Source organism: Flavonifractor sp. An100 (assembly GCF_002161175.1).
GTDB lineage: Bacteria > Bacillota > Clostridia > Oscillospirales > Oscillospiraceae > Lawsonibacter.
Genome location: NZ_NFMA01000007.1, coordinates 57,381 through 113,711, shown reverse-complemented (window position 1 = coordinate 113,711; position 56,331 = coordinate 57,381). Strand labels below are relative to the sequence as shown.

Genomic DNA, 56,331 nt, shown 5'->3' with positions numbered 1-56,331 from the left:
CACCGGGGTAGGGGGCGGGGTGCTCCGGGACCTGCTGGCCGATGACACCCCTTACATCCTGGTCAAGCACGTCTACGCCTCCGCCTCCCTGGCTGGGGCCCTGGTGTGCGCCCTGTGCTGGGCGTGGACGGGGGAGGTGCCCGCCATGCTGTTAGGGATGGGTGTGGTAGTGCTCATCCGCTGTCTGGCCGCCCACTACCGCTGGAATCTGCCCAAAGCCAGACTGTAAGGCGGTTTCCCAGGGCTCTTTTCTCCATTTCCCGGGGAATCTTTCTTGTGTTCTGGCGGCCTCTCTGGTATAATGGAGCTGCCGATCGGCTTAATTTAATTGCTTATTTTTAGGAGGTAACCTCTATGGCATACTGCAGGCGCTGCGGCGCCCCCATCAGCGACCAGGCAATGGTCTGCCCCTCCTGTGGGGAAGCCCAGTACTCTGTCCCTCCTGTTCAGGATAACGGCGGCATCGGCTGGAGCCTGCTGGGCTGCTGCATCCCCATTGTGGGTCTGGTGCTCTTCCTGGTTTGGAAGGACCAAAAGCCTAAAACCGCCAAGGCCGCGGGCATCGGCGCCCTGGTGGCCGTGGGTCTTTACGCGTTCTGGTATATCCTTGCCATCGTGGGCGGCATTGGGCTGGCCATCCTCTCGTGATCCCCTGGCTCTATCAATGGCTGCCCATTATCTTTGGGTGCCACGGTCTGGACAGCCGCTCCTTTCACTATAAGGGGCGGCGGTTTCCGTTATGCGCCCGGTGTACCGGGGAGCTGGCGGGCATGGTTTTGTGCCTGGTGAGTTTTCCCTTTGTCCGGGTGGATGTGGTGTGGTCGTTGGTTCTGCTCCTCCCCCTGGTGGCAGACGGCGGTCTTCAGGCCCTCACCTCCTACGAGAGCGGAAACGGCCGGCGCTTTGTCACCGGCCTGCTTTTCGGCTACGCCCTGGTCAACCTGTTTTTCCAGTCCACGGCGGCGACCTTCCAGTACGGCCTGTCCCTGGGGGAGAGGCTGACGGCTTTCTGAACCGGCGGCGAAGCTGTCGGCGATTGTCAGGAGCATCTGCACTGCCCCAGAAGGCGGCGTGATATTTATTCGCATGCAAAGGGCCTGCCCTGTTCCAGGGTTGGCCCTTTGTTTTGACAAAATTATATAAAATTACAATATTTTACATTTTATTCTTGACAAAATTATGCAATTAAAATAAAATTGTTTTGTAAGAATAGGTATTTATCGCAAGAACGCAATATCAATATGGGCTATTGGTCTCAAATATTACCGACTGTGGGGCGGATTAAAGAACAAATTGATGCTAATCGTCCGGTGCTTTTATGTGGTCAAGTCGATGATGTTTCTTCGTCAGGTACAAATACAGTAGATCATAATATAGTAGTTTACGGCTATACTCCTTATGATTTGCTCATTACCCATTACGGATGGGAAAATTATTCCGATGTTGTCATAAACTATCAAGTCATTCGTCCGTTTATTTCAGATGCATCTGCAATTTCAAGCTATTCATAAAGGTTGATAGAGATGTTTTCCCACACGCTGAAACACCGCTTCCGGCTTGCGGAAATTCTTGTCTGCCTTCTGCTGCTGGTCTCCTGCGGCGGGCCCGCCCCCACCCGGGCGGACAGCGTGGGGATCAAGCTGTTCCCCACCGGAGAGCGGGTGTCCTTCCCTCTGGACTGCCGCCGCACCGTTCCAAGCCCTAGTCTCACCGTCTTCACTGCCGCGCTGAGGCCGGAGGAGCTGGAGGAGCAGATCTCCGGCCAAGATTTTGTGACGGAAGTGGCGCCCCGCTCCTTTGCTGGACAGCAGGAGGGCCTTCTGATCCATGTGACCACCCCCCAGGACGGGGGCGGACTGTGCTTTATTGCCTGTTCCGGCGGGGAGGGGGACCAGTGGCGGTATACCCTGATGGACCTTGATGTGAGCTGCCGGCTGTCAGAGGAGGAGCTGCGGGGCCTGCTGTTCCCCCTGTATTTGCTGGCGGAGTACGAGGGCGACCCGGTCTATCTCACGGTCGGACAGGCCTTTGAGCTGTCCGGCGGACCAGAGGGGGCGGAAGCCGTCCTAGCGGAGATATGCGCCTTTTACCAGACTGCCGGGTGGTATGACGTAGCCAAGGGGGAGGAGAGCTCCTCCCTGTTCCTCCGCAGCACGCCGGAACTGGAGACGCTGACTGGAGCGGCCATTTCCCTAGAGCTGTCCCTTTTCCCAGAGGGGGATCAGCTCTTCTGCCTGCTGACGGAAGGGTAGCTGGAAACGGATAGATAAAAATGCCTCCCCTGGTCAAACAGGGGAGGCATTTTCTGTTGTCCGGATCGGCGGGAGGATCAGTTGGAGGCGGTGTCCAGATCGGTATCCTCGCCCCAGAGCATGTTCTTGCGCAGCTCGGCGCCCACGGTCTCCATCTGGTGCTTGGCCAGCTGGGCGCGCTTGGCGTTGAAGAAGGTGCGGCCGTTCTTGTTCTCGGCGATCCACTTGCCGGCGAACACGCCGTCCTGGATGTCCTTGAGGACAGCCTTCATGTTCTTCTTGGTCTCCTCGTAGGGCAGGACCCGGGGACCGGAGACATACTCGCCATACTCCGCGGTGTCGGAGATGGAGTAGTTCATGGCAGCCACGCCGCCCTTGTTGATCAGGTCGATGATCAGCTTCATCTCGTGGATGCACTCGAAGTAGGCGTTCTCGGGCTCGTAGCCGGCTTCCACCAGGGTCTCGAAGCCCAGCTTCATCAGCTCCACCACGCCGCCGCACAGCACGGCCTGCTCGCCGAACAGGTCGGTCTCGGTCTCGTCCTGGAAGGTGGTCTCCATCACGCCGCCCCGGGCGCCGCCGATGCCGGCCGCATAGGCCAGAGCCAGCTTATAGGCGTCGCCGGTGGCGTTCTGCTCCACGGCGATCAGGCAGGGCACGCCCTTGCCGTTGACATAGGTGGAGCGGACGGTGTGACCGGGGCCCTTGGGTGCGATCATGGACACGTCCACGTCGGCGGGAGGAACGATCTGCTTGAAGTGGATGTTGAAGCCGTGGGCAAACATGAGCATGTTGCCGGCGGACAGGTTGGGGGCGATGTCCTTCTTATAGACCTCGGCCTGGACCTCGTCGTTGACCAGGATCATGATGATATCGCCCCACTTGGCGGCCTCGGGGACGGTCATGACCTTCAGGCCGGCCTTCTCGGCGTTGGCCCAGTTCTTGGAGCCCTGGCGCAGACCGACACACACGTCGCAGCCGGAGTCCTTCAGGTTCATGGCGTGGGCGTGACCCTGGGAGCCGAAGCCGATGATGGCGATCTTCTTCCCGTCCAGGTAGTTGATGTCACAGTCCTTCTCATAATACATTTTTGCCATAGTTATATTCCTCCTTTAATTTATTATCGTCATAGATGGTGCTGCGCCCTCGTTCAATGGCGAGAGTACCCGTTTTCGCGATTTCCAGAATGCCGTAGTCGGCCAGCAGTCCCCGCAGGGCAGAGGTCTTGTCCTTGTCTCCAAAGATGGCCACGGTAAGGGTCTCCCGGCTGACATCAATGATGTTGGCCCGGAAGATGTTGGCGATCTGGATGACCTCGTCCCGGGAATTGCGGTCGGCGGCCTGGACCTTGATAAGGGAAAATTCCCGCTGAATGGAAGTGGCCTCGTCCAGGAGCTTGACAGCCAGGACGGGGATGAGCTTGCGGCACTGGGCGGCGATCTGATTGACCATCAGCTCGTCTCCCAGGATGACGATGGTGATACGGGTAACGCCGGGGCGGTCGGTCTCACCGGAGACGATGGACTCAATGTTATAGCCCTTCCGGGAGAACAGTCGGGCCACCTGGCTCAAGACGCCGGGGATGTCCCGGACCAGGATGGACAGGGTGTAGAGCTTCTTTTCGGTGTCAAAGGTTTTCTTCATCCCAGCCGCCCCCTTACTTCAGCAGAAAATCGGTGATGTGGGCGCCGCCGGCCACCATGGGCCGGACCATCTCGTCCATATCCACCTGGCAGTCGATGACGTAGCCGCAGCCGCAGGACAGGGCCTCCTGGAGGGCCTGCTCCATCTCGGCGCGGTTGGTGACCCGCTTGCCCTTCAGACCATAGGCCTGGGCCAGCTTCACGAAGTCTGGGCCCCGGTCCAGAGTGGTCTGGGAGTAGTGTTCGTGGTAGATGAGGTGCTGCCACTGGCGGACCATGCCCAGGGTACCGTTGTTGAAGACCACGGTGATGATGGGCAGGTGGTAATGCTCCACGGTAGCCAACTCGTGGCAGTTCATGCGGAAGCAGCCGTCGCCGGTGGTGTGGATGACCACCTTGTCCGGGTTGCCCATTTTGGCTCCGATGGCGGCCCCCAGGCCGAAGCCCATGGTGCCGAAGCCTCCGGAGGTGAGCAGCTGCCCCGGGTACTCAAAGTGGAAGTGCTGGATGGACCACATCTGGTGCTGGCCCACATCGGTGGCCACGATGGCGTCGTGGGGCACCGCCTTCTGGATGGCGTCCAGGATCTGGCCCGGGGTGAGCTTGTCACAATCTTCCACCGGCTGCTTCTCCCGCAGGGGGAGAATGTGCTCCTTCCACTCCGGATGGTGATACTGGCCCAGGCGCTTATTGAGCAGCTCCAGCACCCGCTTGGCCGAGCCCACGATGTGGTGGTCGGTGAGGACGTTTTTGTCGATCTCCGAACGGTCGATGTCGATGTGGACGATCTTGGCCTGGCTGGCGAAGGTGTCGGGCTGGAGGGCCACCCGGTCGGAGAACCGGCAACCCACGGCGATGAGCAGATCGCACTCATTGCAGGCCACGTTGGAGGCCTGGGAGCCGTGCATGCCGATCATGCCGGTAGTGAGGGGGTGGGCGCCGGGGAAGCCGCCGCCGCCCATGACGGTGATGGCCACAGGGGAGTCCAGCTTCTCGGCAAACTCCCGGAACTGCCGGTGTGCCCGGCCCCGGACCACGCCGCCGCCGCAGATGAGCAGGGGGCGCTCCGACTGGGCGATCATCTCCACCAGCTTGTCAATGTCCCCCAGGTTGGGCTCGGGGGCCTTCAGCTCATGGCTGTGGGAGAGGGCCCGGATGCTGGAGCAGGACCGGTTCTGGGTCCAGGGGATGAACTCATAGTCGATCATGGCGTTGAGGAAGGTGACATTCTTCAAAAAGTCAATGAGCACCGGGCCGGGACGGCCGGTGGCGGCCACGGCGAAGGCCTGACGCATCACGTCGGGGATGGTCTGGGGGTCCCGGACCAGATAGGTGGCCTTGGTGATGGGCATGGCGATGCCGGTGATGTCCACCTCCTGGAAGGAGTCCTTGCCCAGCAGGTCCTCACTGACGTTGCAGGTGATGAAAACCACGGGGGAGGAGTCCATGTAGGCGGTGGCGATGCCGGTGGTCAGGTTGGTGGCCCCGGGACCGCTGGTGGCAAAGCACACCCCCACCTTTCCGGTGGAACGGGCATAGCCGTCGGCGGCGTGGGACGCCCCCTGCTCGTGGGCGGTGAGGATATGGGTGATTTTATCCTTATAATTGTACAGCTCATCATAGAGGTTGAGGATGGTGCCGCCGGGATAGCCGAAGACGGTGTCCACCTCCTGCTCCAGCAGGCACTCCATGATGGCCTGAGTGGCTCGGATCTTCAAATTTTTCCTCCTCCCTTCTGTACCGCGATGACCCCGGTGCGCACCACCTCCAAAATGGAGAAGGGGCGCATCATAGCCTGGAAGGTGTCCAGTTGGTCGGGGGTAGCGGAGAGCTCCATGGTCATGGAGGTGGGGGAGATGTCATCCACCTTGGCCCCCATGATCTCACAGATGGTCATAATGTCCTGACGGGTTTTGTTGTTGGCGTTTACCTTTAAAATCATCAGCTCCCGGCCGATCAGGCTGTTTTCCTCCAGGGTGCGGACCTTGATCACTTCCACCAGCTTGTTCAGCTGCTTTTCCACCTGCTCCACCACACTGTTTCCGCTGTCCACAATGATGGTGATGCGGGAGATGGTGGGGTCGTCAGTGACGCCCACGGCCAGGGACTCAATGTTGAAGGCGCGGCGGGAGAACAGCCCGGTAATTCGGTTCAACACGCCGGCCCGGTTTTCCACCAGGACGGAAATCGTTTGTTTCATGGCAGTTTCTCCCTTCTCGTTAATCGTTGGTGGTCACGTCGGGGTGGACCCGGCAGACCAGCAGGCAGCTGCCCGGGGCGGACAGGAACTGGTCCAGCACCTGATCCATCTCGCTCTCGTCGTCGAGCTGCAGGCTGGGCACCCCATAGGCGGCGGCAATGGTGTGGAAATCGGGGGAGCCGTCCAGATCCACGCCGAAGGTGCCGTGGTAGGGGGCGGTACGCTGAATCTGGTGGACCAGGCCCAGGGTCTGGTTGCAGAACAGGAGGATTTTCAGGTCCATTCCCTCCGTCTTCACCGCAGACAGCTCGTTCATGGCCATCTGGAAGGAACCGTCCCCGCAAATCGCCAGAGTCTGGCGCTTCCGGTCGGCCACCTTGGCCCCCACAGCGGCGGGCAGGGCGTAGCCCATGGTCCCCAGGCCGCCGCTGGTGAGCAGCCGGCCATTTTTCTGGGGCAGATATTTACAGGTAAAGATCTGGTTCTGGCCCACGTCCACACACACGATGGCGTCGTCGTTGAGCTTTCGGCCCAGGTGGCGCAGCAGGGTGCCGGGGAAGACGTAGCCCTCCCGCTGGGGGAAGACCCGGCTCAGCTCCGCTTTGCGGTAGTCCTTCAAACACTCCAGCCAGGCGGCGGAGTCGGGGGCGGGGATGTCCCGCTCCAGGATCTGGTTCAAAATCACCTTCACATCCCCCACCAGGGGGATGGCGGCCTGCATGTTCTTTCCAATCTCGGCGGGGTCCACGTCGATGTGGATGGTGGCCATCCGCCGCTGGATCTCCCGGGGGTCCAGCACCGCCCGGTCGGCGGCCCGGGTGCCCACCATGATGAGCAGGTCCGCCTTGGCCAGGGCCTTGTTGGCGCAGTGATTGCCGTGGGCCCCAATCATGCCCATGTTCAGGGGGTGGTCGGTGGGCATGATGGAAATGCCCATCATGGTCTTGACCACAGGGATGGAGCAGCGCTCAGCCAGCTGCAGCAGCTCCTCCTTGGCGTGGGCCAGCCACACGCCCCCTCCCGCACAGATGAGGGGCTGCTTGGCTCGGCCAATGGCCTCCACCACCCGCTTAATCTGTAATTCGTTCCCCTTCACGCTGGGCTTATAGCCCCGGATGTTCACTTGTTCGGGGTAGTGGAACTTGCCCTTGAGCTCCTGCTGCTGCACGTCGATGGGGATATCAATGAGGACCGGACCCGGCCGGCCCGTGGAGGCGATGTGGAAGGCCTCCTTGACCACGGCGGGGATGTGGTTGGCGTCCTTGACCAGGTAGCTGTGCTTGGAGAAGGGGGCTACGGCGCCGGTGATGTCCACCTCCTGGAAGATGTCCCGGCCCAGTAGGTGGCTGGGTACCTGGCCGGTGATGGCCACCATGGGGATGGAGTCCATATAGGCGGTGGCAATGCCGGTAATCAGGTTGGTGGCCCCCGGGCCGGAGGTCACCATGCACACCCCCACCTTCCCGGAGATCCGGGCGTAGCCCGAGGCCATATGGCCGGCGTTCTGTTCGTTGCGCACCAGGGTATAGCCGATCTCAGGATGCTCCCGCAGGACGTCTACTACCGGGCAGATGGTGGCCCCGGCGTAGCCGAAGATATGCTCCACCTGTTCCTGCAATAAGCTCTCGATCAATGCCTGCGCTCCGTTCATGGAACGTCACCTCCGTCGTATTGTGAATGATTTGGGGGAAATTGTCTTTGATGGAAAAACAAAAGCGGCTTCGCCCTATCCTCCTTTGATAGGACGAAGCCGTATGCTCCGTGGTACCACCTAACTTCATGGGGGACCGAGGGTCCCGGCCATGCACTCTTGCCCGGATAACGGTGGGGGCCGGTCCAACCTACTGGGGCGCTCAGCCGGTTCAGCCAGACAGCTCACGGGTGAGGTTCGGGGAAGGCCCTTCCCGGGAGCTTACACCAGCCGCTCCCTCTCTTCGCATCCAGGCATGCCTACTATCCCGTTCATCGCGTTTTTGGATGATTGTCCTTTACTATAGCTCAATCCGATTTGTTTGTCAATTCTTTTTCGCGGGATTTTACATCGGCGATCCGCCGCTGATCGGTGAGGGATTCCTGGGCCAGATCGATAAACCGCTCCCCAAAATGGGACAGGTACCGGTCCCCCCGGTAGCCGGCCACCAGTCGGCTGAAGGTGGAGGGGTCCGACAGGGGAAACAGGTCCACCCCCTTGTTGTCGGCCGGGGCGGCGGGGATAGCCCGAAGGAAGAGTTCGGGACAGATGGTAATCCCCACGCCGGCCTGGGCCATGGCCAGGGTGGTAACGGTGTTCTCCGTCTCCAGGATCAGCTTGGGCTTAAAATAGTAGCGGCTGAAATACTGGTCCACAATGTTGCGGGTCCGATTGCCCCGCTTGATGAGCACAAAGGGAAGCTGCTGGAAGGCGGAGATATCCGCCCCCTGGGCAAACTGTGCCCGGGTCTCCTCGGCCTGGGCACCGAAGAGCTGGTCGGTAAAGATTTTCGGCACCACCATCATCAGCCGCTGCTGGGTGAGGGAGACGGTGCGCACCCCCTCCATCATGATGGGCTGAAAACAGATGATCAGATCCACCCGCCCGTGGGACAGCTCGTCCTCCAACTGGTTGGAGTTGCCTTCATAGAGAGAAAATTCCACCATGGGAAATTCCTCCCGAAACCGGGGCAATACGTCGGGCAGCAGGGCCAGTCCGCAGGTGTGGGAGATGCCCACCCGCAGCATGCCTAAGTAGTGGCGGTTAATATCCCCCACCTTGGTAAGGAACTGGCTGTACTGGTCCAAAATCTGGGTGGCGGTCTGGACCAACTGGTCCCCGGCGTAGGTAAGGGACAGCTTGGGGGATCGGGTAAACAGCTTCACATTCAGCTCCCGCTCCATATTGCTGATATGGTTGGACAGGGACTGCTGGGATATGTACAGCCGCTCCGCTGCCCGGGTAATATTCAGCTCCTCGGCCACCATAAGGAAATATTTCAAATGCAGGAAATTCAAGCAGTGACCTCCTCATTTTGACGGCAATCCTTCTTTTTTCCTTGGGACTACCCCATTTTACCACAACCGGATGATTGTGGCAACCCTCACAAAAAATGTGATGTTCGACAGAGTGAATTTATGCCATAATATGAGTATCAAGAAACCCGTTGACGCCGCACCCCTGTTTAGGAAGGTGGGGGGGCGGAGGAAACCCATATTTTTTGGAAGGAAGGACGTTGTTTTATGAAGTGTCTCATCATCGACGCAGTCCACAGTGCCATTGCGGAGGAGCTGGGCAAGTACATGCAGGTGGACACCAAGATGCTCCCCACCCAGCAGGAGCTGGCTGCCCTCATTCCCGACTATGATGTGCTCATCATGCGCGTTGACCCCGCTATCAACAAGGAGATCCTGGACGCGGCCAAGAATCTGAAGGTCATCGGCGTGTGCTCCGTGGGTCTGAACCACATTGATCTGGACACCGCCAAGGAGAAGGGTATCCAGGTCATCAACGCCCCCGGCCTCAACGGCAACGCCGTGGCTGAGCTGACCATTTCCAAGATGCTGGACCTGTCCCGTCACACCATTCCCGCCAACGCCGATGTGAAGGTCAACAAGAACTGGGACAAGTATAAGTTTGTGGGACGGGAGCTGCGGGGCAAGACCCTGGGCATTCTGGGCTTTGGCCGCATCGGCCAGCGCGTGGGTGAACTGGGCCGCGCCTTTTTGATGGACGTGGTGGCCTACGACCCCTATCTGCCCGCTCATGTCTTTGAGGAGCAGCATGCCAAGAGCATGTCCATCGACGAGGTGCTAAAGGTCTCCGACTATGTGACCATCCACATGCCTCTCACCCCCGAAACCAAGGACCTGTTTAATGCCAAGTCCATCGCCGAGATGAAGGACGATGCCGTGGTGCTGAACATGAGCCGTGGCGGTATTGTCAATGAGAAGGACATGTATGAAGCCCTGAAGGCGGGCAAGATCGGCGGTTATGCCTCCGACGTGATGGAGAACGAGCTGGCGGCTGGCGGCCTGACCGAGGGTGCCTCCTTCGACTCCCCCCTGTTTGAGTGTGACAACTTTATCGTCACCCCCCACCTGGGCGCTCAGACTGTGGATGCCTCCCGTGACATCGGCGCCCACATCATCGCCAAGGTGAAGGAAGCGCTGAATCTGGGCTGATATCTCTTTGTTTCCCTCTCAAGTCCCCGGCCTTGCGCCGGGGGCTTTTTTCTTGCAATTTTGAAGGCAGTGGGCTATGATAAAAAGAAGATTGGAACGCCTATGAAGGAGGTCCTTTTATGCGGGACGGATTTGTCAAAATAGCCGCCGGTACTCCGGAGATCCGGGTAGCGGATTGCGCCTACAATGGGGAACAATGCATCGCTCTGCTGCGCCAGGCCGCCCAGGAAGGGGTCAAGGTGCTCTGTCTGCCCGAGCTGTGTCTGACGGGCTATACCTGCGGGGACCTGTTTTTGCAGGACACCCTCTTAAAGGGGGCGGAGGACGCCCTGGAGCAGGTACTGGAGGCCTCTCGGGAGCTGGATTTGGTGGCGGCGGTGGGCCTGCCCGTCCGGGCGGAGGGCAAGCTGTACAATTGCGCCGCCCTGATCTGCCGGGGAGAGCTGCTGGGCCTGGTGCCCAAGACCCACCTGCCCAACTACGGAGAGTTTTATGAAAAGCGGTGGTTTGAGCCCGCCCCGGAGGAGGAATTTTTGGCTGTGCCCCTCTGTGGCCGGGAGACCTTCCTGGGCCGGAAGACCCTGTTTCGCTGCCGTTCCCTGCCCCAGCTGGTCATTGGAGTAGAGATCTGTGAGGATCTGTGGGCGCCCCAGCCCCCCTCGGGGGACCTGGCTGCCCAGGGCGCTACCCTGATTTTGAACCTGTCCGCCTCCAACGAGACGGTGGGCAAGGCGGATTACCGCCGCGCCCTGGTAGCGGGCCAGTCCGCCCGGCTGCTGTGCGGTTACCTCTACGCCGACGCCGGAGAGGGGGAGTCCACCACCGACCTGGTCTTCGCCGGGCACAATGTGATTGCGGAAAACGGAGCGGTTCTGGCCGAGCAGCGCTTTGCCTCGGGCCTGACCGTGACCGAGCTGGATGTGGAGCGGCTGGCCTTTGAGCGCCGCCGGAACACCACCTTCCCCGCCTCCAGCCAGGAGCGGATGTCCTGGGTGGAATTTGATCTAGGAGTGACGGACACCCACCTCACCCGCCCGGTGGGCAAGAACCCCTTCGTCCCTGATAGCCGGGGGGACCGGGACGCCCGGTGCCAGGAGATTTTGACCATCGCTGCCCTGGGTCTGAAGAAGCGGCTGGTCCACACCCGGGCTCGGACCGCAGTGGTGGGCCTGTCCGGGGGACTGGATTCCACCCTGGCCCTTCTCATCACTGCCCGGGCCATGGCCATGGCGGGCCGTCCCATGACGGATATCGTGGCCATCACCATGCCCTGCTTCGGCACCACCCAGCGCACCAAGTCCAACGCCCAGGTGCTGGCCGAGCGCATCGGCACCACCTTCCGTACCATCGACATCGGCCAGGCGGTCCAGGTCCACTTCCGGGACATCGGCCAGTCCATGGAGGACCTGTCCGTCACCTTTGAGAACGGCCAGGCCCGGGAGCGCACCCAGGTACTCATGGACGTGGCCAATCAGTCCGGAGGCATGGTCATCGGCACCGGAGACCTGAGCGAGCTGGCCCTAGGCTGGTGCACCTACAACGGGGACCACATGTCCATGTACGCTGTCAACGCCGGCATCCCCAAGACCCTGGTGCGCCACCTGGTGGCCTACGCCGCCGACCAGGCCCAGCCCACCGATCCCCAGCTGGCTGCCGTTCTCCGGGACATTCTGGACACCCCTGTCTCCCCCGAGCTGCTCCCCCCCAAGGAGGGGGAGATCGCCCAAAAGACGGAGGACCTGGTGGGGCCCTATGAGCTCCACGACTTCTTCCTCTACTATGCCGTCCGCTGGGGTTTCCCCCCGAAAAAGGTCTCCCGCCTGGCCCGGTATGCCCTGGGAGACACCTACAGCAACGAGGTACTGTTGAAGTGGCTCAACAACTTCTACCGCCGCTTTTTCAACCAGCAGTTCAAGCGCTCCTGTCTGCCTGACGGCCCCAAGGTGGGGTCGGTGACCCTCTCCCCACGGGGAGACTGGCGGATGCCCTCGGATGGGGTGTCCACCCTGTGGATGAAGGAGCTGGAGCACCTCTCCTGACCATAAAAAATCCCCCGTCTGCCAAAGGCAGACGGGGGATTTTGTTCGTATCGGGAAGACTTACTCCTCCATCTGGGTGATGAGGCCCACCCGGCGGGCGTGGCGGCCTCCCTCAAAGCCGGTGGAGAGGAACACGTCCACGATGCGCTCAGCCAGGTTGGGACCTACCATCCCGGCCCCCATGGCCAGCATATTGGCGTCGTTGTGGCGGCGGGTGAGCTCGGCGGACAGGGAGTCGGCGCACAGGGCGCAGCGGATGCCCTTGACCTTGTTGGCGGTAATGGAGATGCCGATGCCGGTGGTGCAGATGACGATGCCCTTCTCACACTGGCCGCTGGCCACCGCCTCGGCGGCCGCCTTGCCGAAGATGGGGTAGTCACAGCTCTCGGCGCTGTTGGTGCCAAAGTCCTGGCAGGTAATGCCCTTAGAGGCCAGATAGGCCTTGATGTGCTCCTTCAGAGCGTATCCTCCGTGGTCGGATGCAATAGCAATCATGGAATGTTCCTCCTAATCAATTCATATTCGCCAGCTCACAGCGGCTGCTGCCGGGGCTGGCGTTGACGGTAAAGGGTAACGCTGGAAAACCCAATCTCCCGCAAAAGACGGGCGGCACGGTCCAGACCTTTGGCCACGTTTTCCGGCTTGTGGGCGTCAGAGCCCAGAGTGACCCGGGTGCCGCCCAGCTGGCGGTAGCGCTCCAGAATGGGCCGCCACTGCTCCACCTCCCGGCCGTTGTGGGTGTTTACCTCAATGGCACGTCCCGTTTCAATGACGGTGCCCAGCACCTGGTCCAGCTGTTCCTGCCAGGGGTCCAGGGTGATGTGGTGGCCGGAGCGGCCGTTGATGTACCGCAGGGGGTAGATGATGTGGCCCAGGGTGTCGTAGCAGGGGAGAGGGGCCAGGGCCAGCAGGCTGTCAAAATAGTCGTCCAAGGTTCTCCGGGCCAGGGCTTCCTCCTGAAAATCCAGGAAGAAAAAGTCACGGCCGCCAGCAGCTGGGCTCAGGTTATGGACCGACCCAATGACAAAGTCCAGAGGGACGCCCTCCAGCAGCTTCTGGGCCCGCTGGGGGTCCGTGTGCCCGCCTCCCAGTTCAATTCCCAGCAGCAGACAGAAGTCATCCCTATTCTGGGGGACCTTCGCCTGCTCAAACTGGTCCAGAATGGGCTTCCAATCCCAGTCCCCCAGGGGAGAGCCGTCCTCCTGCTGCAGATCGCAGTGGTCGGTGGTGCACAGCTCCCGCAGACCGGCGGCCTGTGCCGCCCGAACCATGTTTGCCAGGGGGGCGGAACTGTCCGGGGAACAGTGGGTGTGGGTATGGTAGTCCACCAGATACAAGGGGGCCACCTCCTTGCGTAAACAGAAATGAGAAAAGCCGGAGGCTGGGCAGTTGCTCGGTTCCTCCGACCTTTATTGTAGTGAATTTTCCCCTGTTTGGCAAGGGGGAAACGGGACATTACACCATGAGAGAGCTGACCAGGGAGGCAAACTCCGAGGGGTCCTCCACCGGCAGACCGGCCAGCAGCAGGGCCTGGCCGTAGAGGAGCTTAGCGTACTTGGTCAGGGTATCCTGGTCCCCGGCCTCCTTGGCCCGCTTCAGGGCGGCGTAGGGGGCGGAGTCGGGATTGAGCTCCAGCACCCGGTCGGCCTTCATGTGCTCGCCGCCCTCCAGCTTGCTCATATACTTCTCCATTTCCAGGGACACCGGCCCCTCAGCGGTGAGGCAGCAGGCCCCCGACTTGAGGATGGAGGAGATACGCACCGCCTTCACCTGGTCGCCCAGGGCCTCCTTCACGGCCTCCAGGACCTCCTTGCCCGCCTCGGCCTTCTCCTCGGCGGCCTTCTTCTCCTCTTCGGTCTGGGGCAGGGCGTCCTCGTCGGCCACCGACTTGAACTTCTTGCCCTCCCATTCGCCCAGGGCCTTCATGACAAAGTCGTCCACGTCCTCGGTGCAGTAGAGAATCTCATAGCCCTTGTCCAGGATGCGCTCCACCTGGGGCAGCTTGGCGATCTTGTCCACGCTCTCGCCGCAGGCGTAGTAGTAGAAGGGCTGGTCCTCGGGCATACGGTCCTTGTAGGCGGCCAGGGTGGTGTTGGCGTTCTCCTTGGAGGACCAGAAGAGCAGCAGATCCTGCAAAAGTTCCTTCTTGGCCCCGTACTCGGCCACGATGCCGTACTTCACCTGGGTGCCGAAGGCCTTCCAGAACTTCTCATACTTCTCCCGGTCGTCCTTCTGCATTTTCAGCAGCTCGGACTTGATCTTCTTCTCCAGGGCGGAGGCAATGACCTTCAGCTGCCGGTCATGCTGCAAAATTTCCCGGCTGATGTTCAGGGAGAAGTCGGGGGAGTCCACCACGCCCTTGATGAAGCGGAAGCAGTCGGGGAGCAGATCGGCGCACTTGTCCATGATCATGACTCCGGAGGAGTACAGCTGTAGGCCCTTCTGGTACTCCCGGGTGTAGAAGTCATAGGGGGTCTGGGCGGGGATATAGAGCAGGGCCTTGTAGGTCACCGCGCCCTCGGCGCTGGTGTGGATGACCGCCAGGGGGTCCTGCCAGTCCATGAACTTCTCTTTATAGAAGGCGTTATACTCCTCTTCCTTCACCTTGGACTTCTGCCGCTGCCACAGGGGGACCATGGAATTGATGGTCTTCCACTCCTTCACCGTCTCCCACTCGGGCTTGTAGTCCTCCCCGGCATCCTCCGGCTTGGGCTTCTGGCGGTAGTCCTCCACCTCCATGACGATGGGGTAGCGGATATAGTCGGAGTATTTCTTGATCAGCTCCTGTAATTGGTAGGTCTCCAGATACTGGCTGTAATTTTCCCCGTCGGCGTCCTTCTTCAGGTGCATGATCACGTCAGTGCCCGGGGCGTCCTTCTCACACTGGGTGACGGTGTAGCCGTCGGCCCCGTCGGACTGCCACATCCAGGCCTCCTCGCTGCCCCAGGCCTTGGAGATCACCGTGACCTGGTCGGCCACCATAAAGGCGGAGTAGAAGCCTACGCCGAACTGGCCGATGACGTCAATCTTGTCGGCGGCCTTGTCGTCCTCCTGGAGCTGAGCCTTGAACTGGCCGGAGCCGCTGCGGGCGATGGTGCCCAGGTTGTTCTCCAAATCCTCCTTGCTCATGCCCACGCCGTTATCGGACACGGTGAGGGTACCCATCTCCTTGTCGGGGACAATGGTGATTTTAAGGTCCTTGCGCTTGATGTCCACATTCTCGTCGGTGAGGGACTTGTAGGCCAGCTTGTCCTCGGCATCGCTGGCGTTGGAGATGAGCTCCCGGAGGAAGATCTCCTTGTGGGTGTAGATGGAGTTGACCATCAGGTCCAGCAGGCGTTTGGATTCCGCCTTGAATTGTTTCTTTGCCATGATTGCTGATTCCTCCATGTATAGAAAATAAATTTTATAACAAAATGAAACAATACCGTTAGCACTCATATTTCTTGAGTGCTAACGGTATGATAGCGCACTTTTCAGGAAAATGCAAGGGTGTTCACAGTTTTTTTACAGGTCGGGCTCCCGGCTCTCCAGGCCGCCGTAGGCCCGCCAGACGCAGTCCCCGGTTTCGGCGGAGTAGTAGGCGGCGCAGTTATCCTGGACCACCTCGATCACAGAGCCGTTGAGGTAGCACCAGGAGCCCGGCTGGCCGGGAAGGGTAAACCGCTGTTCCCCGTCTCGGTCATAGATGGTCCAGCCTTCCTGGCCTCGAATGGCGAAGAGGAGCAGATCGCTCTCCGGCCGCCCGTTGAGGATGGTCAGGTCCCCGTTTTGGACAGGGATGAGCACGTTGCCCTTCAAGTCAGTGATGGCGAAGGTGTTGACATCCTCGGTCCAGGTGTAAAAGTACACCCGGTCCCCCTGGAGCACGCTGGGGTACTCGTCCTGGGGCAGCGGAGAGGGGAGGGTATAGCTCTTTGTCCCGCAGGTAAGGGTGATGGTGCCGTCTCCGTTGGGGTGGGGGGCCCACTGGTTATACCGGCTGTACTGCTCCTCCCAGCGGGTGTACCACTCCTCGGCGGAGCAGGTGGACACCGCCCCGGTGACCGGGTCCAGGAAACGGGCCGTATCGTAGTTTTCTCCAAAGACGCCCAGGAAGAGCCTCTTCCCCGTCCACTGGGCGGTGGAGGGGGCTTCCGCGGTGAACCAGGGGACGGAGGCGCCGTCGGGGATGCCCAGCTCCGCCCAGGTGTAGCGGCCAATTTGGGCTCCGGTGTAGGCGTCCAGCAGGGAGAGCCCATCCTTGTCTCCGGCGGCGATGCCGTCGGGATAGGCTATGCTGCCCCAGAACCGAAAGCCGGTCCACCAGTTTCCGTCCTCCCCCGCCAGGGCCACCAGGTCCCCGGTGGTGGGATTTCCCAGCTCAGGGTCTCCCTTGGCCAGAGCGTAGACGGGCAGCGGCTGGGTGGTCAGCTCCCCGGTGTCCGGGTCGGCAACGGTATAGCCGGGGCGGGAGATGGAGGAGCATATCCCCTCCATTACCAGAATTCCGTCCTGGGTCATCAGGCCATAGAGCCAGGAGGGATTGCGGTAGGTGGCTTCCTCCTCCCACCAGACCTGGGTCATGGACAGGGCGGCCTTGCAGGGGAGGAGAGGGCCGTAGTCCGGGGAGGGAATCAGCTCGGACACATAGGTTTGATACCACCGCCCGCCCACGGCGGGCAGGGACTCCGACTCCCCCAGGGCGGACCAGTCCACCTGGACATTGGGCCCGGAGTCCACCACCCCGGTGACCGTCTGGGTGGCCTCCCACTTGGTACACCCCGCCAGAAGGGTGCAGGACAGGGCCAGAGCGGCCCAGGCGCGGGTGCCTCTCATGGTCATCCCTCCGTTCCAGACACGGGCACGTAGCCCTCCATAGCCGCCAGCTTCTGCCCGTCCGGCCCCAGCACCCAGTCATAGAGGATACGGGTGGGGCTGTCCTGGGGCAGGTCCCCGTCAATGGCTACATAGTAGGGGTTGAGAAAGGGGTACTTCCCCTCCCGGATGGACTGGGCGTCAGGGGCCACCCCGTCGATGGACAGCACCTTTAACCCCTGGGCCATCTCCATATCGTTGGCGTAGTAATATACGGTGTAGCCGATGGCGGCGGGGGAGTTGTCATACTGGCGCACCGCGTCCAGCAGGCCCGCCATGGAGTCGGGCACCCAGGTCTCCGGGGCCTCCATGGGGGACTGGCCCTCCATCACCAGCTTTTCAAACATGGTCTGGCTCCCCGCCCCCTGGTTGCGCTGGAAGGGGACGATGTCCACATTGTCTCCCCCTACCTCTTTCCAGTTGGTGATCTCCCCGGTGTAGATCTTCTTCACCTGGTCCCAGGTGAGGTTGTCCACCGGGTTGTCCTGGTTGACCACAAAGACCAGGGCGTCGGTGGCAAAGGGGGTATAGAGCCAGTGGCCCTCCTCCTTTAATTGATTCAAAACCTCTCCTTCTGGCTCGGCGGCCAGCACCAGGTCCCGCTCCCCCGCCATCAGGTTGCGGTAGGACTGGGTGGTGCGGGAGAAGTCAATGAGGTCGGCCACCGCCTCCCGGTCCTCGCCCAACAGCACGGAGCACATGGCCTGGGCCAGGGGAACGGTGGAGGTGGAGCCGTCCAGCCGGGGCAGGTTTTCCCGGGTAAAGACAAAGGGGGCCTCCTGGCTGGCGCTGGCCGAAGAGGAGACAGAACTGGAGCTTCCTCCCTGCCCCTGGGGGGCACAGGCGGTGAGGGCCACAGCCAATGTGAGGGCAGCGGCCGTGTAAGACAAGATACGTTTCGTCATATGGTTCCTCCTAACAGAACACGCGGTACCACAGCACAGAACCGGCACAGGACCGCTTTCCCTGTCCGGCCAACGCTATTATAGCAGGGAAAAGGTGGGCCATCATCACAAATTCCATGCAAATCAGCAACAAATCGGTGACAAATCCCGCCCATTTCTTAAGAAACCATTAAGGCTTTTTTAAAATAAAAAAAGCCCTTGACAAGGGATCGGAAATGTATTATTGTACTAATCACTTAATACAATAATGCAGGAGGAAGGCATATGGACTGGAATCTGACCGGGGACCGGCCCATCTGGCTTCAGCTCTCGGAGCAGATGGAGCGGCGGATCCTCACCGGGATCTATCCGCCGGGGAGCCGGTTGCCCTCGGTGCGAGAGCTGGCGGCGGAGGCGGGGGTAAACCCCAACACCATGCAGCGGGCGCTGGCGCAGCTGGAGCAGGAGGGACTAGCCAAGGCGGACCGGACGGCGGGCCGCCAGGTGACCCAGGACACCGCCGTGTTGGAGACAGCCCGGCGGCAGGCGGCCCAAACCATTATTCAAACCTATTTCAGTGCCATGGAGGAGCTGGGCTATACCAAGGCCCAGGCGGCCGCCCTGGCCGGGGAGGAAGAGACATGAGCGAGACGTTGATCACATGCCGGGGTCTGACCAAGACCTACGGCCGGAAAACCGCTCTGGCGGGTATCGACCTGTCGGTGGGCCGGGGAAAGATTGTGGGGCTGCTGGGGCCCAACGGCAGCGGCAAGACCACCCTCATCAAGCTGCTGTGCGGACTGATCCAGCCTTCGGCGGGGGAGCTGGCGGTGGATGGAAAGCCCATCGGGCCGGAGACCAAGGCCATCATCAGCTATCTGCCCGACCGGATGTACTTTGCCAACTGGATGCGGGCGGTGGACCTGTTCGACCTGTTCCGGGACTTTTATTCGGATTTTGACCATGAGAGGGCCATTGCCATGTGTCACAGTCTGGGTGTGGAGCCCAAGGACCGGCTGAAGACCATGTCCAAGGGCACCAAGGAGAAGGTGCAGCTGGTGCTGGTCATGGCCCGGAAGGCCCAGCTCTATCTGCTGGATGAGCCCATCGCCGGGGTGGACCCGGCGGCCCGGGATTTTATTCTCCGCACCATTTTGACCAACTACAACGAGGAGGGCACCGTCCTCATCTCCACCCACCTGATCTCCGATATTGAGAAGGTGCTGGACGAGGCCATCTTCCTGAAAGAGGGCAAGATTATGCTCCACGAGACGGTGGACAACATCCGCCAAACTCAGGGCAAGAGTGTGGACGCCCTGTTCCGGGATATCTTTCGGGCTCAGCCCTTGGAAGGAGGGGAGTTCTAATGCTTTGGAAGCTGTTGAAATATGATTTTCGGGCCATGGTGAAGTCCTTTGCCATTCTGTGGCCCGCCTCTCTGGTTGTCGCCCTGGTTAATCGCTTTACCATTCCCTTCGATCAGCCGCTAGACAATGAGTTGCTGGCCGTTGTTACCATGGTTGCCTTTTTCTCCGTTCTCTTCGCAATGTGTGTGGCAGTGCTGATTTTTATCGTCCAGCGGTTTTATAAGGGGTTGTTGGGAGATGAGGGCTATTTGATGCACACCCTGCCCGTGCGAACCTGGCAGCTGGTGGCCTCTAAGCTCATCTGTGCTCTGGTCACTTCCGTTGTCAGTATTGCGGTGGCCATCCTGGCCATTATCATACTGTTTCCCATTAAGTGGGAGACAGTGTTCAATCTGGCAACTTTCCGGGCGCTGTGGGCTGCCCTGACCCGGCGCCCCGACATCCCGCTGTTCATAACAGAATACAGTGTGCTCTTTCTCTGCGGGATTTTACTGTGTATCACTACCATCTATTTGGCCATCGCCGTGGGCCACCTGTTCCAGCGCCACCGGGTGGTGATGAGCGTGGCCGCATTCATTGCCCTGGATATTCTTGGTTCGGTATACATTGATGTACTGGATGGTCTAAATCTCTTTAACGCCATTGCAGCACAAAATGAGCACATGATAGCCTGGCTTGTCAGTGGGCTGCTGCTGATCCCTTCTGGGATTTTCTTTGCCGGGGCCTGTGGCATTCTCCACAGCCGTCTAAATCTGGAGTAAGGAGGAAGGTTTCGTGAATGCCTGGACCGTCTTTGTCCTCGCCTTTGCCGCCGTTCTGGCCCAGGCTTATTGGAACCGGGGCAAGCGCCGGTACTGGTATCTGGAAGGAATCATCCCTCTGGCCTACGGGGGCGTGATTGCCTGGATGTTTCTGGAGGAAGACCCCCTGCTCTCGATACAGGTGATAGTTTTTGGCTGCCTGCTGCCCATTGGGCTACTCCTGTGGTGTTGGTGGGACAACCGGGAACAGCGGCGGGAAAAAGAATAGAAGAACAGAGAGGGGACCGGGTATGGTCCCCTCTCTGTTTGCGTTCAAAGAAGCAATTAGCGGTTGTAGGAGTCGTATAGATCGGTAATCTCTGCCTCGGGAGCGGGGGTGAGGAGGGAGACCACCACGACAGCCACACAGGCGCACAGGAAGGCGGGGAGCAGCTCGTAGATGGCCAGGGCGCCGCCCATGGGGCGGACCAGGAATTTCCATACGAAGACCATCACACCGCCCACCACCAGGCCGGCCAGTATGCCCTGGCGGTTGCTGCGCTTCCAGAACAGGGCGCAGAGGATGGCGGGACCGAAGGTGGCGCCAAAGCCCGCCCAGGCGAAGGACACGATGGCAAACACGCTGCTGTCCGGGTCCGCGGCCAGGAACACGGCGATGACGGCGATGCAGATAACAGTGAGCCGGGCCACCAGCATGGTCTGCTTGGGGGTGAGCTTGATACCGAAGACGTCCTGGAGCATGTTCTCCGAGAAGGCGGAGGCGGCGGCCAGGAGCTGGGAGTCGGCGGTGGACATGGTGGCGGCCAGAATGCCCGCCAGAATGAGGCCGGCCACCACGGCGGCTACCACGCCGAAGGAGGACAGCAGGTTGGAGATCTGGACGATCACCGTCTCCGAGGCGCTGCCCTCCAGCATGGGGATCTTCCCGGCCTTGGATACGCTGTTGCCGATCATGCCGATGCACACGGCCACCGTCATGGAGATGACCACCCACACAGCGGCGATGCGCCGGGAGAGGGAGAGCTCCTTCTCGTCACGAATGGCCATGAAGCGCACCAGAATGTGGGGCATACCGAAGTAGCCCAGGCCCCAGGCCAGCATGGAGGCGATGTTGATCAGTTCATAGGGCTTGGCGGTGCCGGTGGTGGGGTCGTGGATCTGGACGAAGCTAAGGTAGCCGGCCATGGACTTGGCATTTTCCACCACAGCGTCCACACCCCCCGCCTGGCTGATGCCAAACACGGTGATAATCACCAGGGCGGTGGTCATGATGATGGACTGGATAAGGTCCATGGTGGCCACGGCGCTGAAGCCGCCCACGGAGGTGTAGCTGATAATGACTACCGCACCGATGACCACAGCCAGCATGTAGTTCCAGCCGAAGAGGCTGTTGAACAGCTTTCCGATGGCGGCCAGGCCGGAGGCCACATAGGGGACGAAGAAGATGAGAATGACCAGGGAGGCGATGCACATGATCACCGGCTTCTTCTCCCCGTAGCGCTTGGAGATAAAGCTGGGGATGGTGATGGCGTCCAGCTGTACGCTGTAGCGGCGGATGCGCTTAGCCACCAGCAGGAAGTTGAGGTAGGTACCCAGGGCCAGACCGATGGCGGTCCAGCTGGCGTCTGCCACGCCGCTGAGGTAGGCCACGCCGGGCAGACCCATGAGCAGCCAGGAGGACATGTCGCTGGCCTCAGCGCTCATGGCCGTGACCAGGGGGCCCAGGCCACGGCCACCCAGGTAAAAGCCCTCGGCGCTCTTTTTGCTCCGCCGGCCAATCCACACGCCGGTGCAGATGACAAAGCAGAGGTAGACAATAATGGTTGCGGTAATACAGATTTGTGCCACTGTCATAACTGTTTTCTCTCCTTTTGGCGGCGGCAGCCGCCGGTTTCCACACACATGCCGCCCCGGTGCAGGAGTCAAGGCTCCGTTCCGGGCGCGGCGAGTGTGACCATCATAGCACAAAATGGAGTGGAATAAAATAGAGAATGAAGTACAGAATAAATTCCGTACTTTATTTATATAAAACGGAGCAATTAAGTGTACCACAATGATTTTAAGCTGTACATTTTATAAAAGACAATCTTGTACAAATGTGACAAACTGGAGGTTCAGGCCCGGAAGCCCCCAAAAAACATGGGCATCATGGTCTTGCCGTACTGGAGCAGGGAGTAGTCCCCCTCGGACAGACACCAGTCGTAAATGAGGGCCCGCTCACAAAGGGCATACACCCTCACCATCTCACTCACCGTCACGTCCCCCCGCAGTTCTCCCCGCTCTTGGCCCTCCAGCACGATCCGCCGCAGCAATTTATAATAGGTACGGTTGTGGTCCATCAGGTGCTTGTCCCCTCGGGTGATGAGCTGGGAGGAGTACAGCCTGGCCAGCAGGTCCAGGGATACGGAGTTTTCGATCATGGCAAACAGCTCCCGGTTTAGGTACATCAGCTGTTCAAAGCGGTCGGTGTCTGGGTCCAGGTTGGGAAAGAGCTCCTCATACTTCCGGTCAAAGAGGTAGGACAGGGAGGAGAGCAGGGCATCCTTCCCCTCAAAATAGTGGTAGAAGGAGCCCCGGGAAGTGCCGGAGGCGGCGATAATCTCCTCCACCGTGGTGTCGTCATAGCCCTGGCGGTAAAAGAGGTCCCAGGCCGCCTGAATAATCCGACCTTTGGTGTCCCGGTTGTTTTTCTTGGCCATGGAGCAGTACTCCTTCCAAAATCGAGGCAATTTGGTGAAAAATGCCCCGCGCAACTGCTGGTTGCTAACAGTTTCAAGTGGGCTTGGTTGCCCTTTGGGCCCCCAACTGGTACAATGAAGCCAGAAATCAGGCGAGGAGGACCCAATATGACGCTGAGTGAACGAATCGTCGCCCTGCGCACCGGCCTGGGGATGAGCCTGGCGGTGCTCAATCCCTACACCTCTGTTACCCCCTGGGGCCTCATCAGCGGACTGCAGCTGATCCTTATTTTTACCCTGCACCCCGCGCTGTGGAGCCCGGCGTACCTCATCGGACTGCCCATCGCCATCGGGCGGGGGCTGTTGACCCTGGTGCTGCTGTGGCAGACATGGCGGGCCTGGCGGACACGAAAGGAACAGCGAAACGAGGGACGGCGGTGAGCCGCCCTCGTTTTTTCATTATCCCTTATTTTTCCCACCCCGTCAACGCTTTCTCCCGTGGGGCGGTTTACATCCCCGGTGTGCTGTGGTACAATATGCACCATCTTGAGCAAGAAGGAAGTGTCCCCGGTGGCCTACCACTTTTTTCCCATGATTGCCCGCATGCGGTACATCAACCGCTGGGGCCTGATGCGCAACACCGACCCGGAGAACATTCAGGAGCACTCCCACATGGTGGCTGTCCTGGCCCACGCCCTGGCGGTCATTGAGAAGGAGAAGTTCGGCGGGACGATAGACCCGGGGGCGGTGGCGGTGGCGGCGCTGTACCACGACGCCAGCGAGATCCTCACCGGCGACATGCCCACCCCCATCAAATACGACAACCCGGACATCCAGTCGGCCTACAAGGCGGTGGAGGCGGTGGCGGAGGAGAAGCTGCTGTCCATGCTCCCCCCCGATCTGCGGGAGTCCTACCGGGATGTCATCTCCATCTCCGATCCCCACGTCCGGGCCCTGGTGAAGGGGGCGGACAAGCTCTCTGCCTATTTAAAGTGTGTGGAGGAGCTGAAGGCGGGCAACCTGGAATTCAAAAAGGCCAGGGAGCAGACCTACGCCGCCCTGTGTCAGAACCCCATTCCCGCCCTGCAATATTTTATGGAGCACTTTTTACCCGGCTTTGAACTGACCCTGGACGAATTGCAGGACAGCGTGAAGCGCTGACCCCCAACCATGTGATTTTTTGATTGGAAAGGAACGAGACCTATGAAAGCCATCGTCACTGTCATCGGCAAGGACCGGGTGGGCATCACCGCCTCTGTGTGCGCCCTGCTGGCCCAGCACAACATCAACATTCTGGACATCTCCCAGACCGTTTTGCAGGAGTATTTCACCATGGTCATGCTGGTGGACACCTCCGCCTGCACCGCCTCCATCGGCGAGATGAGCGACCTTCTGGAGCAGGCGGGCAAGGAGCAGAGCTTGTCCATCCGCATCCAGCGGGAGGATATCTTCAATGCCATGCACCGTATTTAAAGCGAGGTGACCGACCATGCTCAACCAAAGCGAAATTATGCAGACCATCCAGATGATCGACCAGCAGCATCTGGACGTGCGTACCATCACCATGGGCATCTCCCTGCTCTCCTGCGCCCGCAGCGACCCCAAGGAGGCCTGTGACGCCATTTACGACAAGATCACCCGCTACGCCGAAAAGCTGGTGGCCACCGGAGAGGCCATTGAGAAGGAGTTCGGCATCCCCATCGTCAACAAGCGCCTCTCTGTCACCCCCATCGCCCTGGTGGCCGCTGCCGCCCAAACCGACAACTACACACCCTTCGCCCTGGCCCTGGACAAGGCCGCCAAGGCCACCGGCGTCAACTTCATCGGCGGCTTCTCCGCCCTGGTGCAAAAGGGCATGACCCAGGCCGACCGCAACCTCATCGCCTCCATCCCCGAGGCCCTCTCCTCCACCGATATCGTCTGTGCCAGCGTCAACGTGGGCTCCACCAAGGCGGGCATCGACATGGACGCGGTGGCCCTCATGGGCCGGACCATCAAGGACCTGGCCCAGCGCACCGCTGACCAGGGGGGCTTCGGCTGCGCCAAGCTGGTGGTCTTCTGCAACGCCGTGGAGGACAACCCCTTCATGGCCGGCGCCTTCCACGGGGTGGGCGAGCCGGAAAAGGTCATCAACGTGGGCGTCTCCGGCCCCGGCGTGGTGTACCACGCCCTCCAGAGCGTGAAGGGAGAGCCCTTTGACGTGGTGGCCGAGACGGTGAAGAAGACCGCCTTCCGTATCACCCGCATGGGCCAGCTGGTGGCCCAGGAGGCCTCCCGCCGTCTGGACACCCCCTTTGGCATTGTGGACCTGTCCCTGGCCCCCACCCCCGCCATCGGGGACAGCGTGGCCCGTATTTTGGAAGAGATGGGCCTGGAGGTCTGCGGCACCCACGGCACCACCGCCGCCCTGGCCCTTCTGAACGACGCGGTGAAGAAGGGCGGCGTTATGGCCTCCTCCCATGTGGGCGGCCTGTCCGGCGCCTTTATCCCGGTGAGCGAGGACGAGGGCATGATCGCCGCTGCCGCCTCCGGGGCCCTCACCCTGGACAAGCTGGAGGCCATGACCTGCGTGTGCTCGGTGGGCCTGGACATGATCGCCGTCCCCGGGGACACCCCTGCCGAGACCCTCTCCGCCATTATCGCAGACGAGGCCGCCATCGGCATGGTCAACTCCAAGACCACCGCCGTGCGCATCATCCCCGCCCCCGGCTGCAAGGTGGGGGATACGGTGGAGTTTGGCGGCCTGCTGGGCTCCGCCCCCGTCCAGCCTGTCCACCCCTTCTCCTCCAAGGACTTTGTTGCCCGAGGCGGCCGCATCCCCGCCCCCATGCAGAGCCTGAAAAACTAACGTTCTTCTATAACAGCACAGGGCCCCCGGCCAGACGGCCGGGGGCCCTGTTTTCCCATTTTACCAGAACTTTTTCTTCTTCATAATCCACAGGCTGAGCAGTACGATGATCAGGCTGGCCGCGATCACCGCCGGATAGCCGTACCGCCAGGTCAGCTCGGGCATACCGGAGAAGTTCATGCCGTACCAGCCCACCAGCAGGGACAGGGGGAGGAAAATGGTGGTGACGATGGTCAGAATCTTCATGATCCGGTTCTGGCGGATGTCGATCTCCGCCTGGAAGAGGGACTGCAATTGCAGGCAATATTCCCGCAGCAGCTGGGATTCCTCCCGAAGACGGATCACCCGGTCCTCAAACATGCGGAACAGCCGCTGCTCCCCCTCATCAAAAAAGCCATTTTCATTTTCCCGCAGGGTGCAGGCTACATCGTCCAGCTGGGAGTAGTAGCGGAACCAGGCCATGGCCTGCCGGCGCAGCCGGGACATGGTGTCATTGAAGTCCTCCAGCTCCCCCGCCAACACCTGCTCCTCCAGGGCCTGGGCCCGGTCCTCGATCTCCTCCAGGTGGTGCAGGTCCTTGGCAATCAGGCGCTCCAGCAGGGCGCAGAAGAACCGGCCTACACCTCCCTGGGGCCAGGGCGGCTCCTGGGTCAGCTGCTTGAGGTGGGTGAGGATGGCCCCTGTGTCATCCACCAGCACCGCCCGATCTCCGGTGAGCAGGTAGCCCATGGCGATGGGAACCCCCTCCTTGGTGGTCCGGGGCAGCACCAGAGTGCCGGATAGGCAGTCCCGGCGCACCTCCGCCTTACACACCCGGGCGTCCCGGGCGGCGGGGGTGTGGTGGAGCACGCCCGCTAGGCCGGGAAGAGCATTGGCCTGGGCCAGCTCCTCAGAGGTGAGCACCAGTACCCCGGGTGTGCCCGGAGCAGGGGGATGGTCCAGAGGCAGTAATCTCTGTGTAATGGCATAAAAACGCATGCAATAACCTCCCGGCGCCGGGTTGTTCCCGGCTTGGACTGTACATTTTTGTGGGAACGTGGTATGCTGAGACACATGAAATTCACAAAAGACAGGTGAACGCTATGAACATCGACCACACCCTGTATCAGGGCCGCCCCCAGGACAAGCGCATCCCCCAGGAGGAAGCCATTTACGACCGGTTGGACCAGCTGTCCATCCCCTTTGCCCGGGTGGATCACGACCACGCCGACACCATGGAGGACTGCCTGAAGATTGAGTCCGTGTTGGGGGCCAAGATCTGTAAAAACCTCTTCTTGTGCAACCGCCAGCAGACCCAGTTCTATCTGCTGATGATGCCGGGCGATAAACCCTTCAAGACCAAATACCTCTCTGCCCAGCTGGGCTGTGCCCGGCTGTCCTTTGCCGACGAGGGGCATATGGAGCAGTATCTCCAGACCATCCCAGGTTCTGTGTCTGCCCTGGAGCTGCTCTTTGACCGGGAGGGGGCAGTGCAGCTGGTCATCGACCGGGACCTGATGAAGGACGACTTCATCAGTGGCCACCCGGGGATCTCCACCTCCACCCTGCGCCTTGCCCGGGAGGACCTGCTGCGTTATGTCCAGGCGGTGGGACACGAGCCCATCTACATCGACCTTCCCGACCCCCGGCAGGAGGAACATTCATAACAAAAACCGGCGCTCCGGCTTAGGTTGGCGGGAGCGCCGGTTTTTTATCTTCTTATGCCCGACGGATGATGCCCATGGGGGTGCACTCGCTGGACTGGCCCAGAGGGTTGTCCCCCAGAATCTTGGCCAGTTGGGCCATAGAGGGCTCCTTTTCCGAGAAACCAAGGATGTTGGCCCCCAGGTCGTTGATGTCCACAATGGCCACGGGGTGGCCTAGGACCTGGGCCAGCTTCTTGGAGGTGCCCATGGGGTCGGCGGGGGTGAGGACCACGTAGTGGTCATAGGGCGGGATGGTGCCCTCGGTGGGGCCGTCGATGCCCCGGGCCTTGGGGCCGGCCACGAGGTAGAACCAGCCCTTCTGTCCCAGCAGCTTGCCGATGACGCTGCAGAAGGCGGCGAAGAGGATGCGCAGGGTGCCGCACTCCTGGAGGGCCATCTCCATGGTCTCGGGGATGCCCAGGCCGATGCCCGCCGGGGTCTTGGTGACGTAGCGGCTGAGGGTGACGGCCAGCTTGCGGGGCTTGATGTCCTCCATGGGGATGGCCCGGCTCTGGGTGCAGGCCACCGCCTTTTCTGAGATAAACAGGATGTCGCCCTCCTGCATCTGGTCCTTGGGGTACTTCAAAACCACATCAGCCATGTCGTCGTCCTTGGTGATGAGGTGGGTTTTCACTGGGATGCGCAGGTAGTCCACACCGTCCACGGTGCGGAGAAGCTGCTTGCCCGGATTGGCAGTATAATTGGGTTCCTGGCTCATTGGTGATGCGCTCCTCTCAAGTAAAACCGGGGCTCATGGGCTCTCCGGCGGGTCTGCATTTGGCAACAGCTGTTATATCACAGCTTTTCTGGTTTTGCAACCAAAAATACAGCAAATATGGGCAAATATCTCAGGTTAAGGTCCCAACCAGGCTCTGCCCCTCCACCCGGTCCAGACGGACGGAGCGCAGCTGGTTGTGGAGGTCCTCCCCGCTGGGTACCCCCACCAGGGTGTAATGGGTGGTGTGGCCCCACCACAGCCCCTCCCGCTCCTCCTCAAAGAGGACGGAGACGGTCTCCCCCACCCAACTGGCCAGGTAGGTCTCCTCCATCCCGGCGGCCAGCCGGGCGGCCCGGTGGGAGCGCTCCTCCTTGACGGCGGCGGTCACCTGGCCGGGCATGGAGGCCGCCGGAGTGCCGGGGCGGCGGGAATAGGGGAAGATGTGCATGGCAGAGAAGGCGCACCGGCCAATAAAGTCCAGAGTTTGCTGAAATTCCTCCTCCGTCTCCCCCGGGAAGCCCACGATGAGGTCGGTGGTGATGGCCGGGCGGTCAAAGTGCTCCCGCAGCAGCTGGACGCTCTCCCAGTAGCGCTGGGTGCCGTACTTCCGGCGCATGCGCTGCAAAACGGTGTCGCAGCCCGACTGGAGGGAGAGGTGGAAGTGGGGGCACAGGTTGCCAAGCTCCCGGGCCCGGCGGCAAAAGTCCTCCGTGATGGTCCGGGGTTCCAGAGAACCCAGGCGGATCCGGCACTGGGGGGCCGCCTGGCACACCCCTTCGATCAGGTCAAGGAGGGAGGAGCCGTCCCTCCACTCCTGGCCCCAGGAGGAGATTTCAATGCCGGTGAGCACCAGCTCCCGGTAGCCCTCCTCCGCCAGATGTTTGGCCTGGCGCCGGGCTTCCTCCAGGGGGAGGGAGCGGATGGGGCCCCGGGCGTAGGGGATGATGCAGTAGGAGCAGAAGTTGACACAGCCGTCCTGGACCTTCAGCATGCACCGGGTGCGGCCCTCCAGCCCTCCGGCGGGGAGCACCTCAAAGGTGCGCCGCTCCAGGGCGTTGTCCAGGGCGGTGACGGGCTGGCGCTCCTTCCAGGTCCGCTCCAACAGCTCTACAAAGCCCAGCCGGTCCCCAGTGCCCGACACCAGGTCCACCCCCAGGCCGTCCATGTCGCCGGGGTGGGTCTGGGGGTAGCAGCCGCACACGGCGATCACGCCGTCCGGGGCCATTTTTCGGGCCCGGCGGATCACCTGGCGGGACTTCTTGTCACTCACCGCCGTGACGCTACAGGTGTTAATGACGTAGGCGTCGGCCTCCCCCTCGAAGGGGACCAGGGTATGACCCCGCTGGGTAAATAGCTGCTCCAGCGCCTGGGTTTCATATTGATTGACCTTGCAGCCCAAGGTATAACAGGCAATTCTCATAAAACCTTCCTTATTGTACCCCTTCCCCGCCCGGGGTGGGTTCCTCCGTCAGGTCTCCGGGCAGCAGCTCCATGAGCTGCTCCTTGGTGGGGTTGTCCAGCCCGGCCACCCGGTCACACTGGCGGGCCACCGCCTTCTCAAAGAGGTTGCGCACCTCCCGGGCGTTGCCGAAGTTCTCGTCCCGCTTTTGGTAGAGCTCCTGTAGCACGCCCTGGGCGGCCTCCTCCCCGGAGGGGGTCAGGGTATATCCGTTCTTTTTGCACATGGAGCGGAAAATGTCCATCAGCTGATCCTGGTCGTAGTCCTCAAAGAAGAAATACTTATTGAACCGGGACTCCAAACCAGGGTTTGCATGGATGAACTTCTCCATCAGCTGGGTGTACCCCGCCACGATGACGATCAGGTCGTCCCGGTGGTCCTCCATGTTCTTCAGCAGCACTTCGATGGCCTCCCGGCCAAAGTCGTTGCCGCTGTCCTGGTTGACCAGGGCGTAGGCCTCGTCGATGAACAACACGCCCCCAATGGCCTTCTGCACCGCCTCTTGGGTTTTCAGGGCGGTCTGGCCTACAAAGCCGGCCACCAGGCCCGACCGGTCCACCTCCACCAGCTGCCCCTTGCTCAGTACGCCGATGGCGTGGTAAATTTTGGCCAGCAGCCGGGCCACGGTGGTCTTGCCGGTGCCCGGGTTGCCCATAAAGACCAGGTGGAGGGACATGGGAGGGACGGGGAGCCCCGCCTCCTGGCGCAGGCGGCGCACCTTTACCAGGTTGATGAGGCTCTTGACGTCCTTTTTCACCTTCTCCAGCCCGCACAGCCCGTCCAGTTCCGCCAGCAGCTCCTCTAACGTGGGCTCCGGCTCCTTCTGGGGCTGGTCGGCTTCCTGTTTGTCCTTTCCCAGGTTCGGGTGAACCGCTGTGGAGGTGCCGGAGGGCCCTTTGGGCTCGGGAGCGGGAGGGGCGCTGCGACGGGGGACAAAGTCTCCGGCATTGAGGGCAGGGCGGTCAGATTTCAGGCCATCCCGGTCACACAGGGCCAGGAGAGTGTCGCTGCAGGCGTTGACAAAGCCCGCCTCACTCTCGCTGACCACGTCGTCCACCGCGGCGAAGAGGAGCAGGATGAGGGTAAGCTGATCAGCAAATCGCCGGGCCAGGGTGGTCCCCTTCCTGCGGTCGTACTGGCGCAGGTCGGCAAAGAAGGAGGGGGGCTGGAACAGGTCGAAGCCCGCCACCCCGGTGGCCACCTCCCAGTAGAGGGCAGAGGGGGCGGGATTGCCGGAGGAGTAAATGGCGTTATAAAATTCCACATGGCGGGGCGTGATGGCGCTGGCGTTGTCCGCCTGCCATACCCCCAGCACATACTGGCGCATGTAGCCGTCCACCTGGCGGCTGAAGCTCATGCGCAGAGCCGGGTCGGGAATCAGCTTGCGAAAGGCGGTCACCGCCTCACTGTACTGTTTATGGACCTCGCTGGCGGTCATGGTACCCCTCATGGCGCACCCTCCCATCCTTAATCTAACACCTTATTATACGAAAAAGAGAGGGGGTGGTCAAGGCGGCAGAAAAGTAGACATAAAATTGTGAATATTTTGTTATCTCGACTTTTCTCGTTGACGGGTGAGGAATTTCCTTGTACAATACAAGAATAAAGACCTTCGGCCTCAGGGCCGGTCAAATAGCAAGTAATGTGGAGGAATGACCATGGCTGAACGAAAGACTCCCTCCCGGCGTACCCAGGACAGGCGAAGTGCCCCGGAGCGGCAGGCGCCCTCCCGCCGCGCCTCTTCGGAAAAACAAACGCCCCCCCGCCGCAACGATGTGATCCGCTGCGAGAACTGTGGAGAGGATTACTCTATTACCTATAAGCGCTGCCCCTTCTGCGACGAGCGACCCGGCCGGGGCATCAGCGGACGGCGGGTGGCAGAGGGGGGCTACGGCGCCCCTGTCCACCCGGTGCAGGTGGTGGGATTGGTGATTTCCCTGGTCCTGATTATCGCGGCACTGTTTATTGTGATTAAGTACGTAGGTCCGCTGATTTTTGGGAACAACAGCGCGTCAAGCGCAGGCTCCTCTGTTTCCACCAGCCAGACCGACGCCTCCGGCGCCGACCAGTCCCAGCCGGACAGCTCCTCGTCCGTTTCCTCCGGCAGCCAGACGGGGGAGGGTAGCAGTGCATCGGGCAGCTCGTCCCAGACGGAGCAGCCCCAGGTGACGGTCAACTCCATCTCCCTGAACCGTACCGATATCACTCTGCCGGCCAACGAGCCCTACCAGTTTACCGCCACCGTGGACCCGGCGGGCACAGAGGTGACCTGGAGCAGCAGCGATTCCAGCGTGCTGACGGTGGATGAGGACGGCATTGTGAAAAATGTAAACACCAGCTCCGAGCTGAAAAAGGTCACCATTACGGCCACGGCCGGAGACAAGAGCGCAGAGTGCGTGGTCTACTGTAAGGGCAGCGGGACCAGCGACTCTGGCAGCAGTTCCACCGGCAGCGGGTCGGGCAGCACCACGGGCAACACCACCTCCGGACCTGTGGCGGCCAACACCCCCGGCACCATTGTCAACGCTGGAAACGGTCTGAATGTCCGCTCCGGCCCCGGCTCCACCTATGATAAGGTGGCCAGCATTAAAAACGGCGATCAGATCATCATCCTGGAGGATACCGGCAGCGGCTGGTACAAGATCGACTACGGCGCAGGCGGCGTGGGCTATGTCTCCAGCGACTACGTCTCTGTGGGTTAAATTTCTCGTTTCGGTTGGTTTTTAGGGCCGCCCCAATTTGGGGCGGCCCTTTTTGTTTTAACTAAGGTGGTCTACCAAATGTCTACCAAAAAAACCGCTTAGGCATTGAACAAGAGCATTTCCCAGTTTTGCAAAAATCCCTCCGTCTACCAAATGTCTACCAGCCCTCTATTTTTCGAAAATAGAGGGCTTTTTTCTCTGATTTCCCTGTTTTTCATCCCGTTTTTCCGCCTGTAAGGAGTGTTATACAGGACTAGCGTCCTTAAAACGTTCCTAAAACCTCAAAAAATCCGGGAAAATCCCGGAAAAACAGCCTAAAAAGTTTAGGCTGAAAAACAATAAGGAGGAATTCCGAATGAGAAACCTGAAGCGGGCTCTGAGCCTGGCGATGGCTTCCGTCATGGTCCTGGGCCTGATGGTCGTCGGCACCGGCGCGAGCTACAAGGATGTGTCTTCCGAGGACAACCAGGAAGCCATCGAGGTTCTCCAGAAAGTCGGCATTATGGTCGGCGACGAGAAGGGGAACTTCAATCCGGACCAGAACGTTACCCGTAACGAGATGGCCGTCATTATGTCCAACCTGATGGACTACCGTGTGGCCACCTACTCTGGCACCTCTCCCTTCACCGATGTCCCCTCTTGGGCTGAGCCCTATGTGGCTGCCTGCTACACCAACGGCATCACCTCTGGTATCAGCGCCACCCAGTACGGCGGCGACCAGACCGTGACCACCGCTCAGGCTGCCCTGATGCTGATGAAGGCTCTGGGCTACTTCCAGTATCAGTCCGATTTCGGCGATGACTGGCAGCTGGCTACCGTGAGCCAGGGCAGCAAGATCGACCTGTTCCTGGACGTGGAGTCCGGCGTGCGCGAGGCCATGACTCGTAACGACGTGGCTCAGCTGGTTCTGAACACCCTGAAGTCCGGCATGGTTGAGGCTGACGACGACACCATCAAGGTTGATGCCGGCGATGTGACCGTCGAGGCCGGCAAGGTCACCTACAACTACATCACCAGCGGCGAGAAGTACTCTGGCGCCATCAAGAGCCTGAACGTCTCCGGCAGCCTGGTTAACTCCGGCGAGCGCATCGTGGAGCTGGGCGAGAAGCTGTACCTGGGCGACCTGAAGCTGGACGATGACTCCAGCAACAACTTTGGCGCTCCTGCCAACGAGTGGACCTACAAGTCCGCTGAGATCGGCACCTACGCTAAGGATGCTGATCAGGTGTTTGAGGGCGTTGTGAAGAGCAACGCCATGTACGACGGCGTGGGCAAGAACGTGGCTAAGGACTATACCTGGGTCATCAACCTCAACGGTGAGGAGACCTACACCCAGTCCGGCGACGACAAGGACATGTTCGACAAGGCCGACGTGACCGCCAACAACACCAAGGACCTGAAGGGCACCAGCCGCGGCGCCACCACCTATGTCTACATTGATGACGACGCTGAGAAGGTCATTGTCTGCATCGTGGACTCCTTCGTGGCTGAGATCAACAAGGTTGACGACGGCACCATCACCATCGACGACGACTCCCTGGAGTTCGATGTCGAGGGCTATGACGAGGAGGACATCATCCTCTACACCAAGTCCTATGACGCTGGCACTGACGACTGGACTGTTGAGTCCGTCATCGGCCTGGCTGAGCGCGTTGAGGGCGAGGCCAGCAAGATCAAGGCCAACGACAGCGTCACCATCGACGAGACCACCTACAAGTACAGCAAGACCTTTGCTGACGACAAGCTGACCACCGACTCCGTGGGTCAGAACGTGGCCTTCTACCTGGATGCCCAGGGCAACATCATCATGATGGACGAGGCCACTGAGTCCAACGACTATGCCTATGTCATGGACATCGGCGTGGATAAGGCTACCTTCTCCAAGGGCGACGACGTGTTCTATGCCAAGATGCTGCTGACCGACGGCACCATCCTGTCCAAGGTTGAGATCGACGGCGACACCGCTGAGAAGTATGGCCTGAAGGGTGCTGACGGCAAGGATACTGACGATTACTCCAAGCTGATCAACCAGATCGTTGCCTACTCCAAGGAGGACGACGGCACCTACACCATGAACGTCAAGACCAACGTCACCGACAAGGGCGACGCCGACATGACCAAGAGCGGCACCTCCCGCGTGAAGCTGGCCGGTAAGACCCTGAACGCCGACAAGAACACCGTGTTCATCGTGGCTGACGACATCAGCGATGACGAGTACGATCTGTATGTTGGTTACAACAACGTTCCCGAGATCAGCGCCGCTGGCCTGAACGTGATCGCTTACACCAAGAGCGGCATCGCCAAGGTGGTCGTGGTTGTTGACGAGGGCGCTTCCGTCAAGGGCGCTGCCAAGGACGTGTTCTTCGTGGTTGGCCTGAGCGACGCCAACGAGAAGAAGCCCATCAAGGACTCCTCCGGCACCTACTATGTGTATGACGCCATCGTGGACGGCGAGGTTACCACTCTGAACGTCAAGGCTGACAGCGCTGCTCAGACTGAGCTGTTCAAGCTGGGCGAGAAGGAGATCGGCGTGTACTTCGGCAAGACCGAGAACAGCAAGGGCTTTGTGACCGACGTGGATGCCACTGAGCCTGCCGATGTGAGCGTGATAGACACCTACAAGGGCACCAAGAAGCTGACCTCCGCCGGCATCCTGGGCTTCAACTACAACAAGGGCACCGACGAGTATGACTATCGTCCCTCTGGCGACGACGTGGTCGTGGTCGGCTACTATGACGGCGATGACCTGAGCGTCACCGATGTCAACGGCATCAAGACCGACAAGAACGACAAGACCGTTCTGGTCATTGACGACGGCTCCCTGGTCGCTGTCATGATCGTTGAGGTCGACGGCTAATTCAGATCCTTGATCTGAATGCCGGTCGTAGCTTCGGCAAACCAAAAGCAGCCCCCAATTTTGGGGGCTGCTTTTCTTCATACTTATCGGAAGGCGAAATAGCGGTAATTGCATTCCTCGCTGTTAAAATGGGTGAAGGATATGGATGGCATTTGCAGCGTAAATCCACTGCTGGTCAAACGGAGCCAGTCCGACACAATCTTATTCCGCCATCCCACCGACACAGCGACTTGGGATGAGCTGTCGCCCAACAAAAAGGCATAATTCTGATCTACGCTGCCGCAGTCCATGGAAAAGATCATGACCAGGGAGGGCTGAAATCCCACCGAAATCGTTCTGGTTGCTGCCCCATCCCCGGTGTAGTTCCCCGCTTTGATATAAGCATTGTCCGTGCCATACTTTTTTGCCAGCCCCGCCGTCACCGAAGCCGACAGGCTGTCCAGCGCACTCTGGGCTGCCTTGGTGGCCAGCTGGGTTTTCAGCCCGTCCACCTCCGTTTGCAGGGCCCGGGCCCCCACCTCCTCCGCCAGACTGTGGAGCGCTCCATCCACCCTGCTGTTATCGGCGTTAAATTCCTCCCGGAGTACCTTGTCCTCCGGCTCCCACTGGTTAAGTTGGTAAAAGCTGGTCTGATTGCTTGCCATATGCAGTTCCCCCTTTTTCTTGTGCGGGCCTGTCGCCCCTCTGACCTGGGGAGGAATGACAATTTTGTCAGACGTTTTCATACATTTTTTGGAAATGAAAGGGCAACTATGGGATTTTTCCTCCTTTTTGGATGCCAGAAAAATAGGAGTTGCGGAAAACGTATAAATGTGTAAAAATAGGGTAGACATTGTGGGTATGCCACCCCTGTGTGTGGAGGGTCCCGAATGATTAAAGAAAATCAGAGGCTGTTCAATCAGCTCCACGTGCTCAGTGACGGGGGGCTGGTTTTTGCCGCCGTTTTCCTGGCCCACTGGTGCCGCTTTTCCCTGCTCAGCGGCAAGCCGTCCTTCCCCCTGTCCAGCTACGTCTGGCTGGGGCTGGCCGCCGCTTTGCTGTGCCTTTGCACCTATGGTGTGCTGGGCCTGTACGACTCCTACCGGATCATCCGCCTGGACAAGGAAGCAATCCGGCTGCTCAGCGGCACCCTGCTGGTGACGCTGATCCTCATCACCGCCCTGTTCGTCTTCCGCATTACAGAGATGTCCCGCTGGCTGCTGGTGTTTTTCTGCGGCTGGTGCTACGTCCTGCTGCTGCTCAAGCGGGTCGTCCTGCGCAAGGCACTGCACTACTACCGCCGACAGGGATTTAACCAGAAACACGTCCTGATCGTGGGGGATGGAGCCATGGCAAAGAAGTACGTGGATACCGTCCGCCGGGACCGAAACCTGGGCTTTACCGTGACGGGCTATGTGGCCGACCGCACAGGCTGGCGGGATGTGAAGCGGCTGGGAGGCTATGACCAGCTGGAGGCAATCTTAGAGAAGGCGGCCCCCGATGAGGTGGTCGTGGCCATGGGGGCGGAGGACTACCGGCTTACCGGCAAGGTGATCACCCTGTGCGAAAAGACGGGGACCAAGCTCTCCCTCATCCCCGACTACGCCCCCTACATGCCATCCAATCCCCAGGTGGACAACATTGATGGTCTACCCCTCATTAACCTGCGGCGCATCCCCCTGGACAACGTGGGCAACGCCTTTCTCAAGCGGGCCATGGACATCTGCGGCTCGCTGGTGCTGATTGTGCTGACCTCCCCCCTGATGCTGGTGGCCGCCGTGGGGGTGAAGCTCTCCTCCCCCGGGCCCATTCTCTTTAAACAGGAGCGTGTGGGACTGAACAAAAAGACCTTTTTCATGTATAAATTCCGGTCTATGCGGGTCAATGCCAAAGAGACCACCGGCTGGAGCCGGAATGTGGACCCGCGGAAGACCCCCTTCGGCTCTCTGCTGCGGAAATTCTCCATTGACGAGCTGCCCCAGTTTTTTAATGTGCTGAAGGGGGACATGAGCTTGGTGGGCCCCCGCCCGGAGGTGCCCTACTTTGTGGAGCAGTTTAAAGAGGACATCCCCCGGTACATGGTCAAGCACCAGGTCCGTCCAGGCATTACCGGCTGGGCCCAGGTCAATGGGCTGCGGGGGGATACCTCCATTCAAAAGCGCATTGAGTATGACCTATATTACATTGAAAACTGGAACCTGTTTTTTGACCTGAAAATTTTGCTGATGACGTTGACTCGGTTTACCAACCGGGAGAAGCTGGTACGATAAGAAAGGAGGAAGGCCATGCGGGTGCTGTTTACCGCCTCTACCCTATCCCACATCCGCAGCTTTCACCTGCCCTATCTGCGGGCCTTTCGGGAGGCGGGCTGGACGGTGGCTGTGGCCTGCGGAGGAGCGCAAGCGCCCCTGCCGGAGGCGGACCAGGTGCTGCCCCTGCCCTTTGAGAAGAAGATGACCGCCCCCTCTAACCTGCGGGCACAGAGACAGCTGCGCCGGTTTTTGGAGGAGAACCCCTGTGACCTCATCTGTACCCACACCTCTCTGGCCGCCTTCTTTACCCGGCGGGCGGTGGCCGGGATGAGAAACCGGCCCAAGGTGGTCAATGTGGCCCACGGCTACCTCTTTGACGACCGGACCCCCGGAGTAAAGCGGCAGATCCTGCTGTGGGCGGAGCGGCTGACGGCGGGCCAGACCGACCTGCTGCTGACCATGAACGCCTACGACCTGGAGGTGGCCCGCCGCTTCCACTTGGGGAAGCGGGTGGCCTTTATTCCGGGCATTGGAGTGGATTTTTCCCGCCTGGATGGGGCGGCAGCCCTGGACCGGAAGCAGGTGCGGGAGGAGCTGGGCTTTGGGGCGGAGGACTTTGTGCTGGTGTATGCCGCTGAGTTCTCCCACCGGAAGAGCCAGGCTGTGCTGATTCGGGGGCTGCAGCGTCTGCCCCAGCGGGTGAAACTGTTGCTTCCCGGACAGGGGGAGCTGTGGGACACCTGCCGGGACCTGGCCCTGTCTCTGGGGCTGGAGGACCGGGTGAGGTTTCCCGGCCAGGTGGGGGATATGGTCCCCCTGTATGCCGCCGCCGACGGGGCGGCGTCCGCCAGCCGGTCGGAGGGACTGCCCTTTAATGTGATGGAGGCCATGTACACAGGGCTGCCAGTGGTGGCCAGTGAGGTAAAGGGACATACCGATCTCATTTGCCCGGAGGAGAACGGCCTGCTGTATCCCTACGGGTCCGAGGAGGGCTTTGCCCAGGCTGTGGAACGGCTGCTGACCCAGCCCGGCTTGGGCGAACGGTTGGGAGCGCGGGCTCGGGAAGGGATGGAGCTCTATCGTCTGGACCGGGTGCTGCCCCAGGTGATGGAATATTACCGCTCCGCCTTGCCGGTGGGGGCGGAGGAAAAAACCATTGTTTAAACGCAAAAGGAGTGAACGATTTTGGGTGAGAGCCGAAAGCGAGGACAGAGGATGGCGGTGGTGCAGGACCGCCGCGGCAATTGGTTCCCTGTGATCCTGCCGCTGATCTTATTTTTAACGGTGACCGCCATCAGCGGACAGTTTGCCGTGGCCTTTGTGGTAGTGGCCCTGATTCTGGCCGTGGGACGGGAGCCTATGGCCCTGCTGGGGCAGCGGGCCAGCCTGCTCACGGCCGGTGTGGTGGTGTACAGCGCCTTGTACCTGTGCTCCGGACTGTGGTCCCACTTTGGGGCCTATGCCAGGGAGGAGAGCATCAAGGCCCTGGTGGCGCTGGCCCTGTTTGGGCTGGTCCTGGCCCGGGTACGGAAGACCGGGGTGCGGGGGCTGCTGTGGAGCCTGAACGGGGTGCTGGCCCTGGTGGGCCTGCTGTGCATTGACGCCTCCTCCTGGAAGGTGCTCAGCGGCCTGCTTTCCAAGCTGATGGGCCTGTTCGCCTCCCTCTATGATCCCGCCACCATGGGCTACGAGGTGGGCGTTCGTATTACCGGTATTTACTCCAACGCCAATGTCTCCGCCGGTATGCTGGCCTTTGGTTTGATCCTGTCCCTGTACCTCCTCCAGAACGAGGAGAAGGAGAAGGGCCGCCTGCTGGCCGGTCTGACCCTGGGCATTCAGGCCCTGGCCTTCTTCCTCTCCTTCAGTATGGGCGCTATGGGAGCCTTTGCAGTGACCTGTCTGGTGTACCTGGTGTGCGTGGGAAAAGAAGGACGGCTGCGCCTGTTTTTCCTGATGGTAGAGTCGGTACTGGTCACCCTGGTGTGTGCCTTCGTGGCCTATCCCATGCTGGGGAAGACGGGAGCCGGAGCTCTGCTGCCTGTGGCGCTGGCCCCGGTGTGCGGCCTGGCCATCTGGGCCCTGGACCGCTTTGTGGACCTTCCCCTGGCTGCCGCCATGGCTAGCAAGGGGAAGGCTGTGGGCATCGCCATTGGAGGGCTGATTGCGCTGATGTTGGTCTACGCGGTGGCCGCCATGAACATCACCGGCGGTACCACCCTGACCGCGGGGACCACCCTGTCCCGGGCGGTGGCTCTGGAGCCCGGCGAGTACCAGGTGGAGGAGATGAGCTGGGAAAACCCCGTCCAGGTGCGTGTTTACAGCCAGAATGAGCAGGAGCTGATGATGCACACCCAGACCCAGCTGTACACCGGAGATCTGGCCGAGGCTACCTTTACCGTCCCCCAGGGGTCCCGTGTGGTGTGGTTTGAGATGCGGGGGGAGGGGGACCTGGACCAGGTCATTCTCTCCGGCGGCACCAAGGTGCCTCTGGGCTATCCCTTGCTCCCCGGCTTTGCCGCCAACCGTCTCCAGGCCCTGTGGGCCAACCAGAACTTTATCCAGCGCCTGGTCTTCTTTCGGGACGGCTTAAAGCTGTGGAGCCAGAGCCCCTTCATCGGCTGGGGCGCCGGAGGCGTGGAAGGCCAACTGACGGCGGTGCAGAGCTTCTACTATGAATCCAAATATATCCACAACCACTTGATCCAGATTATGGATGAGGCGGGCATGCTGGGCCTGGCCGCCTTCCTGTTTTTGCTGGGCGGAGCCATCTGGACGCTGGTAAAGCGCTGGAAGTGGGACCGGGACCCCCTGCTGCCCATGCTGGCTGCCTGTCTGGCCATGATGATCAGCCACTCCCTCACGGAGGTGGTCTGGTCCACCCAGATGTACCAGGTAGTGGTCTTTACCCTGTTTGCCGCCCTGATTATCCACAATTCCGACCCCGAAATCCGGGTCAGCCAGGCAAAGCAGCGGGGGACCGCTGCGGCGGTCTGCGGAGTGACGGTGCTCTTTACCCTGCTCCAGGCGGGCAGCATTGCGGCGGCCTACCAGTTTGCCGGTCTCACCCAGGCGGGCAACCTGACGCCGGAGCAATTTGTGGACAAGATGGGTATGGTGGATTTCCTGGAGGTCTACGATGACACCACCTACAAAGTAAACCGCATGGCCAACGCCCTCCAAACCGGGCAGACAGGGGTTGCCACCCGCTGCGCCCAGGATCTGATGGCCAAGGAGGAGTTTGACGCCTGCTACTACGCCGCTGCCTACTACTATCTGCCCATGGGACAGCTGCCGGAGTATTTCCAGGCCACTTGGGTGGGATTGAAGCAGGAGGCGTCCAACACCGACGCCTGGAACAGCATTTTTAACCTCTACCGTCAGGCCTTTGCCCAGCTGACCGGGGAGCACATGGAGGAGTATATCTCCGGCGTGTGCCAGACCGGAGAATGGCTGGACGAGATGAATGTGGGGCGGATGGAGGAGATCTCCCTGACAGAGGAGAACCAGCTGCTGCTGGATGGCGCCCGCCAGGCTCAGAGCACGGGCCTGAGCGGTCAGAACGCCTACGATTTGCTCAGTCTGGTGCTGGAAGGCGTGCAGACGGAATCTTGAGGAAAAGAAGAGGGACGGCGCGGGGAGCGCCGTCCCTTTCCTTCCGGGGGCGGCAGGGCCGGAGTCCCTGGGAACAGGGAAAAAGGGCCATTCGCTCTTGACGAGCGGGGCGTTACCGGATATAATAATATCCAGCCGTCCCCCAAAATGAATAAGCTACTGTGGCTCAATGGCAGAGCACATCACTCGTAATGATGGGGTTGTGGGTTCGATTCCCACCAGTAGCTCCACGCCGGAGTAAGCGATGTCACGCTTGCTCCGGTGTTTTTCTACTCAGGAGTAGTGAAATGGGGAAGACGGCTACAAGAAGGACATGGAGAGGCGGGAAAAGGTCGGAGAGGTTCTTGCACTTTGCCAAGGTGTGTTTTATAATAATACCCAAGGAAACCTGGCAGGACTGCAGTACCGCTGCAGTGCTGAACAACTGTGAAAAGGAGCACGCTATGACAACCAACGAAAAAAAGCAACTGATGGCTACGGCCTGTAAGGTGCGTATGGGAGTCATCGAAGGGACCCATGCGGCGAAGGCCGGGCATCCGGGGGGCAGCTTGTCCGCCGCGGACCTGTTTACTTACCTGTACTGCAAGGAGCTGAACGTGGACCCCAGCAACCCCAAGTGGGAGGACCGGGACCGGTTCGTCCTCTCCAAGGGACACACCGCCCCCGGCCTGTATGCCGCTCTAGCTCAGCGGGGCTTCTTCCCTGAGAGTGACCTGCTGACCCTGCGCCACATCGGCAGCCATCTCCAGGGCCACCCCAATATGAATGAGACACCCGGTGTGGACATGTCCACCGGCTCCTTGGGCCAGGGCGTGTCTGCCGCAGCTGGTATGGCGCTGGCCGCCAAGTACCAGGGCAAGAGCTGCCGGGTCTATACCCTGCTGGGTGACGGCGAAATTCAGGAGGGCCAGGTGTGGGAGGCCTTTATGTTTGCCCACCACTATAAGCTGGACAACTTCTGCGCCATCATTGACAACAACGGCCTGCAGATCGACGGCCGGGTGGCCGACGTCATGTCTCCCTATCCCATTGCGGAGAAGCTGCGCGCCTTCGGCTTCCGGGTGGCGGAGATCGACGGCCACGACTTTGACCAGCTGGAGGCGGCCTTTACTCTGGCCCGCGGGACCAAGGGCTGCCCCTTTGCCATTGTCATGAAGACCACCAAGGGCAAGGGCGTCAGCTACATGGAGGACCAGGCCGGCTGGCACGGCAAGGCCCCCAACGATGAGGAATACGCCCAGGCCATGGCGGAGCTGAAGGCTCAGCTGGCAGAAGTGGAGGGGATGTAAGATGGCAGATGTGAAGAAAATTGCCACCCGGGACAGCTACGGAAACGCCCTGAAGGAGCTGGCCCAGGAGCACGACAACCTGATCGTGTTTGACGCCGATCTGGCGGGCGCCACCAAGACCGGGATTTTTAAGAAGGCCTTCCCCGACCGCCACTTCAACTGCGGCATCGCCGAGAGCAACATGATCGCTGTGGCGGCCGGCGCCTCCACCATGGGACTGGTGCCCTTCGCCTCCAGCTTTGCCATGTTCGCCGCCGGGCGCGCCTTTGAGCAGGTGCGCAACTCTGTGGGCTACCCCCACCTGAATGTGAAGATCGGCGCCACCCACGGCGGTATCTCCGTGGGCGAGGACGGCGCCTCCCACCAGTGCTGTGAGGACTTTGCCCTCATGCGTTCCATCCCCGGCATGGTGGTCATGTCCCCCGCCGACGACGTGGAGGCCCGGGCCATGGTGCGGGCCGCCTATGAGTATGTGGGCCCGGTGTACATGCGCTTTGGCCGTGCTGCCGTTCCTGTTTTCCATCAGGAGGAGGGCTACTCCTTCCAGATTGGCAAGGGCGAAGTGCTGCAGGACGGCTCCGACGTGGCCATCATCGCTAACGGCCTGATGGTGGCGGAGGCCATTGAGGCGGGCAAGGCCCTGGCCGAGGCCGGGATCTCCGCCCGGATCATCAACATGGCCACCATTAAGCCCCTGGACGAGGAGCTGGTGCTGAAGGCCGCCCAGGAGTGCGGCAAGATCATCACCTGTGAGGAGCACTCCATCCTGGGCGGCCTGGGCGAGGCCGTATGCGGGGTGCTCAGCGAGAAGTGCCCCACCCCGGTGCGGCGCATCGGCGTCAACGACGAGTTTGGCCACTCCGGCCCCGCCGCCGCCCTGCTCAAGCAGTTTGGGCTGTGCGCCGACCATATTGTGGAAGTGGCAAAGGACTTCTGCGGGAAATAAAACAGGAGGGGCTGCCGCGGTTGCTGCGGCAGTCCCTTTTTTGATTCATAGGGTTACGGGATCAGGGAAGGGACGAGGTGAGAGACATGGCAAAGGTTTATCAGGGCACTCCAGTCTCCCCCGGTGCTGCGCTGGGACGGGTCAAGCTGCTGTGCCGGTCCCGTGCCGCCCTGCCCCAGCAGCCGCCCGCCGACCGGGCGGAGGAGGCAGAGCGGTTTCGGCGGTGCTATGCCCAGGCGGTGGAGGAGACGCGGTCCCTGGGCCGCCGGGCGTTCAAGCAGATGGGGGCGGAGGAGGCTGGGATTTTGGATACCCAGCTGGCCTTCCTCCAGGACCGGGAGTCGGTGGAGCAGCCCATTGAGCGGGCCATCACCCAGGAGGGGCTGAATATGGCCCAGGCCATTGATAAGGTACTGGGGGAAATTGCCCAGTCCTTTCGCTCCCTGGAGGATAGCTATATGCGGCAGCGGGCGGGGGACGCGGAGGATATCCGCCGCCGTCTGCTGGACTGTGTCCTGGAGGACCCGGACGACCGCTGGGACCAGCTGCCACCCGGAACGGTGGTGGTGGTCAAGGAGCTCTCCCCCTCCGATACCGTGCGCCTGGATCTGGACCATGTGTGTGCCATTGTGACCCAAAAGGGAGGCTATTCCTCCCATGTGGGCATCATCACCCGCAGCCGAGGCATTCCCTCTGTGTGCGGACTAAAGGGTATTGAAACGCTGCTCCGGGAGGGGCAGGAGGTGCTGGTGGACGGCGATGAGGGGACGGTCACCGCGGACCTGGATGAGAAGGAGCGGGAGCGATTCGTCCAGCGCCGGGACTGGGAGCGGGAGCTACAGGCCCGGCTGGAGGTCTTCCGCTATGCCCAAAGCCGGTCGGCCGACCAGGTACAGGGGCATATCTATGCTAACATCGGGGAGCAGGGACAGTCTGCCCTAGCCCTCCAAGCGGGGGCCGAGGGAGTAGGTCTGCTGCGCAGCGAGTTTTTATATCTGGACTGTCCCGCCTTGCCGGGGGAGCAGGCCCAGTTCCGAGCCTACCGGGAGGCGCTGGAGGGGATGGAGGGCCGGCCGGTGCATATTCGCACGCTGGATATGGGCGGGGATAAGGAACTGCCCAGCGTGCCCCTGGACCGGGAACGCAACCCCTTTCTGGGCTGCCGGGCCATTCGGCTGTGCCTGAGACAGCCAGAGCTGTTCCGTACCCAGCTGCGGGCCCTGCTGCGCTCAGCCAGCTATGGGGATCTGGGCATTTTGTTCCCCATGATCTCCGGGCTGGAGGAGCTGCGCCAGGCCAAGGGGCAGTTGGAGTTGGCCCGCAGGGAGCTGGAGGAGGAGGGGACCTTTGTTCCTCCTGTCCGGGTGGGAATCATGGTGGAGATCCCCTCCGCTGCCCTGATGGCCCACCGTCTGGCCAAAGAGGTGGACTTCTTTTCCATTGGCACCAATGATCTCGTTCAGTACACCCTGGCCTGTGAGCGGGGCAATCCGGCAGTGGAGCACCTGTATTCCCCCTGCCACCCTGCTGTGCTGCGGCTGATGAATATGACGGCCCAGGCGGCCCGTCAGGCGGGGATTCCCTGCGGAATCTGCGGAGAGGCGGCCGCCGACCCCCTCCTGCTCCCTCTGTTTTGGGGGATGGGGTTGCGGGAATTTTCCATGGCGCCCCGGGCTATTCCTCGAATCCGGGCGGTGCTGGCCCACCTGGACACACCCCACTGCCAAGAGCTGGCCCGAAAGGCTCTGGACTGTGGGGAGGGGGAAGAGGTGCTGGCGCTTCTCCGCCGGGATATGGGGGAGCGGATGGCTGGAGCAGAGAAAGGATAAGCGAATAAAAAAGAGCCGGACGGAATCATCCGTCCGGCTCTTTTTTAATTTTAGAGAGAATGTGCGGAGATCAGCCGCCCAGATAGGCCTTTTTCACGGCCTCATCCTTCAAAAGCTCTGCCCCGGTGCCGGTGGTGACCACCTTGCCGGTCTCCAGCACGTAGCCCCGGTGGGCGACCGACAGGGCCATCTGAGCGTTTTGCTCCACCAGCAGGATGGTGGAGCCCTGCTTGTTCAGGTCCCGGATGATGTCGAAGATCTGCTCCACCAGAATGGGGGCCAGACCCATGGAGGGCTCATCCAGCATCAGCAGCTTGGGATGAGACATAAGAGCGCGGCCCATAGCCAGCATCTGCTGCTCGCCTCCAGACAGGGTGCCCGCCACCTGGCGGCGGCGCTCCTTCAGCCGGGGGAACTGGGCGTAGACCATTTCCAGGTCCCGGTCCACTCCGGAGGAGGGCTGGGTAAAGGCGCCCATCTCCAGGTTTTCCTCCACCGACATCTGAAGAAAAACTCGACGGCCCTCAGGGACCTGGGCCAGGCCCTGGCCTACCAGCAGGTGGGGGTGGGTGTTGCTGATGTTTTTCCCCTGGAAAATGATGGAGCCGGTGCGGCTGCGCAGCAGGCCCGAGATGGTCTGGAGAGTGGTGGTTTTTCCCGCACCGTTGGCGCCGATGAGGGTGACGATCTCCCCCTCATCCACGTAGAAGGAGACATTTTTAATGGCGTGGATGGCTCCGTAATAGACGTTCAGGTCCTCCACGGTGAGCATAGCCATAATTATTTGCCTCCTTTCTTGTTGCCCTTGTTGCCCTTGTTGCCCTTGCCCAGGTAGGCCTCAATGACCACCGGGTTGTTTTTGATCTCGTCGGGGGTGCCCTTGGCAATGATCTGACCGAAGTTCAGCACACAGATGCCCTCGCAGATGCCCATGACCAGGTTCATATCGTGCTCGATGAGCAGGATGGCGATGTGGAAGGTGTCCCGAATCTTGACGATGTTCTCCATCAGGTCGGCGGTCTCCGAGGGGTTCATGCCGGCGGCGGGCTCGTCCAGCAGCAACAGAGAGGGGTTGGTGGCCAGGGCCCGGACGATCTCCAGCCGGCGCTGGGCGCCGTAGGGGAGGGAGCCGGCCTGGTGGCCCGCCAGGTCCTCCATGCCGAAGATGGACAGCAGCTCCATGGCGCTCTCATGGGCCAGCTTCTCCTTCTTCCAGTAGCTGGGCAGGCGGAGAATGCCGTCCCACATGGGGTAGCGGATCTGATTGTGGAGGCCAATCTTGACGTTGTCCTCCACGCTGAGCTTGTCAAACAGGCGGATGTTTTGGAAGGTACGGGCAATGCCGGCCCGGTTGACCTGGACGGTGTTCATCCGGGAGGTCTCCTGGCCGTCGATGAGGATGGAGCCCCGGGTGGGCTGGTAGACCTTGGTCAGCAGGTTGAAGACGGTGGTCTTGCCCGCGCCGTTGGGGCCGATGAGGCCGGCAATCTCCGTGCGGCCGATGGCCATGTTGAAGTCCTTCACCGCCGCCAGGCCGCCGAAGTCAATGCCCAGGTGACGGCACTCCAGAATGGGGCTCTGGCCGATGTCGCGCTCGGGAATCTTATTGGTGGAGGGAACGGGTACCAGCTTGACCGGCTCTTTGGGTAGTCTGCTCATTGCTCCTCTCCTCCTTTCCCGGCCTTCAGCCGCTGAATCAGGCGGCTCAGGCCGCTTTGAATGGTGGGGTTGTTGGTGGCCAGCATGACCAGAATCAGCACGATGGCGTATACCAGCATGCGGTAGTCGGCAAATTCACGCAGGGCCTCGGGTAGGATGGTCAGAGCGGCGGCGGCAATCACCGTGCCCCACATATTGCCCAGACCGCCCAGCACCACGAACACCAGGATCAGGATGGAGGTGTTGAAGTCAAACTTGGTGGCGGTAAAGGTGACCTGGCTACAGCCGTACAGGGTACCGGCAGCGCCCGCCAGGGCGGCGGAGGTGACGAAGGCCATCATCTTGTACTTGGTGACGCTGATGCCCACGCTCTCGGCAGCGATGCGGTTGTCCCGGGCGGCCATAATGGCCCGGCCGGCCCGGCTATTCACCAGGTTAAAGACCACAATGAGGGTGATCATCACCAGGATGAAGCCGGCCACAAAGGTGGAGATGCGGGCGGAGTTGTTCACGCCCATGGGGCCCTTGATGAGGGCAATGCCTCCCTCGGCCAGCTGGTTGCGGTCGGTGAGGAAGCTAAACTGTAGCCCGTCCTTGTCCACACCCAGGTAGACGTTGGTGATGATGCTCTTGATAATCTCACCAAAGGCCAGGGTGACGATGGCCAGGTAGTCGCCGTTGAGGCGGAGGACCGGGATACCAATGAGGAAGCCGAACAGGCCGGCCAGCACCGCGCCGAAGATCATGGAGATGGCCAGGCGCAGGGGGGCCAGGGTGACGGAATCCTGGAGGGCAGAGGCCATGGCGCAGCCCATAAAGGCACCGATGCTCATAAAGCCGGCGTGGCCCAGCGACAGCTCGCCGGACACGCCCACCACCAGGTTCAGGGCCAGGGCCACGGTGATGTAGGCGCAGATGGGGATGAGCTGGCCCTCCAGCACGGCGCCCACGCCCCCGTCCTTAAAGACCCGGAGGGACTGGACGATGACAAAGGCCACCACCACCATAGCGTAGGTCAAAAAGCTGGTGCGGGTGGATTTTTTCATGGTTTTCAAGGATGTCATTCCGGCCACCTCACACTTTCTCCCGCACGGTCTTGCCCAGCAGACCGGCGGGTTTGACCAGCAGGATGACGATCAGCACACCAAAGACCACGGCGGTGGACAGTTGGGTGGAGATGTAGGCGCTGGCGAAGATCTCAATGATGCCCAGGAGCAGTCCCCCCAGCAGGGCCCCGGGGATGGAGCCGATGCCCCCGAAGACCGCGGCGGTGAAGGCCTTGATGCCCGGCATGGAGCCGGTGGTGGGGGTGAGGGTGGGGTAGGCGGAGCACAGCAGCACCCCGGCGATGGCGGCCAGGGCCGAGCCGATGGCAAAGGTCATGGAGATGGTGCGGTTGACGTTGATGCCCATGAGCTGGGCCGCTCCCTTGTCCTCGGACACCGCCCGCATGGCCTTGCCCATCTTGGTCTTGTTGGTAAAGAAGGTCAGGGCCAGCATGATGACCACGCAGGCCACGATGGTCACCAGGATGACATGGGAGATGGTGAGGGGACCTGCTTGAACCTGGCCGCTGCCCACGATGGGGGAGAAGTATTTGGGGCTGGAGGTCCACAGCAGCTGGGCCGCATTCTGGAGGAAATAGCTCACGCCGATGGCGGTGATGAGCACCGCCAGGGAGGGCGCCTGGCGCAGGGGCTTGTAGGCCAGTCCCTCAATGACCACGCCCAGGACGGTACACACCACCATGGACAGCAGCACCCCCGCCAGGGCGGGCGCCACCGCGGCGGCCAGGGCCTGGGTCTCCGGGTCAAACATGGCGCCCACACGGTTCATGGTGAAAAAGCATATATAGGCCCCCACCATGATCACGTCGCCGTGGGCGAAGTTGAGCATCTTGGCGATGCCGTAGACCATGGTGTAGCCCAGGGCGATGATGGCGTAGATGCTGCCCAGGCTCAAGCCCCGGATCAGGTAATCCATCAGGGTCAAGAAATCCATGTCGTCACTCCTTTTTTCTCTCTCCGGACCCATGGGAAAACAGCCGCAGTCTCCGGCCCCTTTCCCATGGGCCCCTGCTCACTCCATTTAAAATAGGGGGCAGAGGGCTGCCGGCTCCGGCAGCCCTCTGTGGTTGTCAGTATTGATTGGGGTGGGGCGGAGGATCAGTCCATGCCCACGTAAGCGCCGTTCTGGATGACCATGCCCTTGGGGCTCTTGGACACCGCGCCGGTGCTGTCCCAGGTGATACCCGCGCCGTCGCCGGTCAGACCCTCAAAGGTGATGGTGGGGAAGACCTCGATGAGCTTGGTGCAGATGTCCTCCGCGCTCATGTCGGGGGTGCAGCCGGCGGTCTCCAGGGCCTGCTTGAGAGCGTAGACACAGTCATAGGCGTCGGCAGCGAACTGGTTGGGTACCTCGCCGTACTGGGCCTGGTACTTCTGGACAAAGGCCTGGGTGGCCTCATCCTGGGCGTCGGCGTTGAAGGGGGTCAGCAGCATGACGCCCTCGGCCAGAGCGGGATCAAAGCCGTCCACGGTGAGGATGCCGTCCATGCCGTCCACGCCGAAGATGGCGGGGTCATAGCCCATGGCGTTGGCCTGGGACAGGATCAGAGAGGCGGCATCATAGTAGATGGGCAGGAAGAGCAGATCGGCCCCGGCCTGCTGGGCCTGAGTGAGCTGGACGGTGAAATCGGTCTGGCTGTCGGTGGTGAAGGTGGCGTCGCCCACCACGTTCAGGTTCAGAGCCTCAGCCTCAGTCACGAACTGGTCCTTGATGCCGGTGGAGTACACGTCGTCGTTCTTCCAGATGATGAAGACCTTCTCGCCCAGGTTCTGCTCGGAGATGTACTGGGCGGAGGCCAGGCCCTGGTTGGGGTCGGAGAAGCACATCTGGAAGACGTTGTCCTTGCTCTCGATGACGGCGGGGGAGGAGGCGGAGGGGGTCAGAGCGAAGATCCGGTCCTCATAGTTCAAAACCGAGGTGGCCTCGCCGGGCTTGGAGGTGACGGAACCCAGGGAGATCTGCATCCCCCACTCCTTCAGGGTGTTGTAGGCGTTGACGGCCTTCTCGGCGTCGTGGACGTCGTCCTCATAGCGCAGGGTGAACTGGATGTCGCCGCCCGCTTCCGCGATCTCGTCCACGGCAATCTGAGCGCCCCGCTGGGCAGCCAGGCCGTAGATGGAGGCGCCGCCGGTCAGGGGACCGGTGCCGCCCAGCTTAAAGGTGGTGCCGTCGGCAGCGGAGCTGTCAGAACCGGTGGAGCTGGCGCTGCCGGCAGAACCGGCGGAACCAGTGCTGCTGGCAGAAGAGCCGGAGTCGCCGCCGCAGCCGGCCAGCAGGCTCACAGACAGAGCGCCGGCCAAAAGCATGGCAAGATACTTTTTCATCTTCATTTACCTCCTTGGTATATTTCAACTAGGCGGGCCTGGAGCTGCCCGCGGACCGGAAAGACGCAAAGGAAATTTCCGATTTGCTGCCCATTATATGGGCGGGACACACAAATGTCAATCGGAAAAATACACAAGGCGGGAGAGCAAGGCTAAATCCGTTCCCGCCCGCGTCCGGTTCGCCGGACAAAAGCCGGGCCGCACCGGGCAAAAATTCCCGGAAAATCGGGAAACTTCTGCCGTTTTTCCTACAATAAAGCATGTGGAGGCGGAAAGAATATAAACTTTGATACAATTGAAAGAAGAAATCCGCCCAAAACAGGGGAGCGGGGAAAAAGCTGTGCAGATTGACGGAAGGATGGGCGAGGAAAGAAAAAAACTTGCGTAAAAAACAGGGGGGAGCGGCCTGATTCAGGGCCGCTCCCGTGGGAGACAGGAAAAATATGCAAGAAATGGCCGGCAAGCCGCCATTTTACTCCGCCATCAGCCCTGGGGATGGAAGACGTAGCGGTCCAATCGGTTCAGGGCTTCCTGGAGCTGGGAGAGGGGCAGGGCCAAATTCATACGGATGTGGCAGGGACCGTGGAAGGCGCGGCCGTCCTGCCAGATGACGCCCACCTCGACCCCCGCCCGGAGCAGCTCGTCCAGGGTGCGGCCGTGGTCGGCGCACCACTGGGTGCAGTCCAGGAAGAGCATGTAGGTGCCCTGGGGCTTGAAAAGGGTCACGCCGGGGAAGTGGGTGGTGATGAAGTCATAGGCATAGTCCACGTTGGTGGTGAGCACCTGGCGCAGCTGCGTCAGCCACTCCTCCCCCTCGGGGCAGTAGGCCCCTATGAGGGCGTGCATGGACAGCAGGTTCACCGAATTATAGTGGGTGAGGGAGGCCTCCTTTTCCAGGCGGTCCCGGAGACGGGGATTATAGACAATGTGGTAGCTGCCCACCAGGCCCGCCAGGTTAAAGGTCTTGGTGGGGGCATACAGGGCAATAGTCCGCTGCCGGGCATCCTCTGACACCGACTGGGTGGGAGTGTGGTGGTAGCCGTTGAGGAGCAGGTCCGACCAGATCTCATCGGAGATGACCATGACGTCGTTAGCCTTGTAGACCTCCATGGCCTTTTCGATCTCCCAGGGCTCCCAAACCCGGCCGCTGGGGTTGTGGGGGGAGCAGAAGATGGCGGTGCGGATCTTATGCTCCTTCAGCTTCCGGTCCATGTCGGCAAAGTCCATCCGCCAGACCCCAGCTTCGTCCAACACCAGGGGGCTGTGGATGAGCTGATAGCCGCAGTTGGTCATGCTGTTGGTAAAGCCAATATAGGTGGGGGAGTGGACCAAAACCTTGTCGCCCCGGGAACAGAACACACCAAGGGCGCTGATCAGGCCGCCCAACACGCTGTTTTCATAGCCAATGTGCTCCTTTTCCAGGCCCTGGACCCCGTTGCGCTTCTGCTGCCAGCGGATGATGGCGTCATAATATTCAGAGGAGGGATTGAAGTACCCGAACAGAGGGTGCTCCAGCCGCTTGGCAATGGCCTGGGGAATGGTGGGGACGGTGGCAAAGCTCATGTCAGCAATCCACATGGGGATGGGAGAAAACCCCTCCTTTACCTGGGCGCCCGGAATGGGAATTACGTCCACCGCCCGGCTGCTGGTGCCGGAGCGATCAATCACAGTGGTAAAATCGTACTGCATAGAGGCCTCCTTATCTTGTCACGGTGGTGGGCGGACAGAACAGCGGTCCGCCCTGGAATACCTTAATTATATAAGGACATCCGTTCTCTGTCAAAGCCAATGAAGATGGAAGGGGAAGAATATTAACGCAACTTTAACCAAATTTATCATTGACAGGGGGAAGGGGGATGCGTATAATTTGTGACAGACTGTCATAAGCGACAGATTGTCACAAATGGGAGGGGTCCTATGCCCAGCAGTACCTTTTTCCGCCTGCCGGAAGAGAAGCGGCAGCGTCTGGTAGAAGCGGCCTGGGAGGAGTTTTCCAGGAGCAGCTTTGCCGATGCGTCCATTAACCAGATCATTCATAACGCCCATATCCCCAGAGGGAGTTTTTATCAATATTTTCAGGACAAGGAGGACCTGTTCTGGTATCTGATGGGGAGTATGCGGGAGTATTTTGCCCATGCCATGCAGGAAATTCTTCAGGACGTGGAGGGAGATCTGTTTTCCATGTCCCTGCGGGCTTTTGACCGCTTTGTGGGCCGGAGGGGAATCACAGACCCTGTGATGAGCCGGTGTATTCAGGTAATGCGGCTGAACCAGGGGATGGATTTTCACCACTTTCTGGCCAATGAGCCCGGTCTGATGCCCGAACAGATGCGGCAGCTGAGTGTGGCGCGCCGTCTGCGAGAGCAGGACCCGGAGTTTTTGAATCAGGTCTTTTTTATGATTATCGCTCCCTTGGCCTATGCCATTATGGAGACCCTGCGGGACCCGGAGCAGTGGGAGCGGCAGCGGGAACTATTGAGGAAACGGGTTGAAATTGTGAAATTGGGGAGCCTGGAACCGGACCAGCGCCCCGGCCATGCCATAGAAGGAGGAAGCCAATGTTGAAGCAGAACTGGAAGGTGTTCGCCCTGACCGCCGCGCTGGCGGCTGCTCTGTGCGGAGCTACTGCTCTGGCTGCCGATCTGGGTGAGGATGTCCAGGCGGAACCGACGGCTGGACAGGAACGGACCCAGGTGGAGAACCAGGAGGCGCAAGGGCTGGAGACCGACGCTCAGACGAAAGAGACGGGCAGCGAGTCGGAGGAGACGGATGTGGCCCCTGAGGAGCTGGTACCCGACCCGGTGGGGACGGTGTCCTTTGCCAACTTGGACAGCCGCCTGCGGGAGAACAACCTGAATTTGCTGGCCCTGGAGGAGAACATCGCCGCTTTGGAGGTCATCGACTACGACAAGATGCGGGAGCAGATGGTGGACTCCCTCAACACAATTGCCAAGCAGATCGATGCGATCAGTTCTACGGGGGACCTCCTGGCACAGATTCCCCAATATGATTTTACGGATGAAGACATGCTGATTATCAATATGGTTTCCACCTCCTCCAGCACGTCCCTGCAACAGAGCTATAACTCCATGAGGGATACCTTTGAGGATCTGAAGGACGGCAAGCTTCAGGAGGACAACGAGGCCATTATCCGCCAGCTGCGCAACGCCCAGGACCAGGTGGTGATGGCCGCCCAGTCCATGTATGTGGCCCTGGCGGAGATGGAGCTCAACGACGCCTCCCTGGACCGCACCCTGGCCGCCCTGGACCGCACCGTGGAGGAGATGGAGCTGCGCTACGACCTGGGGCAGATCTCCGCCCTTACCCTGGAGCAGACCAAGGCGGGGAAGTCCACCGCGGTGAGCGGCAAGGAAACCCTGGAGATGAACATTGCCAACTACAAATATCAGCTGGAGCTGATGCTCGGCGCCCAGCTCTCCGGGACCATCCAGCTCCAGCCCCTGCCCCAGGTGACCGGACAGGACCTGGAGGCCATGGATCTGGAGGCCGACCTGGAGCAGGCCAAGGCCAACAGCTACCAGCTCTTTGCCGCCCAGCGCACCCTGGAGGACACCAAGGAGAGCGCCAAGGAGTCAGCCAAGGGCTATATGGAGAATACTTACCAGTACAAGGCTGCCCAGCACCAGCGCCAGGCGGCGGAGTATACATACAACGCCACGGTGCAGAGCTTTGAGATGAGCTTCCGTACTCTGTATAACCAGGTCAAGGACGACTGGCAGGTCCTTGCCGCCGCCCAAACCGCACTGGCCTGTCAGCAGGATACCTACGCCTCCATGCAGCTGAAGTACGAGCAGGGGAGCCTGTCGGAAAATAAGCTCAAGGACGCCGCCGACGAGGTCAGCGCCGCCCAGGATACGGTGGACAGCGCGAAAATCAGCCTGTTCTCCGCCTACAACAACTACCGCTGGGCCGTGGACTACGGCATTTTGAACTGATTATTAGGAGGAGCAACCATGATGGCTCATCAAACCAAAACCCATTTCCGAATCCTGGCCCTGGGCGCCGCCCTGGCCCTATCCCTCACCGCCTGCGGCAGCCAGACCGGCTCCGATGCCTCCTCCTCCCAGGCCGGCACCCCCGCCGGGGTGGCCGTCCAGGTGGAGCAGGTGGAGGTCAGCTCCATCTCCACCGAGAACAAGGTCTCCGGCAAGGTGGTCTCTGATAACGAGAGCTCCGTCTACATCTCCACCAGCGCCAAGTGTACCGCCGTCTATGTGGACGCGGGGGACCAGGTCACGGCGGGGCAGAAGCTGTGTACCCTGGATCTGGACAGCACCCTGTCCTCCTATAACGCTGCCAACATCAGCTACAATTCCTCCGTCCAGAGCTACCAGGACCAGAAGGCCGTTCTGGACAGCCAGGTGGCCCTGTATGAGAAGACCGTCAACGACCTGAAGGCTCTTAAGGAGATCGGGGCGGCCTCCCAGCTGGAGATCGACCAGGCCCAGCTGCAGCTGGACTCCGCCCGGGCCACCCGCAACTCCACCCTGGCCCAGCTGGAGGCGGGGATGCAGAGCGCCAAGGCCAACGTGGAGCAGCTGTCCACCGTGCTGGAAAATGTGGATGGACAGGGCAATGTGATTGCCCCCATCTCGGGTACCCTGGTCTCCCTGTCCGCCGTGGAAAACGGTATGGTCTCTCCCTCCATGCCCGTGGCCGTCATCGACGGGGTGGACCAGATGAAGATCACCGTTTCCGTCTCCGAGGCCCTGGTGCCCAAGCTGGAAATTGGGGACGAGGTGGACGTGACGGTCAGCGCCGTGGGAGCTTCCTTCACCGGAACCATCCGGGCGGTGGAGCAGGCCGCCAACGCCCAGACCAAGCTCTATAACGTCACCGTCTCCGTACCCGCTGAGGTGTCCGGCCTGCTCTCCGGCATGTTTGCCGACGTCACCTTCCGCACCGACACCTCCGACAACACCATCGTCATCCCCTCCGAGGCCATCCTCACCAGCGGTTCTACCCAGTACGTCTATGTGGTGGACGGGGACCTGGCCAAGTATGTGGAGGTGACCACCGGCCTGACCGGAAACGGTGTCACCGAGATCACCTCCGGCCTGACGGAGGGCCAGCAGCTGGTCACCGTAGGCCAGTCCTATCTGGCTGACGGCGATCCGGTTCGGATTGTATCCGGGGAGGGCTGACGCCCATGAGCAGCGCAAAGTTTTTTATTCAACATAAAGTGGCCACTCTGCTGGCCGTCATCCTTATCGTGATCTTCGGCGTGATGTTCGGCACCCAGCTCCAGATGGCCCTGATGCCCGACATTGAGGCCCCCATGGCTGTGGTGGTGTGCTACTACAACGGCGCCAGCCCCAGCGACATGGAGGAGCTGGTCACCCGGCCCTTGGAGGGCGCCATCATGTCGGTGCCCGGCGTAGACTCCGTCCAATCCACCTCCGCCGACAGCACCAGCCAGATCATGATCACCTATGTGGAGGGCACCGACCTGGACATCGCCGCCACCAAGCTGCGGGAGAAGTTCAACGCTGTCTCCCTCCCCGAGGACGCCATTGACCCGGTGATTATGAACATGAACATCAGCGAGCTGATGCCCACCGCCATCATCGCCCTTATGGGGGAGGACCTGGGGGAGCTCCAGGCCCTGGCCGACGACGTGGTGGCCCCGGCCCTGGAGCGCATTGACGGGGTGGCTCAGGTGAGCGTCAACGGCGGCGTGGAGCAGCAGATCGCCGTGGAGCTGGACCCCACCCGCTGCGAGGGCCTGGGACTGTCCAACTCCTATGTGGCCCAGTTCCTGGCCGGACAGAACCTCCTCTACCCCGGCGGCGAGCTGCAAAATGGCTCGAAAAAGCTCACCGTCTCCACCGACGCCAAGTTCCAGACGGTGGACGACGTAGCCAATATGCTCCTCACCCTGCCCACCGGCGGGACGGTGCGCCTGTCTGAGGTGGCCGACGTCACCCTGGAAAACACCGACCCCAGCGCCGTGGCTAAGGTGGGGGACACCGCCTGTGTCATCCTCCAGATCTCCAAGCAGTCCTCCGCCAACGAGGCCGCCGTCTCCGACGAGGTGGCCCAGCGTATGGAGGAGCTCAGCCAGGACAATCCCAGCATTCGCTACACCACACCCTATCTGGCCAGTGAGTACATCGACCTGTCGGTGGAGGCCGCCTTCCAGAACATCCTCCAGGGCGTGTTCCTGGCCGCCCTGGTGGTACTCCTCTTCCTGCGCCGCTGGGACGCCACCGTTACCATCGCCATTTCCATGCCCGTGTGTATTCTG

The 56,331-nt window shown here is 60.8% G+C and carries 52 protein-coding genes, 1 tRNA gene and 1 other annotated feature (1 of these 54 cut by a window edge); of the genes, 29 read left to right on the top strand and 24 right to left on the bottom strand.

Going from position 1 to position 56,331, the window contains the following annotated elements; genetic code table 11:
- From B5E43_RS06060 to B5E43_RS06045, 5 genes are all read left to right on the top strand, one after another.
- Positions 1 to 229, top strand: a 229-nt coding sequence (locus tag B5E43_RS06060; protein WP_206406942.1) for a TRIC cation channel family protein, incomplete at its 5' end; no start/stop codon positions are given.
- Positions 230 to 354: 125 nt separating this feature from the next.
- Positions 355 to 648 carry a zinc ribbon domain-containing protein gene (locus B5E43_RS06055; RefSeq protein ID WP_087394629.1) on the top strand — a complete coding sequence of 98 codons (294 nt, stop codon included), beginning with the start codon at positions 355 to 357 and terminating at the stop codon, positions 646 to 648.
- Entirely contained in the window at positions 645 to 1,013 is a 369-nt protein-coding gene (locus tag B5E43_RS06050) for a DUF2085 domain-containing protein (protein ID WP_087394627.1), read from the top strand. The genes B5E43_RS06055 and B5E43_RS06050 overlap by 4 nt, the downstream gene beginning before the upstream one ends.
- A 228-nt stretch (positions 1,014 to 1,241) precedes the next feature.
- Positions 1,242 to 1,511, top strand: a complete 270-nt coding sequence (locus tag B5E43_RS14870; protein WP_143382959.1) for a hypothetical protein — start codon at positions 1,242 to 1,244, stop codon at positions 1,509 to 1,511.
- 12 nt (positions 1,512 to 1,523) lie between these two features.
- On the top strand, positions 1,524 to 2,252 hold the full coding sequence (locus B5E43_RS06045; RefSeq protein ID WP_087394625.1) for a hypothetical protein: 729 nt from the start codon (positions 1,524 to 1,526) through the stop codon (positions 2,250 to 2,252).
- Positions 2,253 to 2,329: 77 nt separating this feature from the next.
- On the opposite strand, the gene ilvC is transcribed toward B5E43_RS06045, so the two are convergent.
- The 6 genes from ilvC to B5E43_RS06015 form a co-directional block, all read right to left on the bottom strand.
- Positions 2,330 to 3,349, bottom strand: a complete 1,020-nt coding sequence (gene ilvC / locus B5E43_RS06040; RefSeq protein WP_087394623.1) for a ketol-acid reductoisomerase — start codon at positions 3,347 to 3,349, stop codon at positions 2,330 to 2,332.
- A complete protein-coding gene (gene ilvN / locus B5E43_RS06035) occupies positions 3,330 to 3,896 on the bottom strand; it encodes an acetolactate synthase small subunit (RefSeq protein ID WP_087394621.1) in 567 nt (188 codons plus the stop codon). Before ilvN (B5E43_RS06035) ends, ilvC begins: the two co-directional genes overlap by 20 nt.
- 13 nt (positions 3,897 to 3,909) lie before the next feature.
- On the bottom strand, positions 3,910 to 5,613 hold the full coding sequence (gene ilvB / locus B5E43_RS06030) for a biosynthetic-type acetolactate synthase large subunit (protein WP_087394619.1): 1,704 nt from the start codon (positions 5,611 to 5,613) through the stop codon (positions 3,910 to 3,912).
- Positions 5,610 to 6,095, bottom strand: a complete 486-nt coding sequence (gene ilvN, locus B5E43_RS06025; protein WP_087394617.1) for an acetolactate synthase small subunit — start codon at positions 6,093 to 6,095, stop codon at positions 5,610 to 5,612. The genes ilvB (B5E43_RS06030) and ilvN (B5E43_RS06025) overlap by 4 nt, the downstream gene beginning before the upstream one ends.
- Positions 6,096 to 6,114: 19 nt before the next feature.
- A complete protein-coding gene (ilvB, locus tag B5E43_RS06020) occupies positions 6,115 to 7,746 on the bottom strand; it encodes a biosynthetic-type acetolactate synthase large subunit (protein ID WP_087394615.1) in 1,632 nt (543 codons plus the stop codon).
- A gap of 86 nt (positions 7,747 to 7,832) precedes the next feature.
- Positions 7,833 to 8,070, bottom strand: a binding site (T-box leader).
- 23 nt (positions 8,071 to 8,093) lie between these two features.
- Positions 8,094 to 9,083, bottom strand: a complete 990-nt coding sequence (locus B5E43_RS06015) for a LysR family transcriptional regulator (RefSeq protein ID WP_087394613.1) — start codon at positions 9,081 to 9,083, stop codon at positions 8,094 to 8,096.
- Between the two features lie 225 nt (positions 9,084 to 9,308).
- Between B5E43_RS06015 and B5E43_RS06010 the strand changes: the two genes are divergently transcribed.
- Positions 9,309 to 10,250: a D-2-hydroxyacid dehydrogenase gene (locus B5E43_RS06010; protein ID WP_087394611.1), complete on the top strand. Its 942-nt coding sequence runs from the start codon at positions 9,309 to 9,311 to the stop codon at positions 10,248 to 10,250.
- Positions 10,251 to 10,369: 119 nt separating this feature from the next.
- On the top strand, positions 10,370 to 12,289 hold the full coding sequence (locus B5E43_RS06005; RefSeq protein ID WP_087394609.1) for an NAD(+) synthase: 1,920 nt from the start codon (positions 10,370 to 10,372) through the stop codon (positions 12,287 to 12,289).
- A 60-nt stretch (positions 12,290 to 12,349) separates the two neighbouring features.
- Here B5E43_RS06005 and rpiB read toward each other — a convergent pair whose 3' ends face one another.
- The 5 genes from rpiB to B5E43_RS05980 all read right to left on the bottom strand — a co-directional run bounded on the left by rpiB (position 12,350) and on the right by B5E43_RS05980 (position 18,051).
- The gene (rpiB, locus tag B5E43_RS06000) at positions 12,350 to 12,784 is read right to left on the bottom strand and encodes a ribose 5-phosphate isomerase B (protein ID WP_087394607.1); all 435 of its coding nucleotides are present in this window, start codon (positions 12,782 to 12,784) and stop codon (positions 12,350 to 12,352) included.
- A 35-nt stretch (positions 12,785 to 12,819) separates the two neighbouring features.
- Positions 12,820 to 13,617, bottom strand: a complete 798-nt coding sequence (locus B5E43_RS05995; RefSeq protein ID WP_242964729.1) for a PHP domain-containing protein — start codon at positions 13,615 to 13,617, stop codon at positions 12,820 to 12,822.
- 127 nt (positions 13,618 to 13,744) lie between these two features.
- A complete protein-coding gene (htpG, locus tag B5E43_RS05990; protein ID WP_087394603.1) occupies positions 13,745 to 15,661 on the bottom strand; it encodes a molecular chaperone HtpG in 1,917 nt (638 codons plus the stop codon).
- A gap of 135 nt (positions 15,662 to 15,796) precedes the next feature.
- Positions 15,797 to 17,107, bottom strand: coding sequence for a hypothetical protein (locus B5E43_RS05985; protein ID WP_087394601.1), 1,311 nt, complete (start codon positions 17,105 to 17,107; stop codon positions 15,797 to 15,799).
- 2 nt (positions 17,108 to 17,109) lie between these two features.
- Positions 17,110 to 18,051 carry a substrate-binding domain-containing protein gene (locus B5E43_RS05980; RefSeq protein WP_087394599.1) on the bottom strand — a complete coding sequence of 314 codons (942 nt, stop codon included), beginning with the start codon at positions 18,049 to 18,051 and terminating at the stop codon, positions 17,110 to 17,112.
- A gap of 264 nt (positions 18,052 to 18,315) precedes the next feature.
- Between B5E43_RS05980 and B5E43_RS05975 the strand changes: the two genes are divergently transcribed.
- The 4 genes from B5E43_RS05975 to B5E43_RS05960 are packed head-to-tail and all read left to right on the top strand — an operon-like array spanning position 18,316 to position 20,426.
- A complete protein-coding gene (locus B5E43_RS05975; RefSeq protein ID WP_087394597.1) occupies positions 18,316 to 18,675 on the top strand; it encodes a GntR family transcriptional regulator in 360 nt (119 codons plus the stop codon).
- Positions 18,672 to 19,397 carry an ABC transporter ATP-binding protein gene (locus tag B5E43_RS05970; protein ID WP_087394595.1) on the top strand — a complete coding sequence of 242 codons (726 nt, stop codon included), beginning with the start codon at positions 18,672 to 18,674 and terminating at the stop codon, positions 19,395 to 19,397. Before B5E43_RS05975 ends, B5E43_RS05970 begins: the two co-directional genes overlap by 4 nt.
- Positions 19,397 to 20,158 (top strand): hypothetical protein, encoded by a 762-nt coding sequence (locus B5E43_RS05965; RefSeq protein ID WP_087394593.1) that lies wholly within the window; start codon positions 19,397 to 19,399, stop codon positions 20,156 to 20,158. The genes B5E43_RS05970 and B5E43_RS05965 overlap by 1 nt, the downstream gene beginning before the upstream one ends.
- Positions 20,159 to 20,171: 13 nt before the next feature.
- Entirely contained in the window at positions 20,172 to 20,426 is a 255-nt protein-coding gene (locus tag B5E43_RS05960; protein WP_087394591.1) for a hypothetical protein, read from the top strand.
- 56 nt (positions 20,427 to 20,482) lie between these two features.
- Here the strand turns inward: B5E43_RS05960 and B5E43_RS05955 are convergent, their stop codons facing one another.
- Both B5E43_RS05955 and B5E43_RS05950 read right to left on the bottom strand, forming a co-directional pair.
- Entirely contained in the window at positions 20,483 to 22,012 is a 1,530-nt protein-coding gene (locus B5E43_RS05955) for a sodium/proline symporter (protein ID WP_087394589.1), read from the bottom strand.
- Between the two features lie 260 nt (positions 22,013 to 22,272).
- Entirely contained in the window at positions 22,273 to 22,857 is a 585-nt protein-coding gene (locus B5E43_RS05950; RefSeq protein WP_087394587.1) for a TetR/AcrR family transcriptional regulator, read from the bottom strand.
- A gap of 147 nt (positions 22,858 to 23,004) precedes the next feature.
- Here B5E43_RS05950 and B5E43_RS05945 point away from each other — a divergent pair, with 147 nt between their 5' ends.
- The 4 genes from B5E43_RS05945 (at position 23,005) to B5E43_RS05930 (ending at position 25,684) form a co-directional block, all read left to right on the top strand.
- A complete protein-coding gene (locus B5E43_RS05945) occupies positions 23,005 to 23,277 on the top strand; it encodes a hypothetical protein (protein ID WP_087394585.1) in 273 nt (90 codons plus the stop codon).
- A gap of 129 nt (positions 23,278 to 23,406) precedes the next feature.
- Entirely contained in the window at positions 23,407 to 23,997 is a 591-nt protein-coding gene (gene yfbR / locus B5E43_RS05940; protein ID WP_206406946.1) for a 5'-deoxynucleotidase, read from the top strand.
- A 42-nt stretch (positions 23,998 to 24,039) separates the two neighbouring features.
- Complete coding sequence (locus tag B5E43_RS05935; RefSeq protein WP_087394583.1) at positions 24,040 to 24,309, top strand: ACT domain-containing protein; 270 nt, start codon at positions 24,040 to 24,042, stop codon at positions 24,307 to 24,309.
- Positions 24,310 to 24,325: 16 nt separating this feature from the next.
- Entirely contained in the window at positions 24,326 to 25,684 is a 1,359-nt protein-coding gene (locus B5E43_RS05930; protein ID WP_087394581.1) for a PFL family protein, read from the top strand.
- 60 nt (positions 25,685 to 25,744) lie between these two features.
- Here B5E43_RS05930 and B5E43_RS05925 read toward each other — a convergent pair whose 3' ends face one another.
- Entirely contained in the window at positions 25,745 to 26,662 is a 918-nt protein-coding gene (locus B5E43_RS05925; protein WP_087394579.1) for a CorA family divalent cation transporter, read from the bottom strand.
- Between the two features lie 104 nt (positions 26,663 to 26,766).
- Here B5E43_RS05925 and B5E43_RS05920 point away from each other — a divergent pair, with 104 nt between their 5' ends.
- Complete coding sequence (locus B5E43_RS05920) at positions 26,767 to 27,330, top strand: prolyl-tRNA synthetase associated domain-containing protein (protein ID WP_087394577.1); 564 nt, start codon at positions 26,767 to 26,769, stop codon at positions 27,328 to 27,330.
- 52 nt (positions 27,331 to 27,382) lie between these two features.
- On the opposite strand, the gene B5E43_RS05915 is transcribed toward B5E43_RS05920, so the two are convergent.
- The 3 genes from B5E43_RS05915 to B5E43_RS05905 all read right to left on the bottom strand — a co-directional run bounded on the left by B5E43_RS05915 (position 27,383) and on the right by B5E43_RS05905 (position 30,996).
- The gene (locus B5E43_RS05915; protein ID WP_087394575.1) at positions 27,383 to 28,087 is read right to left on the bottom strand and encodes a coenzyme F420-0:L-glutamate ligase; all 705 of its coding nucleotides are present in this window, start codon (positions 28,085 to 28,087) and stop codon (positions 27,383 to 27,385) included.
- Between the two features lie 130 nt (positions 28,088 to 28,217).
- Positions 28,218 to 29,507, bottom strand: coding sequence for a tRNA (N(6)-L-threonylcarbamoyladenosine(37)-C(2))-methylthiotransferase MtaB (mtaB, locus tag B5E43_RS05910; RefSeq protein ID WP_087394574.1), 1,290 nt, complete (start codon positions 29,505 to 29,507; stop codon positions 28,218 to 28,220).
- 10 nt (positions 29,508 to 29,517) lie between these two features.
- Complete coding sequence (locus B5E43_RS05905; protein ID WP_087394572.1) at positions 29,518 to 30,996, bottom strand: AAA family ATPase; 1,479 nt, start codon at positions 30,994 to 30,996, stop codon at positions 29,518 to 29,520.
- A gap of 208 nt (positions 30,997 to 31,204) precedes the next feature.
- Here B5E43_RS05905 and B5E43_RS05900 point away from each other — a divergent pair, with 208 nt between their 5' ends.
- Both B5E43_RS05900 and B5E43_RS05895 read left to right on the top strand, forming a co-directional pair.
- Positions 31,205 to 32,248 (top strand): SH3 domain-containing protein, encoded by a 1,044-nt coding sequence (locus tag B5E43_RS05900; protein ID WP_158098975.1) that lies wholly within the window; start codon positions 31,205 to 31,207, stop codon positions 32,246 to 32,248.
- 355 nt (positions 32,249 to 32,603) lie between these two features.
- Positions 32,604 to 35,105: an S-layer homology domain-containing protein gene (locus B5E43_RS05895; RefSeq protein WP_087394568.1), complete on the top strand. Its 2,502-nt coding sequence runs from the start codon at positions 32,604 to 32,606 to the stop codon at positions 35,103 to 35,105.
- Between the two features lie 83 nt (positions 35,106 to 35,188).
- Here the strand turns inward: B5E43_RS05895 and B5E43_RS05890 are convergent, their stop codons facing one another.
- On the bottom strand, positions 35,189 to 35,749 hold the full coding sequence (locus B5E43_RS05890) for a hypothetical protein (RefSeq protein WP_143382957.1): 561 nt from the start codon (positions 35,747 to 35,749) through the stop codon (positions 35,189 to 35,191).
- Between the two features lie 225 nt (positions 35,750 to 35,974).
- On the opposite strand from B5E43_RS05890, the gene B5E43_RS05885 reads away from it, so the two are divergent.
- The 7 genes from B5E43_RS05885 (at position 35,975) to ptsP (ending at position 45,012) form a co-directional block, all read left to right on the top strand.
- Positions 35,975 to 37,354 carry an undecaprenyl-phosphate glucose phosphotransferase gene (locus B5E43_RS05885; RefSeq protein WP_087394564.1) on the top strand — a complete coding sequence of 460 codons (1,380 nt, stop codon included), beginning with the start codon at positions 35,975 to 35,977 and terminating at the stop codon, positions 37,352 to 37,354.
- A 15-nt stretch (positions 37,355 to 37,369) separates the two neighbouring features.
- Positions 37,370 to 38,500, top strand: a complete 1,131-nt coding sequence (locus B5E43_RS05880) for a glycosyltransferase (RefSeq protein ID WP_087394562.1) — start codon at positions 37,370 to 37,372, stop codon at positions 38,498 to 38,500.
- A gap of 21 nt (positions 38,501 to 38,521) precedes the next feature.
- A complete protein-coding gene (locus B5E43_RS05875) occupies positions 38,522 to 40,948 on the top strand; it encodes an O-antigen ligase family protein (RefSeq protein WP_087394560.1) in 2,427 nt (808 codons plus the stop codon).
- 155 nt (positions 40,949 to 41,103) lie between these two features.
- Positions 41,104 to 41,178: transfer RNA gene (locus B5E43_RS05870), tRNA-Thr, on the top strand.
- Positions 41,140 to 42,237, top strand: coding sequence for a transketolase (locus B5E43_RS05865; RefSeq protein WP_343214274.1), 1,098 nt, complete (start codon positions 41,140 to 41,142; stop codon positions 42,235 to 42,237). Before B5E43_RS05870 ends, B5E43_RS05865 begins: the two co-directional genes overlap by 39 nt.
- Before the next feature lies 1 nt (position 42,238).
- The gene (locus B5E43_RS05860; RefSeq protein ID WP_087394559.1) at positions 42,239 to 43,183 is read left to right on the top strand and encodes a transketolase family protein; all 945 of its coding nucleotides are present in this window, start codon (positions 42,239 to 42,241) and stop codon (positions 43,181 to 43,183) included.
- Between the two features lie 86 nt (positions 43,184 to 43,269).
- Positions 43,270 to 45,012: a phosphoenolpyruvate--protein phosphotransferase gene (gene ptsP, locus B5E43_RS05855; RefSeq protein WP_087394556.1), complete on the top strand. Its 1,743-nt coding sequence runs from the start codon at positions 43,270 to 43,272 to the stop codon at positions 45,010 to 45,012.
- Between the two features lie 70 nt (positions 45,013 to 45,082).
- Here ptsP and B5E43_RS05850 read toward each other — a convergent pair whose 3' ends face one another.
- From B5E43_RS05850 to B5E43_RS05825, 6 genes are all read right to left on the bottom strand, one after another.
- Positions 45,083 to 45,784: an ABC transporter ATP-binding protein gene (locus B5E43_RS05850; protein WP_087394639.1), complete on the bottom strand. Its 702-nt coding sequence runs from the start codon at positions 45,782 to 45,784 to the stop codon at positions 45,083 to 45,085.
- 8 nt (positions 45,785 to 45,792) lie between these two features.
- Positions 45,793 to 46,671, bottom strand: coding sequence for an ABC transporter ATP-binding protein (locus B5E43_RS05845; protein ID WP_087394554.1), 879 nt, complete (start codon positions 46,669 to 46,671; stop codon positions 45,793 to 45,795).
- Entirely contained in the window at positions 46,668 to 47,735 is a 1,068-nt protein-coding gene (locus B5E43_RS05840) for a branched-chain amino acid ABC transporter permease (RefSeq protein ID WP_087394637.1), read from the bottom strand. Before B5E43_RS05840 ends, B5E43_RS05845 begins: the two co-directional genes overlap by 4 nt.
- A 10-nt stretch (positions 47,736 to 47,745) precedes the next feature.
- On the bottom strand, positions 47,746 to 48,663 hold the full coding sequence (locus tag B5E43_RS05835; protein ID WP_087394635.1) for a branched-chain amino acid ABC transporter permease: 918 nt from the start codon (positions 48,661 to 48,663) through the stop codon (positions 47,746 to 47,748).
- A 173-nt stretch (positions 48,664 to 48,836) separates the two neighbouring features.
- Positions 48,837 to 50,063: an ABC transporter substrate-binding protein gene (locus B5E43_RS05830; RefSeq protein WP_087394553.1), complete on the bottom strand. Its 1,227-nt coding sequence runs from the start codon at positions 50,061 to 50,063 to the stop codon at positions 48,837 to 48,839.
- A gap of 483 nt (positions 50,064 to 50,546) precedes the next feature.
- On the bottom strand, positions 50,547 to 51,752 hold the full coding sequence (locus B5E43_RS05825; protein WP_087394552.1) for an aminotransferase class I/II-fold pyridoxal phosphate-dependent enzyme: 1,206 nt from the start codon (positions 51,750 to 51,752) through the stop codon (positions 50,547 to 50,549).
- 228 nt (positions 51,753 to 51,980) lie between these two features.
- Between B5E43_RS05825 and B5E43_RS05820 the strand changes: the two genes are divergently transcribed.
- The 4 genes in view from B5E43_RS05820 to B5E43_RS05805 are tightly spaced (at most 18 nt apart) and all read left to right on the top strand, a layout consistent with a single transcriptional unit that may run on beyond the window.
- The gene (locus tag B5E43_RS05820; protein ID WP_087394550.1) at positions 51,981 to 52,628 is read left to right on the top strand and encodes a TetR/AcrR family transcriptional regulator; all 648 of its coding nucleotides are present in this window, start codon (positions 51,981 to 51,983) and stop codon (positions 52,626 to 52,628) included.
- Positions 52,622 to 54,019 (top strand): TolC family protein, encoded by a 1,398-nt coding sequence (locus B5E43_RS05815; RefSeq protein WP_087394549.1) that lies wholly within the window; start codon positions 52,622 to 52,624, stop codon positions 54,017 to 54,019. The genes B5E43_RS05820 and B5E43_RS05815 overlap by 7 nt, the downstream gene beginning before the upstream one ends.
- A gap of 18 nt (positions 54,020 to 54,037) precedes the next feature.
- Complete coding sequence (locus B5E43_RS05810) at positions 54,038 to 55,228, top strand: efflux RND transporter periplasmic adaptor subunit (protein ID WP_087394548.1); 1,191 nt, start codon at positions 54,038 to 54,040, stop codon at positions 55,226 to 55,228.
- 5 nt (positions 55,229 to 55,233) lie between these two features.
- Positions 55,234 to 56,331, top strand: partial view of an efflux RND transporter permease subunit gene (locus tag B5E43_RS05805; protein ID WP_087394546.1) — the beginning only. The gene runs 1,989 nt beyond the window's last position; 1,098 of the gene's 3,087 nt are visible here — the first part of the coding sequence; its start codon is at positions 55,234 to 55,236; its stop codon lies off the right edge, out of view.

Excerpts from the sequence above, each read along its gene's own strand:
- B5E43_RS05985 (WP_087394601.1), bottom strand. The coding sequence starts at position 17,107 with ATGAGAGGCACCCGCGCCTGGGCCGCTCTGGCCCTGTCCTGCACCCTT.
- B5E43_RS06005 (WP_087394609.1), top strand. The coding sequence starts at position 10,370 with ATGCGGGACGGATTTGTCAAAATAGCCGCCGGTACTCCGGAGATCCGG.
- B5E43_RS05890 (WP_143382957.1), bottom strand. The coding sequence starts at position 35,749 with ATGGCAAGCAATCAGACCAGCTTTTACCAACTTAACCAGTGGGAGCCG.
- B5E43_RS05970 (WP_087394595.1), top strand. The coding sequence starts at position 18,672 with ATGAGCGAGACGTTGATCACATGCCGGGGTCTGACCAAGACCTACGGC.
- B5E43_RS05825 (WP_087394552.1), bottom strand. The coding sequence starts at position 51,752 with ATGCAGTACGATTTTACCACTGTGATTGATCGCTCCGGCACCAGCAGC.
- B5E43_RS05980 (WP_087394599.1), bottom strand. The coding sequence starts at position 18,051 with ATGACGAAACGTATCTTGTCTTACACGGCCGCTGCCCTCACATTGGCT.
- ilvN (WP_087394617.1), bottom strand. The coding sequence starts at position 6,095 with ATGAAACAAACGATTTCCGTCCTGGTGGAAAACCGGGCCGGCGTGTTG.
- B5E43_RS05915 (WP_087394575.1), bottom strand. The coding sequence starts at position 28,087 with ATGAGCCAGGAACCCAATTATACTGCCAATCCGGGCAAGCAGCTTCTC.
- B5E43_RS05920 (WP_087394577.1), top strand. The coding sequence starts at position 26,767 with ATGAACATCGACCACACCCTGTATCAGGGCCGCCCCCAGGACAAGCGC.
- B5E43_RS05810 (WP_087394548.1), top strand. The coding sequence starts at position 54,038 with ATGATGGCTCATCAAACCAAAACCCATTTCCGAATCCTGGCCCTGGGC.
- B5E43_RS05975 (WP_087394597.1), top strand. The coding sequence starts at position 18,316 with ATGGACTGGAATCTGACCGGGGACCGGCCCATCTGGCTTCAGCTCTCG.
- B5E43_RS05865 (WP_343214274.1), top strand. The coding sequence starts at position 41,140 with ATGATGGGGTTGTGGGTTCGATTCCCACCAGTAGCTCCACGCCGGAGT.
- ilvC (WP_087394623.1), bottom strand. The coding sequence starts at position 3,349 with ATGGCAAAAATGTATTATGAGAAGGACTGTGACATCAACTACCTGGAC.
- B5E43_RS05830 (WP_087394553.1), bottom strand. The coding sequence starts at position 50,063 with ATGAAAAAGTATCTTGCCATGCTTTTGGCCGGCGCTCTGTCTGTGAGC.
- B5E43_RS05880 (WP_087394562.1), top strand. The coding sequence starts at position 37,370 with ATGCGGGTGCTGTTTACCGCCTCTACCCTATCCCACATCCGCAGCTTT.
- B5E43_RS06045 (WP_087394625.1), top strand. The coding sequence starts at position 1,524 with ATGTTTTCCCACACGCTGAAACACCGCTTCCGGCTTGCGGAAATTCTT.
- B5E43_RS05965 (WP_087394593.1), top strand. The coding sequence starts at position 19,397 with ATGCTTTGGAAGCTGTTGAAATATGATTTTCGGGCCATGGTGAAGTCC.
- rpiB (WP_087394607.1), bottom strand. The coding sequence starts at position 12,784 with ATGATTGCTATTGCATCCGACCACGGAGGATACGCTCTGAAGGAGCAC.
- ilvN (WP_087394621.1), bottom strand. The coding sequence starts at position 3,896 with ATGAAGAAAACCTTTGACACCGAAAAGAAGCTCTACACCCTGTCCATC.
- B5E43_RS06010 (WP_087394611.1), top strand. The coding sequence starts at position 9,309 with ATGAAGTGTCTCATCATCGACGCAGTCCACAGTGCCATTGCGGAGGAG.
- B5E43_RS05900 (WP_158098975.1), top strand. The coding sequence starts at position 31,205 with ATGGCTGAACGAAAGACTCCCTCCCGGCGTACCCAGGACAGGCGAAGT.
- htpG (WP_087394603.1), bottom strand. The coding sequence starts at position 15,661 with ATGGCAAAGAAACAATTCAAGGCGGAATCCAAACGCCTGCTGGACCTG.
- B5E43_RS05815 (WP_087394549.1), top strand. The coding sequence starts at position 52,622 with ATGTTGAAGCAGAACTGGAAGGTGTTCGCCCTGACCGCCGCGCTGGCG.
- B5E43_RS05820 (WP_087394550.1), top strand. The coding sequence starts at position 51,981 with ATGCCCAGCAGTACCTTTTTCCGCCTGCCGGAAGAGAAGCGGCAGCGT.
- B5E43_RS05950 (WP_087394587.1), bottom strand. The coding sequence starts at position 22,857 with ATGGCCAAGAAAAACAACCGGGACACCAAAGGTCGGATTATTCAGGCG.
- ptsP (WP_087394556.1), top strand. The coding sequence starts at position 43,270 with ATGGCAAAGGTTTATCAGGGCACTCCAGTCTCCCCCGGTGCTGCGCTG.
- mtaB (WP_087394574.1), bottom strand. The coding sequence starts at position 29,507 with ATGAGAATTGCCTGTTATACCTTGGGCTGCAAGGTCAATCAATATGAA.
- ilvB (WP_087394615.1), bottom strand. The coding sequence starts at position 7,746 with ATGAACGGAGCGCAGGCATTGATCGAGAGCTTATTGCAGGAACAGGTG.
- B5E43_RS05895 (WP_087394568.1), top strand. The coding sequence starts at position 32,604 with ATGAGAAACCTGAAGCGGGCTCTGAGCCTGGCGATGGCTTCCGTCATG.
- B5E43_RS14870 (WP_143382959.1), top strand. The coding sequence starts at position 1,242 with ATGGGCTATTGGTCTCAAATATTACCGACTGTGGGGCGGATTAAAGAA.
- B5E43_RS05945 (WP_087394585.1), top strand. The coding sequence starts at position 23,005 with ATGACGCTGAGTGAACGAATCGTCGCCCTGCGCACCGGCCTGGGGATG.
- B5E43_RS05885 (WP_087394564.1), top strand. The coding sequence starts at position 35,975 with ATGATTAAAGAAAATCAGAGGCTGTTCAATCAGCTCCACGTGCTCAGT.
- B5E43_RS06055 (WP_087394629.1), top strand. The coding sequence starts at position 355 with ATGGCATACTGCAGGCGCTGCGGCGCCCCCATCAGCGACCAGGCAATG.
- B5E43_RS05840 (WP_087394637.1), bottom strand. The coding sequence starts at position 47,735 with ATGACATCCTTGAAAACCATGAAAAAATCCACCCGCACCAGCTTTTTG.
- B5E43_RS05850 (WP_087394639.1), bottom strand. The coding sequence starts at position 45,784 with ATGCTCACCGTGGAGGACCTGAACGTCTATTACGGAGCCATCCACGCC.
- B5E43_RS05925 (WP_087394579.1), bottom strand. The coding sequence starts at position 26,662 with ATGCGTTTTTATGCCATTACACAGAGATTACTGCCTCTGGACCATCCC.
- B5E43_RS05930 (WP_087394581.1), top strand. The coding sequence starts at position 24,326 with ATGCTCAACCAAAGCGAAATTATGCAGACCATCCAGATGATCGACCAG.
- B5E43_RS05955 (WP_087394589.1), bottom strand. The coding sequence starts at position 22,012 with ATGACAGTGGCACAAATCTGTATTACCGCAACCATTATTGTCTACCTC.
- B5E43_RS05935 (WP_087394583.1), top strand. The coding sequence starts at position 24,040 with ATGAAAGCCATCGTCACTGTCATCGGCAAGGACCGGGTGGGCATCACC.
- B5E43_RS05905 (WP_087394572.1), bottom strand. The coding sequence starts at position 30,996 with ATGAGGGGTACCATGACCGCCAGCGAGGTCCATAAACAGTACAGTGAG.
- B5E43_RS05860 (WP_087394559.1), top strand. The coding sequence starts at position 42,239 with ATGGCAGATGTGAAGAAAATTGCCACCCGGGACAGCTACGGAAACGCC.
- B5E43_RS05845 (WP_087394554.1), bottom strand. The coding sequence starts at position 46,671 with ATGAGCAGACTACCCAAAGAGCCGGTCAAGCTGGTACCCGTTCCCTCC.